This window comes from Aurantimonas sp. A3-2-R12 (assembly GCF_036016755.1).
GTDB lineage: Bacteria > Pseudomonadota > Alphaproteobacteria > Rhizobiales > Rhizobiaceae > Aurantimonas > Aurantimonas coralicida_A.
Window position 1 is genome coordinate 1 of record NZ_JAYXIH010000004.1, and the last position, 57671, is coordinate 57671.

The window sequence follows — 57671 nt, forward strand, 5'->3', positions numbered from 1 at the left end:
GGCCCAAAGCTCCAGCGTCGTCTCGATCGATGCGCCCATCATCCATGACCTCCGAATCATGGTCGCCCATGGATTCAGAACTCGTCGAAAGACGCAACTGTAATGCTAGAGGACAGCTTCGCTCACGGCGCGCAGAAAATCTCCCTCGTCATGCTTCCGAAGAAGCTCGATCAGCGGCATGGTCGTCGCGGTCATCGGGGTCTCCGTGTCGGCCAGGTTGAAGTCCGCAAACTCCACCGTATCCGACCACATCGAGGGCCACCTCCTTAGTCTAACACCCAATCTGGGCGAGGAATTTCCACCACTTCCGGACGCCACCGGCAGCCTCGCGAGCACGTCGTTCCACCTTGGTTCGCAGGGATTATTGTCCCAGTGAAAGGGAAGACATCACGGACGCCCTCGGGCACGCGCTGGACATACCGCCAAACGCCATTGCGTTTGGTGAGATGCTGCAAGATCGCCACTTCAACCGCCATGTTGCACATGATGTTATGCAGGTGACCCGACAAGCAAGCCGGTTTGGCGGGTGGTAAGTGATTGTTTTTCGGGAAGACCAGAACTCGGCAGAAGCCGAATGGTACGCCCAAAGGGAGGGAACCCGATGAGAGTACTGGTGCTGCAGCATGAGCGCATGGAACATCCCGGTGCCTTTCGCGCCTTTCTGGAAGAGGACGGGCACCAATGGCGCGCCATCCAGCTTCAGGAAGGGGACGATCCGCCGCCGTTCGACGAATTCGACGCGCTCTGGGTCATGGGCGGCGTGATGAATGTCTGGGAAGAGGACGCCTACCCTTGGCTCCGCGCGGAGAAAGCCCTGATACGCGAAGCGGTAGAAGGACAAGGCAAGCCGTTCCTGGGTATCTGTCTCGGCCATCAACTCCTGGCGGAGGCGCTTGGCGGCGCCTGTGGCCCCGCCGAGACGGCCGAAGTCGGCATCGGCGAAGTACAGTTGACGGAAGGCGGCGCCACGGGGATTTTCTTCGATGGCGTTCCCGAACGGTTCCGGGCTCTTCAGTGGCACGGTGCCGAGGTGAAGCAAATGCCCCGCGGCGCCAAATGCCTCGCCACTTCGCCAGCCTGCGCGGTGCAGGCCATGCAGTGGGGGCCACGGGCTTATTCCCTCCAGTTTCATGCGGAAACAGAGCGGGATACGGCTCGAAACTGGTCCGCGGTGCCAGCCTATGAAAGCGAACTCGAGGCGGCGCTCGGGCCGGGCGGCGGCGCCCGGCTGATAGCGAATTGCGATGGGGAAATGGCGGCGTTCAATCAAATCGCCGAACGGCTCTACATCAACTGGCTGCAAGCCGCCGCGAACGCTTAAGTCGCGGCGGCTCGGGTGAGCGAGAGCCGCGCTGTTTCGAGATGTTGCTTCATTAAGGTCGCCGCCCGCTCCGGCTCGCGCGAACGAATTGCATCGACGATCTGGCGGTGCTGAACGTTGTATTGCGCGATCGTGCTTTCATCGAGTGTGAGTTGACGCATCTGCAGCCACTGCTCCTGATTTCGCACGGAGTTGATCTGACCGACGATCCAGATCAACAGGGAATTGCCCGTAATATGCGCCAGGCGGACATGAAAATCCCGGTCCGCGGCCGAGAAGGCGACGGGGTCGGAGACGCGGGCTTCCATCTTGGAGAGAAGCTCTTCCATCTCTTCCAGATCCTGCATTCGGGCATGCAGGACCGCGAGGCGGCAGATATGCGGCTCCAGCGCGAAACGCGCATCGATCAATTCGAGCGGCCGCGCGTTCTCGACCACCGGATTGGCTTCCTCCTTCGCCTCGAATGCCACATATGTTCCGCTTCCGGGGCGTACCTCGACCAGCCCCTCCTCTGCCAGACGATTGAGGGCTTCGCGCACCGTTCCGCGGGCGACCCCGAAGGTTTCAGCCATTGTCCGCTCAGGCGGCAATCGATCCTTCGGCGCGCGGATTCCACTCTGAATCTCACGCCGCAGGAGGGCGGCAACTTCGGCTGAGCCAATTTGATTTGCCATGATCAGGACGACTCCGAATTTTCGTTTTCTAGTCCAAATTTATGCCAATAAATGCATATTGGCAAATTATTTCAACAATCGGATCAAAATGGGTTGCATTTCGGATCAAACTCACTGAAACTCCGACGTCAGTTAAGTAGCGCTCAATCACTTGATGCCGACTGGAGCTGGATCGTGGCATTTCCCGAATATGCGGAATTCGTCGTTGTTGGCGCCGGCATTCACGGCCTGGCCACCGCCTGGCGGCTGGCCGAGCGCCTGACCGAAAGGAACGAAACGGTCGAAGGCCGCATCATCGTTCTGGACAAGTCAGGGATCGCGGCGGGCGCTTCGGGCATTGCCTGCGGCGTGGTGCGAAACAATTACTTCCAGCCTGCCATGCGCAACCTGATGGCCCATTCGGTGGGTGTCTGGGAAAGCGATCCGGAGGCATTCAGCTACCATCCCGTCGGTTATATGCAGATTTCCTGTGAGGCGATGCGCGACGATGTGGCGCAGATTTTCGCGGAGCAGCAGGCGATCGGCTATGAGAGCGTCTTCATCGAAGGTGCCAACGCCGCCACGAGCTACATGCGCGGCCTGTTCGACGACTGGCAGGCCCAGGCGATCACTTCCGTCCTGCATGAAAAGCGCGGCGGCTACGCCAACAACACGACATCTATCTACGGCCTGGCAAAGAAGGCCGAGGATCTGGGCGTCCGGATTATCACCGGCGTCGAGGTCAAGGGCTTCGTCAGCGACAATGGTTCGAAGGCGGTCCGTGCGGTGGAGACGGACAAGGGTCCCATCCGCTGCGACCGCGTCATCATCGGGGCGGGCCCCTGGGTGCGAAACTTCTGGGACATGCTTGGTCTGCCGAAGCAGATAACCGTCAAGGATCTGAAGGGGAACGTCCGCGAAGGCATCGACATGTGGCGGTTCTGGCAACTCGAGGAAGGGCTGCTTCGGGTCGACCCGGGGATGCTGTTGACCAATGGCGGCAAGATGCCGCCAGTGATCCATGTCGACACGGACGCGCCGCTGATCTCGGACGTGGACGGCTCCACGATCACCGACAAGATGTGGGGCATCTACTACAAGCCGGACTGGCATTTCGGCGGCGTGCAGGGCGGCGCGGCGCCCTACAAGGTCGATACTCCCGTCGACGAGGTACAGATCGACCCCTATGGGCCGGACAGTCCCGAATTCGTCTCCGGACCGGCGTTCGCGCATATGTGGGTCTCCGCCCTCGCCCATTGCCACAAACGCTTCGAAGGCATGATGCCCAAATATCACCGGGAGCCATCCGGCGGGATCGGATGCTTCACCCCGGACTCCTTTCCGGTCTTCGACCACTTCAACGAAAACGCGACCGTCATCGCGGACAGCAACCACGGCTACAAGATGCTCGGCGTCGGACGACTGATCGCCGACGAGGTGATGGGCGAGGAGCAGGAACTGCTGAAGCCGTTCCGCTTCGACCGCTTCGAAAAAGGCGAGCTGCACCCCACTTCTCACAGCCCCTTCCCCTGGAGTTGATCGGGACGCGAACAGAAGCACACAAAGGCGGGCCTCTTTGAACGTTCCGCTGAAAACAGGGAGCGCGAACGTGAACAAAATGGACGCAAAGTTCGGCAAGACGGACATGGAGCGCATCGTCGAGGCCGATGGTCGCGACGCGCTCGTCAAGGAAGTCCGCAAGAAGATCGACGATCTGGGAATTGAGTATCTCTATCTTCAGTTCGTCTCGATTACCGGGCGGATTTGCGGCAAGGGTATCCCGGCGGACCACTGGGAAAGCATATCGGGGAAGGGCTTTCAGCTCGTCTACGGCGCCACCGTCAATCTCTTCCTCAACCGGCACGGCGAATATATGGGCTACGGCCCCGAAGCGGCCGAGCTTGTCGGTATTCCAGAGCCCGAAACATTTTGCCAACTGCCGTGGGACAAACGGGTAGCGCGCGTATGGTGCACGCTGTTCCGCAACCGCGAGGAACGGGAAAACCCCGGCGCGTTCCTCACCTCGGATTGCCGCGGCAATCTTCGCCGAATCCATCAGGAATTCGAGAACAAGCACGGGTTGCACCTGCGCGCTGGAACCGAACCGGAGATGATGTGGCTGAAGAAGGACGAGAACGGCAAGCCCGCCGGCGGCTTCTCCAACCCCTATTGCTATCACATCGACCAGTTCGAAAGCCTGCGTCCGGTCTATATGAAGGTGATCGAATACAGCCGTGCGATGGGCCTCGACATCATCCAGGGCGACCATGAGGATGCGCCGGGTCAACTGGAGCTGAACTTCGCCTTCGACGACTGCCTCAGGAACGCCGACCGGCTGACCACCTATCGGCAGATCTGCGCCCAGGTCGCGCGCGAATTCAACCTGATCGCCTGCTTCATGGCCAAGCCGTTCATGGGCGTCTCGGCCAATGGCTGCCACCACAACATTTCGCTCTGGCGCGGCGGCGAGGACGAGCATCCAAAGCTCGGACAGAAAAAACGGGCCGCGATGGATGCGGTTTTCGCCTACCAGAAGGGCGGGGACAACACGTTCATGCCGGAGGGCGACGACCCGCAGATGCCGGGCGTGGTCGGCCAGCACGCGGTTGGCGGCATCGTCAAGCATCTCGACGCGCTGACCGCGATCGGTTGCTCGACCGTCAATTCCTACCGGCGCCTGTGGGACACCGGTTTCTGGGCCCCGATCTTCAAGGACTGGGGATACCAGAACCGCACCACCGGCCTGCGCATCTCGGCGCCAGGACGTTTCGAATTCCGCTCGGTCGACTCGATGGTCAATCCCTACCTGATGGCCGCCGGGATCCTGATGGCAGTGGACGACGGGCTGACCAACAAGATCGACTGCGGCAAGCCGGAAGAGCGCAACATCTACGCCGCGATGGAGGCGGGCAAGCAGGTTCAGAAACTGCCGATGTCGCTTGGCGACGCGCTCGCGGCGCTGGCCGAGGACGACGTGATCAAGTCGGCCATGCCCGGCGAGATGTACCGCCTCTACGACGAATACAAGCGGGACGAGTGGGAACGCTTCATGCACACCACCACGGACTGGGACGCTGACACCTATCTCGATTACCTGCCGTGAGACGGGCGGCGAGACAAGTCGGCATGGGGCTGCGAACGCCTCGAAATATTTGCGGGAGGAACAGTTAGCATGTGCGGAATTGCTGGCCTCATTTATCGAGGCAAGAACTCCAATGTTGGCGCCGAGATGACCTCGATGCTGCAGGCCCTGAAGCATCGGGGGCCGGATTCAACCGGTTTTGCCGTCTATGGCGAGCCCAATCCGGGCGACTACATCCTGCGCTTCAAGCTCGCCGAAAAAGAAGAGATCGACGCCGTCGGTTATCGTATTGGCGCCAAACTCGCGGAGCGGCTGGAGGAAATCGAGAGCCGGCTTGCCGAGCACGACGTGGAGGTGAAGGATCGCAAGAAGGCGACCGAGTACGCCTATCGTTTCGTCATCAGTCATGACGGCGATACCGAAGAGCTCGCCCGCTACATCGAGGATGTCGAGGGCGTGGAAATTCTCAGCCTCGGCAATTCGCTGGAGCTGATCAAGGATTTGGGCGACGCCACCGACGTTTCCAACCAGTACCAGCTCGGCGGGTTCACCGGCACGCACGGCATCGGCCATACGCGGATGGCCACGGAGTCGGACGTCGATATCCGCTCGGCCCATCCCTACTGGGCCTTCCCCTACAACGACGTTGCCGTCGTCCATAACGGCCAGATCACCAACTACTGGATCATGCGCCGCCAGATGGAACGCAAAGGCCACCGCTTCACCTCCGACTGCGACAGCGAATTGCTGGCGGTCTACACCGCCCACAACCTGGCGAACGGCGTCGAACTCGAGGAAAGCCTCCGCCGGTCGATCGGAGAGATCGACGGTGTCTTCACCTACCTGGTGGCGACAAAAAACCAGCTGGGCATGGCCAAGGACACGATGGCTGCCAAGCCGCTCGTTCTCTACGAGAGCGACGATCTGATCGCCATGGCGTCGGAGGAGGTCGCCATACGCGCGATCCTTCCCCAGGAAATCGACACCTACGACCCCTACGATGAGGAGGTACGGGTATGGCAAGCATGATGGATGCCGAACTCAAGGAAATGACCCAAGAGGAGCGGGCCATCGCGCTCGGGATGACGACCGAGCAACTCAACGGTCGCACCATGCTGATCGAGTTCGACGAGGACGAGGCCGAGCGCTTCACCTACCCGTGGGCTCCTGACGTGGATTTCAACAAGCGGACGGAGTTGGACACCGACAATTTGACCGCCACGCAGGTCAATAACCGGATCCGCGATCTGATGAGCGAGGGTTACGGCAGCATCGTTATCCAGAACCCGCGCGGCAAGCACGCTCTGGGCGTTGGTATCCTCAACAAGCTCAACCTGATCGTCGAGGGTTCTCTGGGCTATTTCGGCGTCGGCCTGATCGACGGGCCGACCGTGAGGATCAACGGCCGGGTCGGCTGGTCCTGCGGCGAGAACATGATGTCCGGCATCATAGTGATCGAGAAGAACGCCGGCTCGACCTTCGGCGCGGCGATCCGCGGCGGCGATCTGGTCTGCAAGGGCTCCGTCGGCTCGCGGACGGGCATCGACATGAAGGGCGGCACGATCATCGTTGGAGGCGATACCGGGGCATTTTCCGGCTTCATGATGCAGCGCGGCCGAATGGTGGTCTGCGGCAACGCCGGCAAGAATCTCGGCGACTCCATGTATGATGGCACGATCTATGTGGGCGGCAAGATTCAATCGCTCGGCGTCGACGCGGTGCCGGCGGCGCTGACCGACCTCGACAAGGCCTGGCTGGCCCGAAAGCTCACCCAGTACGAGTTGATGCCCGAGAAGGGCGTCGACCACTTCACCAAGATCGTCGCGGGTAAGCAGCTCTGGAATTACGACAATCTGGAGCCCGCCGAGAAAAAACTCATCCTCTAACGGGGGAAGGATTACCGAAATGGACGATGGGCGCATGCCGAAGAAAACTCCGGTGGACCGTGACGTGTATCGGTTGGGAAAGTCATTCGTTTTCCCGCCGCACGTGATCGACGATATCCATATCAAGTCCGAGCTTGGCCGGTATCGGATGCGGGGATTCTCGCTATTCAAGAAAATCCCGCATTGGGACGACCTGACCTTCCTGCCTGGAACGCTGACGCGTTTCGTCATCGAGGGTTATCGCGAAAAATGCGAAACCAGAACGGTGATCGGTCCGCGCGCCAAGCGCCCGATCGATCTGGACATCCCGATCTATATAACCGGCATGAGCTTCGGCGCGCTCAGCTACGAGGCCAAGACCGCCCTCGCCCGCGGCGCGACGATGGCGGGAACCGCCACCTGTTCGGGCGAAGGGGGAATGATCCCGGACGAGCGACGCTATTCGTCCAAGTGGTTCTACCAGTGCATTCAATCCCGCTACGGCTTCAATCCGCACCATCTGGTGCTGGCCGACGGCTGCGAGTTCTTCATCGGCCAGGGCTGCAAGGTCGGCCTCGGCGGACACCTGATGGGCCAGAAGGTGACCGATCAGGTGGCGGAGATGCGATCGCTTCCCGCCGGCATCGACCAGCGCTCGCCGGCTCGACATCCGGACTGGCTGGGACCAGACGACCTCGCGCTCAAGATCAACGAAATCCGCGAGGCGACCGACTGGCAGATTCCGATCCAACTCAAGCTCGGCGCCGCGCGGGTCTATGACGACGTGCGGATGGCAGTGAAATGCGATCCGGACTCCATCTACATCGACGGCATGGAGGGCAGTACCGGCGCCGGACCGCATCTGGCAACGGAGGAGACCGGCGTGCCCGGCATCGCCGCGATCCGTCAGGCGCGCCGGGCCATCGATGACCTGGGCAAGCGGGGCGAGATCACCTTGATCTATGCTGGCGGCATCCGGAACGGGGCGGACGTGGCGAAGGCCATCGCGCTCGGCGCCGACGCCATCGCGATCGGCCATTCCGCGATGATGGCCCTGAATTGCAACAAGGACATCCCCGAGGCGAATTATCAGGAGGAGATCGGCGTTGAACCGGGCTCCTGCTACCATTGCCACACCGGTCGCTGTCCGGTTGGCGTCGCCACACAGGATCCGCTCCTGCGCGCGCGGCTCGACCCGGACGAGGCGGCGGAGCGCGTTTATAACTTCCTGCACACGCTGACCATCGAGGCCCAGCTGTTTGCCCGTGCCTGTGGCAAGACCAACGTCCACAGCCTCGAGCCGGAGGATCTAGCCGCGCTCACGATGGAAGCATCCGCCATGGCGGGCGTGCCGCTCGCCGGCACGAATTACACCCCTGGCGTCGAAGATTATCACCATCTCTGAGGAGAGATCGAATGGCCGGAACACAATACCGCGGCTCCGAAATCAAGGATGTCGATCAATTCCTTAAGGATTCCGCAGGTCTGGAAACCGATCGTGAAAAGGAAATCGGACAGCACATCGGCTATCGATACGATGTCAATCTGGTTCCGGATTACAATCACATCACTCCTTTCCTGGAAAAATACATGGAGGTGATGGGATGGGATGACCTCAACTGGCTCGAGGACATCCATATGGGCTACGAGGAAGGAAAGCCCGCCGTCTTCGACCGCAACATCAACGGTTGGGTGAGAGTGCCCGACTCCATTGAACTGCCGAACAACCAGCAGGACCGGGACATGATCGCGCGGGAACTCCTCATCAAGTTCCAGATGTCGGATCGGCACCCGCTGGCAACGCTTCGGAAAGCCTATACCAAGTTCTGATGCAATGGCACAGTCGCTGAACCTCGCCTGCCTCCAGACCCGGCCGAGACCGGATTTTTCGTCCGCGCTGTCGGAGGCACTGACGTTGGCGGATGCCGCGGTCAGCGCTGGTGCGCAGATGCTCCTCCTGCCGGAATACTGCGGCGGCCTGCGCACCGAAGGCCGTTTTCTCGCGCCGCCCGCCGAGCCGGAGGCGGACCACCCCGTCCTGCAGGAACTGAAGGTCTTTGCGCGGGCGCGGAAGGTCTGGATCATGGTCGGATCGGTGGCCGTATCCGATGCCGCCGGCAAGTTCTTCAACCGAAGTCTCATGATCGACGACACCGGCACGATCAAAAGCCGTTACGACAAGATCCATCTCTTCGATGTCCAGCTTTCGGAAACCGAGGCCTATCGGGAGAGTGAACGTATTTCCCCCGGTAACGAAGCGGTCCTGACCGAAACGCCTTATGGGATGATCGGCCACACGATCTGCTACGATCTGCGCTTCCCGACCCTCTTCCGCGATCTCGCGCGGGCCGGGGCAGAAATCATCGTGGTCCCGGCCGCCTTCACCAAACGCACGGGCGAAGCGCATTGGCATGTGCTCAACCGGGCCAGAGCGATCGAGAACGGTGTCTTCATCGTCGCCCCTTGCGCGATCGGCCCGGTCGAGGGCGGTGGCGAAAGCTACGGACACTCGCTGGTCGTCGATCCATGGGGCGAAGTCGTCGCGGATGGAGGCGACATTCCCGGCGTCGTGCACGCGACCATAGACCTCGATCAGGTCGCCGCCACGCGCGGCCGGATTCCCAGCCTTTCCCATGACAGATCGTACAGGCCGGCCGCGAGCCCTGGCGGTACGGAAGAGGTGACCGACGAACCCCTAAAGAAGCGGAGATAACGCCACGGAAGGTCGGTCACGGAGGACGAGCGCGTCGGTATCACCGGGTCAGAGATCCGGGAAGGAAACCGGCGCACCTGCATAGATAAGGGAGGGGAACCATGTCTTCGGATCAATCAGTAGCGTTGAGTGCTCCAACAGTTGACGAGCAAGGCCTTCACCGCAGTATCGGCTGGAAGGACGCGTTCTGGCTCGCCAGCGGTGTTCCGGCTCTGCTGCTGTTCTCGATCGGCGGAATCGCGGCCACGATCGGCAATCCGTCATGGGTCGTCTGGATCCTGTCGGTCACGTTCGGCTTCATCCAGGCCTTTATCTACGCCGAGATCGCCGGCCTGTTTCCAAGCAAGAGCGGCGGCGCATCGGTCTATGGCGCGGCCGCCTGGGTCCGTTACGGCAAGGTGATCGCTCCGCTCTCGGTCTGGTGCAACTGGCTAGCCTGGACACCGGTGCTGGCTATCGGCGGCGGGCTCGCCGCAGGTTATATCCTGACCGTTTTCTTCGAGGCGGACTCCGCGATCCGCAGCTGGGAAATCACCCTTTTGAACCTCGACTCGCTGAAGCAGGGCCTCAGTCTCAGAATCGACGCGACCTTTGTCATCGGCGCGGCCATCTTGCTGGTTGTCTTCGGCATTCAGCACGGCGGCGTCTTGCGGGCCGCCCGCTTCCAGATGGTGGTTGGATTGGCGGTGGTGATCCCGTTGCTGATCGTGGGGATCGTGCCGCTGCTGACGGGGGACGTGCTGAGCGAAAACCTTCTGCCGCTCAAGCCCCTCGCCTTCGATGACGCCGGCAATGTCGTTGCCGGTACATGGAATATCCCGGGCTGGACGTTGTTTCTGGGTGGGCTGTTCATCGCGGCCTGGTCGGCCTACGCCTTCGAGACGGCGATCTGTTATACGTCCGAGTTCAAGAATCCGGGGACCGACACCAGCAAGGCGATCCTCTCCGCCGGCATTTTGTGCCTCGTCATCTTCTCGCTGGTCCCGCTGACTTTCCAGGGGGTGCTCGGCGTCGAGGGCATGTTGCAGGACGGTATCGTCGATGGCTCCGCCGTCGCGGGCGCAATGGCCGGGATGGTCGGCGGCGGCTCGTTCGTCTACTCGCTGATGGTCATCATGCTCATCCTCGCCCTCTTGCTGGCGGTGATGACCTCCATGGCGGGATCTTCACGGACGCTCTACCAGGGTTCGGTGGATGGGTGGCTGCCGCGCTATCTCAGCCGTGTGAACACCCACGGCGCCCCGACCCGGGCAATGTGGACGGATTTCTGCTTCAACCTCATACTGTTGTTGATGTCGGATTATCTGTTCGTGCTGGCCGTATCTAACTGCTGCTATCTGATCTTCAACTTCCTCAACCTGAACGCAGGGTGGATCCACCGGATCGACAACGCCGAAACACCGCGGCCATGGCGCTGCCCGACGCCGATCATGGCGATCGGCGTGGCGCTCAGCTTCGTGAACGCACTGCTCCTCGGCGCGGGCGCGAATGTCTGGGGCGAAGGTACGCTGATGGCTGGCATCATCGCGGCCGCGCTGATCCTGCCGGTGTTCGCTTACCGCCACTACATCCAGGACGGCGGCAAATTCCCGGCGCGGATGCTGGAGGATCTGCACATCGACTCACGCGATCTTTCGATCCGTCGGGCCGGAATGAAGCCCTACCTCGCCCTGGCGGCCGGAGTCGTCATCGTGATCGTCGCCAATCAGATCTTCCAGCTATAGCGACCATCCCTTCCCCGAAACGGTTCGGGGAAGGGATACAAACGGGACAGTCTTGAAACGCGGGAGAAAAAGACGTGAACAGACCGCTACACGACGACGGGATCGAGGCCGCGCCGAACCCCCTTCAGCACGCGTTCTTGCGTTGGCAGTGCCGCGTCCGACAGCTCGCAATGCGCAACAATGCCGGCCGTCCGGACGCCGCGATCACTCCCTCGGTGAGGCTGGAGGGCGAGCATGAAAAACTCGGGCACATCATCACGGTGCTGTCCAAGGCACCGGCCTATTCCAAGACCTCCGAACTGCTGCACATGGCCAGGAAGACGAACGACCCCGCGGAGCAGCGCGAACAGGCGCTGCGCTATTTTTCTGCCGTCTATTACCAGAAGTCGCGGGAGTTCTGCGACATCCTGACCGCGACCTTCCCGCCGAACTCACCCGGCGCGGCGGCGCTCCGCGCGGGCGAACGCTGCACATTGACCTTCGAGGCCTATGCGCAACGCTACGACCTCCTGTGCAAAGTCCTGCCGCTTGGTCGGCGAAATCCGCTCTACGAGGCCACCTGGTGGCATAACAAGCTGTTCAACCCGAGCCTTCATCCAGAGACCGAGATCCTCGGCTTCGTGCCGGACTGGTCGGCCAGCAGCGCCGACCCGATGCCCTGACGAAAGACGCTTCGGAATCCGGCCCGCGATCGGTGACGCTGGACGCTGCGAATGCCGTCCCTGCCTTTGCTCAGGCCCTGCGCTCCGCGAGCGCGTCGACGGCACCGGCGGTCAGGATCATTCCCGTGCCGATCAATTTTTCGATCCCGTAGGGTTCACCCGCCAGCAGCGCCGCGGTGATCGACGCCGCCACGACCTCAAGCATCAGCAAGAGCGCGAGGCGCCCCGGATCCAGCTTTTGCGCGCCCCAGACCATGGTCCACGTGATCGGGATCAGGACGACGACCACGACGCCGAGGGTAAACGGAGCCGCGGCGAATAGCTGGTCGGCGGAGGGCATCGCGAATGCCGGATTCGACAATGCGAACACGAGCGACAACAAGGCGCCGAAAACCAGGCTTAGCCAGGTTTTCTCCATCTCGTATTCGCCCACCACCTTATGGGCGAAGGTGGCTCCGATGGCGAAGACGATCCCGGAGGCGAGGCCCATCCATTCCCCGAGCCCCTGCGGCGACGGCACGCCGGCGCTGAAGTCGAGGATCACCATGGCGCCCGCGAAGCCGAAGGCGATCACCAGGACGCGGAGTAGCGAAAGCCGTTTGTCGAGGAAAACCACTCCCAACACGGTTCCCCAGACCGGCGCGAGGTAGAACAGAAGGGTCACGCGGACGATGTCGGCGGTAATCAACCCGTGTTGATAGGTCGCGAACATGGCGCCGAAAAACACACCGGTCCCCCAGACCATCGCACCCGCCCGCAGCAGACGGCCGGAGCGACCGAGGATGAACGGCGTCAGGCACAGTGCCGCGAGGCCGAGAACGGCAACGCTGGTCCAATCCCCCTTCAGGCCATAGCCGTCGATCACCCGCAGCGGGATCCACCAGCACCCCCAGACCAGCGCCGAAAGGGCAACCGCGACGGACGCCCGAAGGGTGGATGGTGCGGGGGCGACCCAGGTCGCGGTCATTCGTCACCTTTCTTGCCGCCACGGCGCCGACAGCGCCGCGCCTGTGTCAGGCGCCTTGCGGACGCTGTCGGCTTTGAGACAGCAGCATCGTTTCGTCCAAAACCCGAGTCCCCATTTTTGGAACGATGCCGCAAAGCCGAGGCCGGCGAACCGGGAGCCGGTTGGTCGTCGCCGTGGGAGATGCCTCAGCTGTGCGTGCGCGTCTTTTTCGGATCGAAGAAAGGCACCGGCTCGACCGTCACGTCATGCGATTGCTGGTCCCCAGCAAGCTGGAGAACGGTCCCCACCGCCACGTCCGGCCGCAGGTGGACCAGCGCCAGAGACTTCTTCATCCGGTGCGAATAAGCGGGGCTGTTGACAACGCCGACCGCTTCGCCGTCGAGAAGCAGTTTGGCGCCGGCCTCCAGAACTTCGGTCGTCGAGGTGCAGGAAACGCCGGCGAACTTCACTTTCTCCTTGCCCTCGGCGGCAAACAGCGCCTCCCGGCCCATGAAGTCGGGCTTCTTGCGCGAGATCGACCAGTTGAGCCCCACCTCCCAAGGGGTGTTCACCTCGCTCATGTCGTAGGGATAGAACAGCAGCGCCGCCTCGATGCGGATCTTGTCCAGGCAGTTGAACGAACAGGCCATGACGCCGTCCGACTGCCCCGCATCGAGAATGCTCTGCCACAGATGCCCGACGTCGCTCTGATCGGTGAAAATCTCATATCCCCGCTCGCCCGAATATCCGGTCCGCGATAGGATCGCGCTGCGCCCGAACAGCGTGGTCTCGACCTGATGGAAATAGTCGAGTTTATCCAGGTCGACCGGCGTGTGGGCATCGAGCAGCCCCAGGGCTTTCTGCCCCTGGAGCGAAATATCGTGCAATGCGTCGTCGAAGCGAATGTCGGCGTTCCGCCCGCGCCCTGCTTCCTCGAGCCGTGTGGCGCTCTGACCGGCGCCGTGAACGAAGAGATATTTGTTGTCGTCGACGTGGAAAATGATGGTGTCGTCGCAGATCGTCCCGGCATCGGTCAGCACGGGACAATAGGCTGATCTGCCCTTGCCGATCTTGGTCATGTCGCGGGTAGCGATGCGGTCAACCACCGCGAGCGCGTCAGGGCCGGTAATCCAGATCTTCTTGAGCCCGGATACGTCGAACAGGCCGGCCGCCTCGCGCACGGCATCGTGCTCGTCCTCGGTCGAGGTAGCGTAACTCCATGCCACGTCCATGCCGTTCCAGTCATCAAGCCCGGCGCCCAGCGCACGGTGTTCGGATTCGAGTGCGGAAACCCGTCTGGTCATCTGATGTTCCTCCCTTTGCTTGTCTCGATGCGTGGTCCAGCGGGTCTTCCGCCCGTCCGGTGCGCTAGAAATGGTTTTCCAGTTCTTCGGCGATCTCGAACATGTCGCCGACGATGCCGTAGCGGGCGATGCTGAAGATCGACGCCTCCGGGTCCGAATTCACTGCCACGATGGTCTCGACGTGCTTCATGCCCCATTGGTGCTGGACCGAACCCGATATGCCGAGCGCGATGTAGAGCCGGCAACTCGCCGCCAACTGTCCAGACTGCCCCACCTGGCGGGCCTTGGGCAGCCAGCCGTTATCCGCGATCGGTCGCGAGCAGCCGAGGGTCGCGCCGAGCCGGTCCGCCAGTTCCAGGAACTGCTCGACATTGCCTTCGTCGCCGACCCCGCGGCCGATCGATAAAATGAACTCCGCGCCCGGGACGTCGATCCCACCGGCGTTCTCGGGTTCCTTCCAGCCGACATGGGACGTCGAGACGGCGCTGGCCGGCGCGTCCATCGCCGTCACCGTTGGCGAGCCGGATCCGCCCGCCGGATCGAACACATTGGTTCGGACGGTGACGAAAACGGTCTGCTTGTCGGGGAAATCCAGATCGACCAGCACCTTTTCGGCGTAGCCGGCGCGGGTGGCGACCAACTCGCCGTCCTCGTATCGCAACGCCTGCACGTCGCTGGCGAAGCCAAAGCCGAGCTTGGCGGCGGCGGCCGGCGCATACGACCATGCGTCGACGCTGTGCGCGACCGCGATCAGCGCGGGCTCACGAGCCCCGGCCAGGACGGCGATCACCGCCTCCAACAGCTCGGGATGAAAATCGTTGGAGCCGGCCTTGACCGCGATCACCTCGTCCACGCCGCTGACCGAAAGATCGCCGACGAAGGCATTCGGATCAGCGGCAAGGATGGCGACCGCGAGCGTGTCCGCCTCGCCCTTGACGCTGTTTGCCGCGGCGATCGCTTCAAGGGAGGCAGGGGCGAACGAGCCGTCGCGCTGCCCGGCAATGACTAAAATCTCGGCCATTTCTCACATCCCCCGCTGTTCTTTGATGATCTCGGCCAGACGCGCGGCCTGCTCGGCGGCCGATCCCGTAATGATCTCGGCTTGGCCCTTCTCGGGGGCGTACATGCGCCGCACGCGCGAAGCCGGCGCGATGTCGCCGGCGCCAAGGCCGAGATCGCCGAGCCCAAGCTCGTCCACCGGCTTCTGCTTGGCCTGGCGGATGCCGCGCAAAGAGGCATAGCGCGGCTGGTTGATACCGAGTTGGATCGACAGAACGGCGGGACACGTCACGGTCATGATCTCTTCGAGCCCGCCCTCCAGTTCACGATGCACGGTCGCGCTAGCCGCCCCCGGCGCGTAGTCGAGTTTCGACACCACCGCCGCATGCGGCCAACCCAGCAGGCCGGCGAGCGCAATACCCGTGGTGGCGTGGCCGAAATCCGATGATTGCGCGCCGGTGAACACCATGTCCGGCGCCTCGCGCTCGACCACCTTGGCCAGCACCTTGGCGATCGCGATGCCGTCGGCGTCCGCGAGCCCGTCGTCCCAGACCCGGATGCCGCGTTCGGCGCCCTTGGCCAGGGCCGTGCGCAGGGCGTCGTCGGCGTCGGCATCGCCGACGGTGACGACGACAACCTCGCCCCCCTCACCCGCGGCCTCCTTGATCAGGAGCGCCTCCTCGACGGCGAAATGGTCGAACTCGTTGAGGTCTTTCTCGAAGAAGTCCTCGTCGACATCGCGACCATCGTCGCGCATCTCGAATTCGTCGTCGAGAATGGCGACCTGTTTAACGGGGACCAGAATCTTCATGGCAACGGCCTCGCTCCATTTTCACGCGTTGATGTGCAGATCGCCTGCGATGGTGTGGGACGCCGCAAAGAACCGCGCCAGCCGCGCGGAAGCGGCGAAACGGACTTGCGGCTCGGGGTCGTCGAGCAGGCGCTCGATGTGGCGGAGACCCAGCTTCGGATGGTTGGCAAGGACGACGCGGTTCAGCGGATAGGGATCCTCGGCCAGACGCGCGACCACCTCGCAAGGCGCCGCATGATTGAACGCCACGGCGCGGCGCACGTCCTTGTCCGGGTGGCACGCGATGGCCTCGAGCTTGGAGGCCGGTGTCCGCGGGTTGCGCCCCAGGGCACCCAGAACGTCCGGGCCATCGTCCTCCAGCAACCGGTCGATCGCCGCGTCCGGCACGTCTTCGCGCAGAGCGACGCCGGCGCGCACCCACGCCGCCGCGTCGCATGCCAGAACCGACAGCAGCGGCCCGGGGCAGGACGGATTGCGGGCCGCGCCGCGCCGCACCTCCATCACCGGGTCGGCTGCCAGACGGCGCAGAAGATCGTCACAAACCGCCGGATTGCGCGCGATCCACCGGCGTACCCACGCGTCGGGATCGCTGGCCAGCCGGCTCATGACCTTGGCGGAAAGCCGCTCGCGCCGAGCGGCGATGCGGCGAACCCTTGGCGAGGGTTCATCCTGCGGATCGTCAAGAAACGCGCCCGACATGACGCAATTGCGAACCGCCGCCGCGCGGACCCTCTCGTCGTCATCGGCGAAAAGGCGGTTCAGCATGGCCGCGCCGAGCCCAGGGTTCGCGGCAAGCTTGCGCCGAATCAACGCATCCGCACTCGCCTCGGCCATTGCGAGAAGGCTGCGAGCGGTGTTCGGATGGGCGGCGACCTCGGCCCGTACATTGCGATCGCCGGTGGCCCACAACGTCTGCAATAGCTCGGCATCGGCAAATGGGCCGTGAGCCGCGTTCCTGTCGATCAGACCATCGCCTTCGGCGACCAGTTGGGCAAGAACGTCGCAAGGCGCATTCGGATTGCCCGCCACGGCCCGACGCACCGCGATCGACGGATCGCCGGCAAGGACGGCGAGTGTCGCGGCCTCCGCTCTTGGATGCGCGGCGACATAGCGCCGGATGCGGTCCGAAGCATCCTCCGCCAGCAGCCGCGCGAGCGTCGACGGCCGGGTCGCGGGATTCTTCGCCAGCCGCAACCGGATCGCGGCGTTCGCGTCGGTGGATATTCGGTCGAGCAGATCGGCGGATGCGTAAGGTGCGGCAGCGAATGTCAGCCTGAGCCGCGGCGTCGCCAGGATCACCGCCTCCAAGGCCTGCCGATCCCGCACATCGGCATGCGGATAAGCACCAAGCGCGGCGTAGGAATCGCCCGCGTCGAGCAGGCGATCGATGAACGCCAGTAACGCGTCGCCATTGACCATCGTCGCTGTCCCGAACCAGAGGGTCATGCTTGCCCGACCGGTTCTTGTTGCGCGAGATCGGCGCCGGACGCGTCGTCCGCCATTGCCTCCGCGACCAGTTCGATCAATTCCATGACCCGGAAATTGCTTTCGTTTCCGGTTCCCTTGACGCCGTCCTCCATCATGTTCAGGCACTTCGGGCAGTTGACCACCAGGATTTCCAGCCCGTCGATCTCAGCCGCTTCGGCGGCACGGAGTTCGGCCGGCTTCTTCAATTCCGGTGGATCAGGGAGCCAGATTCGGCCGCCGCCCGCGCCGCAGCAGAACGAATTGTCCTTGCTCCGCCGCATCTCGACGAGGTCCACGCCGAGCTTCGACAACACCTGACGCGGCGGTTCGGCGCCGTCGTTGAGCCGGCCGAGATGGCATGGATCGTGATAGGTGACCCTGTAGGGCAAGGTCTTCGGCGTCGCCACGGCACCCTCACGGATCAGCCGCTCCAGCATCGCGCTGGCGTGCTCGATGCGATAAGTCCCGCCGAATTCGGGATATTCGTTCTTGATCGTGTTGAAGGTGTGCGGGTCGGTGGTGACGATCGACGTGAACGCACATTCCTTCAAAAGCGCGATATTCGCCTCGGCGAGAGCCTGGAACAAGCCTTCCTCGCCCACCCGGCGGACGTCGTTGCCGGCGGTCTGCTCGTCCTCGTAGAGAATGCCGAAATCGACCCCCGCCGCATGGAGGATTCGGGCGAAGGCCAGCGTCACCTTCTGCGAGCGTGGATCGAACGAGGCGTAGTCGCCGACATACCAGAGCACGTCGACCGGCTCGGCGCGGGCGTCCTTGATGGTGAAGTCGAGAGACTTCGTCCAGCGCGGCCGCTTGCGCCGGGATTCGCCCAGCGAGTTGCCGGATTTCTGCAGGCTCTTCAAGGTGGTCTGCAGCATCGGATCGAACTCGCCCTCCTCGATCAGGGCGCGGCGCATCTGGACGATCATCGGCAGATGCTCGATGCCGACCGGGCAAATCTCGGTGCAGGCGCCGCAGGTCCGACAGGACCACAAGGTCTCGGGTCTGATCTGATTGATGCCGTCGCCGATCACCTGAATCGGGTCGGCGGGCATGCGCGCGCCCGACAGCGTATCGTTCGCGAGTTCCCGCAGGCTCAGCACCATGTCACGTGGCGATAGCGGAAACCCCGACGCGTTTGCCGGGCAAGCCTCGTGGCAGCGGCCGCATTTGGTGCAGGCGTCGAAGTTCAGAAGATATTTGTCCGAGAAGTCGGCGAGTTCGGAAAAGCCGATCTTGTCCTGATCGACATCCGCCGTCGGCAGGCGACGCTTGGCGTCCGGATCGACCGCCATCAGCGCGCCCATGGCGGTGAAGATGTGCTGCACCTTGGTGTATGGAACGAGGCCGATGAAGGCGAGCGCGAGAAGACCATGGGTCCACCAGAGCCCCATGCGGAACCCCGCGCCACCTTCGGGGCCGATGCCGATCCCTTGTAGAATAGAGGCGGTCACGGTGCCGACCGGCGACCACCACCGGTAATCCCAGACCGTCGGGTCGCCCTGCAGCCAGACCAGCCGGGAAGCCTCCAGCAGAAAGCCGGTCGCGGCGATCAGGATAAGGGTCCAAAGGAACGCCCAGTCCTCGCGGCGATAGGACGCGCGGTCGTAGTCGGGCTCGTCGGGCGCGCGATCGGGGCGGCGGTAATCCAGTTTCGGAAGCGCCAGCCACTTGCGCCGGTACATCATATAAAGAAGGCCGGCGATCAGCCCGACACCGGCAATGTCCAGGACCAGCGAGAAAATGAGGTAGAACGAGCCGTACCAGAATTTGAGCCCGGTCAACGGTTCGATGATGTCGTATTCCAACGTGATGATGCTGGTACCGATGAACAGCAGCACGAAACCGAAGAAGATCAGGGCGTGCGCGGAGCCCGCCCGGCGCGCGCGCCGCTTAATCGTGCGATGCGAAAGAACCGTCTCGACCATCCGCGCAAAACGCGGCCAGAACGGCGACCATGCGCCGGAACGCACACCCCTGCGGTATTTCCGGACCTGCATGTAAACGCCGTAGACGAAAGCGGCTATGGCCACGACGGCCGCAACGTAGAAGACGAGGGTCATCCAAACCGGAAAATCCTGAAACAGGATGCGCGTCACGTCCCGCGGGTCGTGTTCGGGGCTGATCATCGTGGCCGCTCCTCCTGATCTCACGGAAACCATCGTCGGACATCGCGCATCCCGGGCGTCTCGTTCCGGACCCGGACGAGGGTCGGGCGGGCGCGCCGGGAGTCGGGCCGGCCGTCCACCGGCTGGCCCGACTTTCCTCTTTGCGTTCTAGAGCTTCCACTCCTGGCGGTACTCGCCGCCGGGCAGGTAAGCCGAGCCCCAGACCGAGGCTTCGCGCTTGTAGGCAAGCGGAAGCTGTGGATTGGCTTCCTCGATCTCGCGAGCGATGCGATGCCCGTCGAAGGTCGCATCGGCCATCAGCTTCGGCGCCCAGGCATCGCCGACCACGTAGACACCCTTGATGTCGTTCGCGGCCCACTCGTCCTTGCGGGCCTTGAGTTCGCGGAACAGCCCATCGTTCGATCGACGCCCCGTGACCAGAACCAGCGTGTCGTACTCGTGCCACTCGTGGGTTCGGTTCTCCACGCGCGGGATCACCCCAGGGCCGCGATACTCCCGCCGGGAGCCGTCGCCCCAGATGTTGTAGATTTCGATCCGACCATCCTCGACTTTGGTGACCCAGCTGTCGCCGACGACCCGGACATGCAACTCGTGCAGGCGGCGGTGCATGTTCGGCGCCTCCAGCGTGAAGTGCATGTATTTGCCGAACCCGACGCCATCGATCACCGACACCTCGTGGCCCTTGGCGGCCAGCATCTCGGCCAATGACGGGCCCATGAAATATGGATCCGCGTTGAGGATCGTGACCCGCTTGCCGACGGCCTTGCCGTCGACCAGGATCTGCTCCGGTGTCGCGTGGTTCGGCTTGCTGGAATCGATTCCCGGAATCGGATCATGGCTGAGGGCGTTGGTGCCGTCGCCGCACCAGGACGAGCCGGTGGCGAGGATCACCTTGTCGGCGCCGTAGGCGAGGACATCGTCCGCCGTCAACGCCTTGCCGCCGAGCGCCAATTGGCTGTCGCGGTTCTTCTTGACCAGCTTGTCGAGCTGCACTTCGCGATAGTCGCGGTGATAGCCCCACTCGCCGAGACCCGGCAGCGTCACCACCGTATTGACGTGGCCGCCCACCTTGTCGGCGCTGTCGGCCAGATGGACCACATAGCCGCGCTCCATCAGCACCCGCGCCGCCTCGCCGCCCGCCGGACCGGCGCCGATCACTAGAATGGTATCGTCGGACCCGGCCTGCTCGAACTTCTCGGGGTGCCAGCCGCGGCGGTATTCCTCGCCCGCGGTGGCGTTCTGGGTGCAGATCATCGGCGGTCCGCCGATCTCCCAGCGCGAGATGCAGACGTTGCAACCAATACAGGTCCGCACGTCGTCCATCCGGCCTTCCTGGATCTTCTGCGGCAGGAACGGGTCCGAGATCGATGGGCGGGCGCAGCTGATGATGTCGAGTTCACCGTTGCGGATGACCTCGGCCATCTTTTCCGGATCGGTGAAACGGCCAACGCCCAAAACGGCCTTCTTGGAATGTTGCTTGACGAATTTCTGCCACGGGATCTGGTGGCCCTGGCGATAAAATCGCGACGGACCGGCATCCTCGCCCCATTCGGCGATGTCGCCGACCTTGATGTCCCAGACATCGACCAGATCGTCCGCGAGCTGAATGAACTTGATGCCGTCGACCTCGACCTCGACACCGGCGGTGCCGTAGAGCGAGTCGATCGCGAAACGCGAGGCGATGGCGCAGTCGTTCCCGACCGCTTTCTTCACCTGTTCCAGGGTCTCGACCCAGAACCGGGCGCGGTTCTCGAATGCGCCGCCGTACTTGTCGGTGCGCTTGTTGTGGTAGGGCGACAGGAACTGCACCGGCAGATAGGCGTGGCCGCCATAGACATTGACGATGTCGAAGCCTGCGTCGCGCGAGCGGAGCGCCGCGTCGACATAATACTGCTGGACCTGACGAATGTCGTCATGGTCCATCTCGTGGCAGTAGGTCAGGGTCTCGAATTCCGAGGCGTACTGGGTGGCGCCGCGCGGCGTGCAGCGGGTCTCCATGCAAGGCGCGTGCGACGAGCCATACCACAGCTCGACGCCGGCCAGCGCGTCGTGCCTGTGGATCTCGTCGGTCATCGCCCGCAGGTTGCGCACGTCGCCTTCGTCCCAGATCCGCGCCGAGACGCGGTGGGTATCGTCGGATTCCGGGTGGATCGAGCAATATTCGGTGTTGATGGCCCCCCAGCCACCCTCGGCCTTGACGCCGCGATGCGCCGCCTGGAAGCCCGGCTTGTCCGACCCCGCCCCGATGCAGTGCGGACTCTGATGGAACCGGTTCTTCATCACCTTCGGACCGATCTGGATCGGCTCGAAAAGGATATCGTATTTGGCCGGTCGCTTGTCTGCCATCGTGTTTCTCCCCTGAATTGGCGGCCTGAGGCCTCTTGCTGCGTTAGTCTTTGTTCTCCGGCTTTGTTGTCAGGCCCGTGCTGATCATCAGTGCCGCGGCCAGGAATTTTCTCGGGTCGTCGAAGACCGGCAGCTTCTCCGCCCGCCAGCGATCGTGGAGGCGGCAGACCGGTGGTTCGCCACGTTCGAGGGCGGCGAGCGCCTCGGCGGCCTCTCGGGCGAAGGCCTTCATCCGGGTGCGCGTGCTCTGCTGATACGTGTCCCAATGCTTCGCCTCCATGCGCAGGTGGAACAGCGAGGAGCGGGCACGACGGGCGATCCGCATGCCGGCGATAAAGCTGTCCGCCCCGCTCCAAAGCCCGCGCGCGCGGGCATAGAGCCGGTGGGCGCGCGCTTCCTGGCCGGACAGTCGCTCCGCCAGGGCGGCGTTGGCGAGGCTGGTCGCATAGCGCGGATCGGAGCGGCGGAACCTCCAGAAGGCGAGGCGTCGGGCCCGGCGCCAGAGCCGGATCGCCTGATCCGCGTCGCCGGACCGCCAAGCAGCCTCGGCGTCCTCCTGCAGCCGCTCCCAGCGCAGATCGGCGCGGCGCCAGCCGGCGGCGCGGGCTGCCTTCTCCTCGCGGTTCCGCTTCTCGTCTGACGCCGCGGCGTCAGAAACCGAGATACGCGGCGCGGACATGGTCGTTGTCGTGAAGTTCATCTGCGGGTCCTTCAAGCGCCATGGCGCCGGTCTCGAGCACGTAGGCGTAGTCGGCCAGGTCGAGCGCGAGCTCGGCATTCTGCTCGACCAGCACGACCGTCACGCCTTCCTTCCCGATCTGTTCGACGATCCGGGCAATCTGTTCGACGATCACCGGGGCGAGGCCCATCGACGGCTCGTCCATCAGCAGGAGCTTCGGTCGGCTCATCAGCGCGCGGCCGATCGCCAGCATCTGCTGCTCGCCGCCCGAAAGCGTCTGCGCGCGCTGGCGCCGCCGCTCGCGGAGCCGCTCGAAGCGGACATAGATGCCGTCCAGATCGGCGGCGATGGCCGCCTTGTCGCGTCGCAAGAAGGCGCCGGTGCGCAGGTTCTCCTCGACGGTGAGATCGGGAAATATCCGGCGCCCTTCCGGCACATGGGCGATGCCGAGAGCGACGATGCGGTCCGGCGGCAGCCTGTCGATCCGCTCGCCGCGGAAGCGGATTTCGCCGGCAGTGAGCTTGGCGAGACCGGAAATGGCCCGCAGCGTCGTCGTCTTGCCGGCGCCGTTGCCGCCGATGATGGTGACGATGGCGCCTTCGGGGATGGTCATGGAGACGCCGCGCAATGCCGCGACCTTGCCGTAGCTCACGGCGGCGCCGTCGATCTCAAGCAACATGGCGCGCACCTCCGAGATAGGCCCTGATCACCTCCGGATGATTGCGGATTTCGCTCGCCGTGCCCTCGGCCAGCAGCTTGCCGAAATTCATGCAGGTAATGCGGTCGCAAAGTCCCATGATCGCGTGCATGTCGTGCTCAACCAGAAGGATGGTCACGCCCGAGGCATTCAGCTTGCGCATCAGCGCCATCATCGCCTTCGTCTCCTCCGGATTCATGCCGGTGAAGGGCTCGTCGAGCAGCACCATTTCCGGTGCCGAGGCCAGCGCCACCGCCATGCCGAGCGCGCGTTGATGGCCGTGGGAGAGGTCGCCCGCGCGCTCCTGCGCATGGTCGGCGAGACCGAAGAAATCGAGTGCCCGCTCGGCCTTCTCGCGCGCCGCGTGGCGTTCGGCACGGTCGGTTCCCAGAAGCGCGGTGTGAAGCGCCGGAAAATGCTGCATGTGCGTGCCGACCAGGGCGTTCTCGACGACGCTCAATTCGGCGAACAGCGTCGAGTGCTGGAAGGTGCGGACCAGCCCCTTCCGCGCCACTCGGAACATCGGCAGGCCCGAAATCTCCTCGCCCTTGAAACGGACATGACCGGAACTCGGTGTGTAGAATCCCGAGATCATGTTGAAGGTGGTGGTCTTGCCGGCGCCGTTCGGACCGATCAGGCCGTGGATCGTGCCCTTTTCGACCGTGAATGACAGTGCGTCCACCGCGATCAGGCCACCGAAACGCATGGTGAGCTGGTCGACTTCAAGAAGCGTCATGGGCCGCCTCCATATCCGTGGCTTTCGCACCCGCCGCCGGTCGCGTGTCGGCGCGCTTCGTCGCTTGCGTGAACCGCTGTACCAGGCTCTCGAGCCCCTTCGGCAGGAACAGCACCGAGGCGATCAGCACGAGGCCGTAGATCAGCGGCCGCCACTGCTCGAAGCCGATCTCGCGGAGCACGATCTCATTCAGCACAGTCAGCGCGATGCAGCCCAGGATCGGGCCATAGAAGGTCGCCGTGCCACCGACGATCGCCCAGGTCAGCACGAACACCATCATCTCGACGTCGAAGCTGTTCGGATTGATGGTGCCGATATAATGCGCCAGCAGCGCGCCCGAGAGTCCGGCAAATCCGCTGGCGATGACGAAGGCCAGCGTGCGCCAGGCGCGAACATTGACGCCGGCCGCCCCCGCAAGCTTGTCCTGCCAGTGGACGGCATGGAAGGTCAGCCCGACGGGCGAGCGCTCGATCCGCCACAAGACCCACAGCGAGGCGCCCACCACCACAAGGGCGAGATAATAATAGCTGACCGGCTCGAAGAAATCGAAACGCAGCCACCCGAGGTCGAGGTCCGGCACCCCCTCGATCCGCTTCAAGCCTTTGGGGCCGCCGAAGGGCTCGCGAAACCGTTTCCAAAGCAGGCGGATGATCTCGCCGGCGGCAAACGAGCCGATCAGGAAATAGAAGCCCTTCATCCGAAACAGCGGGAAACTCAACACCAGCGCGACGGCCGCGGCGGTCAGCGCCCCGAGTATCGCCGAAACCGGCACCCAGATTCCGAAATGCTTGGAATACAGCGCCGAGGCGTAGGCGCCGACACCCATGATGACGACATGACCCAGCGACCATTCGCCGGTCAGCGTCAGCAGGCGGTAAGAGGCGACCAGCAATACGTTGATGGTCAGAAAGACCAGGATTTCCTGCTGTGAGTAGGACAGCGCGTGGGGCACGAGGATGAGAAGCGCCGCCAGCGCGATCCATGCGAGCCCCTTAAGCACGGTCCACCGTCCCGAAGAGGCCCGTCGGTTTCACGATCAGCACGAGCAACATCAGCCCAAGCCCCACGATATCGGCGATCACCCCGTCCCAGAACGTCGTGACGAAGGTATGGATGAAGGCGTAGGCGACCGCCGCCACCACCGCCCCCTCCAGCGAGCCAACCCCGCCGACGATGATCACGATGAAGGCGGTGATGATGACGCTGTGGCCCATATACGGGTTGACGCTGACCAGCGGCGCCGACAGCGCGCCCGCCACCCCGGCCAGCGCCGCGCCGATGAACATGGCGATGCGCGCGGTCTGGTTGATCGCGATGCCCTGCAAGGCCGCCGCCTCCGGATCCTGGGCACTGGCGCGCAGCGCCCAGCCGAAACGGGTTTTCTTCAAGAACAGCCAGAGCGCGGTCAGCAGCACGATCGCGGCGATCACGACATAGAGTCGCTGAACCGGAAAGCGGACCCTTTCGAAAAAGATGATGACGTCCTGGGTCACCGGCGGGACATGCTCCATGCGCACTCCGAAGAGCAGCACGGCCGCCGCCTGCAGGACCATGAGGAAGCCGATCGAGGCGACGAGCCCCCCGAGCGGGTTGTCGCGGAGCGGGCGAAACAGCGCCCGCTCCATGGCAAGCCCGAGAATGCCGACGAAGACAAGCCCCGCAGCGACCGCGATCGGGAACGGGACGGCGAGGTCCGCATAGAGCGCCACCACCGCATAGGCACCCGCCATGAACAGTTCGCCATGGGCGAAATTGATGACCCCCATCACGCCGAAGATCAGCACGAGCCCGACGGCCACCAGCGACATGTAGCTGGCGGCATAGATCGCATTCAGTCCGGTTTGCAGAAGCAGGTCCATGGCTCGGCAGATCGCGACAGGAGAGAAGAAGCGGCGGACCGTCAGGTCCGCCATCGGGCCGGCGCCGGCGTCAGCCGCGCTGGTTCCACATCTGGCCGTAGGCCTCCATGTGCTTCTTCAGGAGTTCGCCGTGCTTGTCGTACCAGGCGGGGATGCTCCGGAACTCCTTGATCACCGCCTTGCCGTTCTCGATCCGCACCACGGGCCAGTCTCCGACCAGCGCGTTGTCGATGCCGAACAGGTCCTTGCCCCACCATTCGGCCTCGCCGAAAGCGTGCTTGCCGACCTGTTTCATGGCGGCGAGCACCGCGTCGGGCTCGGCGCTACCGGCAGTCTCGGCCGCGGCCTTCCAAAGGTCCATGATCGAGGCATATTCCCAGGAAACCGCGCCCCACTCGCCCGGATGGCGTTCGTTGTAGACCTCGTAGAACTTGTTGGCGTCCTTGAAGTTGATGTTGTCGGCATTGAGCGCAGGGTCGTCGAAGTCCGGAAACTGGAAGATGAAGCCTTCCATGAACTCCTTCGAGGTCTTCTCGATAATCTGGTCGTAGAAGTCGGCGGTGCAGGAGATGATCTGCCCCTTGTAGCCTTGCTGGAACAGCTGCTCGCAGATCGGATGGACATAGTCGGCGTAGGAGGTGTCGAGACAAACGATATCCGGGTTGTTGGCGATCAGCTTGGTGACCACGGGCGCGAAGTCGGTGGTCGCCGGATCGAACAAGAGCGGCTCCTCCTGCATCTCGATCCCGGCCGCCTCGAAAGCCGCCAGATAGGTGGCGACCGACGGCAGTCCCAGCGCGTCGTCCTGAGCACACATCACCGCCGTCTTCAGGCCGGGATTGTTCTCGGTCAGCCACTCGACGCCGGTGACGTTGTAGATCGGGTGGACCTCGGCCGGCGCCACCAGCGTCGTGGTGTCGGGCGATAGGTCGGAGGGCAGCAGCGTCGAGAACAGCATACCGGTCTTGTCGGCTACCGGCTGGGCGCCCGGCCAGGTATCGCCGCCCAACATCATGACGAATTTGACCTCGTCCTCCCGGATCAACTGTGTCGCACCGGTGCGCGCCTTGGCAGGGTCGTATTCGTTGTCGTAGCCGACGAATTCGATCTTATAATCCCCATCGGCCAGCTTCACCCCGCCCGCCTCGTTGACCCATTCGGCCCAGATCCGGCAGCCGTCGAGCCCTGGCTTGCCCCAGGCGGCCACCGGCCCCGTGAGCGGCGCCAAAAAGCCGATCTTGATGACCTTTTCCTGGGCGAACGCACGAACCGACAGCCCGGACGCCGCGACCGCGCCCAATGCGGCCGTGGCGCCGAGAAGTTTTCTCCGCGTCCAATCAAGCTTGAGAGTCTTGGTAACCATGACAGTCCTCCCTTTGCGTCGCATGGCCTCTTTTTCACCGGCCGATGCGACATCCCTTCGACACCGTTTTTCTTTTTTGATCCGATTACGGACCAATTTATCGGTTTTTGGGCTGATCTGTGGAAAAATCTATCATCGATCTGATCCAATTTCAACCAAATCTAGTCATTTTCCGAAATTGGTTGATTCATGCCCGATCAGCGAGGAACGGCTTTAGGCGGTGCAACCGTCAGTAACGCTATGAATCAGCCATTGTCGGATGGGGCAAAAACCGAGATGCACGGTTCGATTTTGGATCAACTGGGGGTGATGGCGCGCAAATGGCCTGCCCCCAATGGCCGGATGACCGTTGATCGCGCGAATCCGAACCGTGGCGGGACGAGACCACTGCCGTAGTGGCGCCCGCCGCAACGACCGGGTTGACGGTCAACGATCCGGCAGCGATCGCTAACAGTCCGCGATCCCAGCCTCGGACGAGCCCGAACCTTTCCCACCCGCCGCCGGCAGCAGGAATGGCGTGGCTCACGGAAGTCGAGATCAGACGCGTCAGATCACGCCTGCATCGGGCTCGGGCATGCCGCTCCCAAAGTAGTCGATCAACGCGGACCGCGCCGATCTTCGCCGGATCCCGGTAGCGCCATCCGCACAAATACCACATCCCTGACCAAACCTCTGTCGCAGCTGAAACCGTCTTCGAAGCCGTCCCTTGGCGTGAGGTAAATGAGCGGCGCGGTACCGAGATTCGGTTGCCGGCGCGCTTCGCCGTGATCCGGCGATGATCATCGTCCACTCGTTGCCTGAGCGCGTCATGCTCCCGATTTGCGCGTCGACGACGGAAGAGGACGATCAGAGAAACGGATCGTCGAGCGTCGGATCACCGCTCCGTTTTCCTCGACTATGGTACGCCTACGGTGAAGGCCGCCTTGCGAATGTTGGAGTATGGGTGTTTCATATTACGCCCGAAGCGTGAAGCGTGAAGCGTGATGAGATGGTAGTGGAGACCGCCGTTCCGCGCGATATTTATCAAGTGATCCCGATTTCGCGGTAGAGACTTTTCCATGGGCCAGTCCGGGCAGCCAAACCAAAAGGGCATGGATGTCGCCGCGACGTTCTTCGGGTACTTGATGTCCGAGTAAGGTGCCGGTCGTAGACCTCGACGACGGCTATCTCCATCTCGTGGGCCTGATGACTGGGCGTTCCACGGATCTCTCTGAACATAAAAGTAAGGAGGGTCGGCTCGAACCCATCCGCGATACGTTCTTCTGCCATTGTCGCAAAGGCATTCACGAGAAGCTTTGCCGGGGTCATGCTGTCTGTGTAGGGCGGTGAGAAAGTAGGCCACGAAGCGGCGCGCAGATGGACGGTCCGCGCTACATCTGGTGGAACTTCGTGTCCTCGCGCCCCGAGCGTATCGAGCAGGCCAAGGAAGAATGGCGCCGGGGCCGCTTCGAGACGGTGCCAGGTGACGAGGAGGAGTTCATCCCCTTGCCCGAGAACGCGCGGCAGGTGATGCGCGCCGAAGGCGGGGTGCACTACCCGTGAGCCCTCGCCTTGCCGCGTCGGCTGTCGCGCTTGTAACGGTGTCCCGCTGCCCCGGTCTTTGCCGCCGACGAGCCCACCATGCTCGAGCTCGCCGGAATAGAGACTGTCGGGCGGACACCGCTTCAGCCTGCAGCAACCGGCTGACACTATACGCCAGCAGCGGGATAGACGACCTTGTTCTGCGCTGTTCTTTGTGCGCCTGGCGTCGGCACACCCGTGTGTACCAGGAGGCGGTTACGAAAGCCTTGCTATGCAGTAACCCCTTTGTAGAAAGGGTTTGGATCAAGTTCTGGCGGAGAGGGGGGGATTCGAACCCCCGATACGCTTGCACGTATGCCGCATTTCGAGTGCGGTGCATTCGACCACTCTGCCACCTCTCCGGCCGAAACCCCGAAAATCTTCGGGGTGTCTTCGCAAAAGGCGCGGCGTCGACGCGGGAACCGCGTCACCCATCCGCACCCTCATTCTGTGAACCGAGGCATGGTCGGCGCTTCATCAGCGCGCGGCTCTCTTATCAAAGGCTTGGGCGCCGACACAAGAGCAAAGGCGCCGTCTTCGTCACTTCATGGCCCGCCGGCGGTCTCACGGGCGAATTTCGCCGGCCGGTGGCGGCGATCAAGCGTCCCGCGCGGCCGCCGCGCCAGCACGGAAATGAGAAAAGCGGGAACCGGTTTTCGACCCGCATTCCGCGGCAACTGATCGGAATCGCCCCCATGCGTGACATCGGATCGATCCGATGTCACGCGAACTGGAGCCGGGTGACTCTAGCCGCGCGAATAAAGCGGCCACGCATCAGCACGTGTTCTCGGACCGGTCCGCCCGAGCACCGGCTTCGCCGATCCCGCCGGTAAGCGGCAGGTCAAAAAGCGCCGGCACGGGTGGCCAGACAACTTCGGGTTGAGGCGCGAGGAAATCCAGCAACGCATCGAGCAATGTCCAGGCCGCCTCGTCGTGCTGCAGATGATGGCTGAGCAGCCCGATCGGCTCGCCATCGCCGCCGCCATTCAGGCGATGGTCGATTTCGGCCGCCAGAAGCCGGTCGGCCTCGGCCGGCGTCAGCCCCCTCGCCTCGCGCCAGTTCATCAGGTCGAGATGGGTGTTCAGCCGGTGCGGCTCGGCCGACGCGGTGCGGCCGAAGGTGGACAGCCCTGGCACCCCCGCCCCGGCGAGCCTGGCGCGAAACCCTTCGCCGATGCGGTTCCAGGGCGGCACGAACGCCGGCAGAAAGCGGCCGGGAAACAGACTGGCCAGTGCCGCGCGGCCCGCCGCCGCTTCGTCGAGCATGACGCCGATCGGCCGGTGATCGCCGAACTCGGCGCGTTTTTGTCCCTCCGGCGCATGATTGGCGTGGTGCCAGCCGTGGAGAAGGACTGCTACTGCATCGCCACCGGATAGCACCTCGGCCAGTTCCGCCGCGACGCCCTCCGGGATGACCGCGAGCGCCAGTAGCACACCGGCGGCGCGGCGCAGCGCAAGCAGCCGCGTGAGCGGCGCGGTCGGCCGGTTGGCATCGTCATCGCGCCACCAGAATGCGATCGTGCGACCATCGTCACGGGCCGCTTCCAGCGCCGCGCGGGCAAGGGGAAACAGGGCGGCACTCACGCGGCGGCGCGCTCGGCCGCCTCGGTCAGCAGCCGCGCGACATGGTCAATGCCGGGCTCGGGCGAAAACTCCCGGCGAACCTTTGCCTCCCCGGCCTGGCCCAGACGATCGGCGAGCTGCGGATCGTCCATCAACCGCGCCATCGCGGCGGCGAGTTCTTTGGAATCGCGCTCGGCGACGAGCAGTCCGGTCTGCCCGTCCTCGACCAGTTCCGGGATCGCCGAGACCCGCGTCGAGATGACCGGTACACGGTGTGCCTGCGCTTCCATCAAGACGTTGGGCAGCCCGTCGCGATCGCCGGATTTGGCGATGCGGGACGGCAGCACGAACAGGTCGGCGCCCGCCAGCATCTGAAAGACATGCTCGCGCTCGCGGCTGCCATGCCAGACGATGCGCTCGCCGATACCCGCCTTGTCGGCCTGTGCTTGCAGCTTTGCCGTCAGCGGCCCGCCGCCGACATGCTCGAAGCTCCAGTCCCGGTCCCTCAGCCAAGCCAGCGCGCGGATGAGGTCGCCATAGCCCTTCTTCTCGACCGTGCGGCCGACCGAAACGATGCGAAACGGGCCGCTTCGCCCGCGATCTCGATCGACCGGCCGTATCTCGGAGAGGTCGAGGCCATGATAGACGAGTTCGACCGTGCGCGGATTCGCCGCGAGCGAGCGCAGATAGTCGAGATTGACCTTGGTGCAGGTGACGCCGAAGGCGGCCGAGGCGAGTTTTTCGGTCAGCTCCCACGGCTGCGTCGTCCAGATGTCCTTGGCGTGGGCCGAAAACGACCAGCCAAGGCCGCGAATCGTCGCCGCATAGCGGGCAACGGAAGCCGGCGTATGGAGATAGTGGGTGTGCAGCCAGTCGATGTCGGCGGGCAGCTCGCGGGCGAGGACGCAGGCCTGGCCGAAACGGCGATAGCGGTTGGCCGTCGGGTCGCGCTTCAGGTCCGCCTCGAACAGGCGACGCGCCAAACCATAGCCCGGCTGGCGCTCGGCGAAGTCGCGACCGGCGCGGACCCGCGGCGGATCGTCCTTCAGATATTCCGGCAGATAAAGCACGTCCGCCTTGATGCGGCGATGGACGGGATGAACCCCCGCCTCGGCGGGCTGGCGCAACGAGATGATGAGCTGCGCGACGCCGCGATCCTCAAGCCCGGCGATTTCCTGGGCGATGAAGGTCTCCGACAGGCGCGGATAGCCTTTGACGAGTATGGCGATACGCAAAGGCATGGAATCGCTGATTCTCCGGTTCGCCGGCGGCGACATCGCGACGTCGCTCGCGAGAGGTGCATCGCGGCATCTAGGCGACAAACCGCTTGGCCTGCAAGGCGAAGTGCTCCGCGACAGCCGGCGGTCAAACCGTCATTTGACAAATCTCCGGCGCTCGAACCTTACTGATAGCCACGACCCCATGAGGACGCATCGATGGACCGACCGACAGCGCGACGATGGATTGGCTCGCGGAGCGTCTTCGCGGCGGTCTTGGCCCTATCGATCGGCGTAGCGACCGGCTTTGCCACCCCTATCAACGCCCAGACCCTCTTTGCGGAACCGGCCTCCCTCGCCGCCAAGGTCGCGGATGGCGCGTTGCCACCGGTGGCCGAGCGTCTGCCGCAAACCCCGTTCATCCTGCCGGTCGACAACGCCTGCCCGGCCGATCGCCCCGGCGGTACGCTGCGGATGCTCGGCGCCAGTGCCAAGGATACGCGAATCCTCCCGGTCTTCGGTTACGCACGTCTCGTCGGCTACGACGAAAATTACGACATCGTGCCGGATATCGCCGAGAGCTACGCCGTCGAGGAAGGCCGCATCTTCACCTTCCGGCTGCGGCCCAGCATGAAATGGTCCGATGGCGCACCGTTCACCTCCGAGGACTTCCGCTATTTCTGGGAGGACATGGCCAAGAATCCGGACATCGCCAAATTCGGAGTCCCCGCTGAGCTGCTGGTCGATGGCGAGGAACCGGAGGTCACCTTTCCCGGCCCTTACGAGGTCCGCTATGCCTGGACGGGACCCAATCCGAACTTCCTCGCCGCGCTCGCCGCGGCTCTCCCCTTCGAGATCTTCCGGCCCGCCCATTACCTCAAGAAGTATCACGAGAAATACGCCGACCCGAAAAAGCTGAAAGCCAAGATCGAGGCCGCCGGCCAGCGCAACTGGGCCGCGCTGCATTTCAAGAAGGACCGCGGCCACCGCAACGACAATCCGGACCTGCCAACGCTGCAGCCGTGGACGCTCGCCACCAAGCCGCCGGCCGAGCGGCTGACCTTCGAGCGCAATCCCTATTTCCACCGGGTCGACCTGAGGGGCCGGCAACTTCCCTATATCGACAGGGTTACCCTGACGATCGCCAATTCCGGCCTGATTCCGGCCAAGGTCGCCAACGGCGAAGCCGATCTGCAGGCCGCCTATCTCAGCTTTCCCAATTACCCGTTCCTGAAACGCGGCGAGAAACGCAGCGGCTACGAAGTCCGGCGCTGGGAATCGGGCCGCGGCTCGCATGTCGCGCTCTATCCCAACCTCAATGTCACGGACCCGGTTTGGCGCCAGATGATCCGCGACGCCGACTTCCGCCGAGCCCTCTCGCTCGCCATCAATCGGGCCGACATCGACAAGGCGATCTTTTATGGACTCGCCGAGCCGGGCGCCAATACGGTCCTTCCGGGTTCCCCGATGTTCACGCCGGACCTGCCTACCCGCTGGACCGCCTACGACCCCGACAAGGCGAATTTGCTTCTGGACAACCTCGGCCTCAAGCGCGCCACCCGTGGCGGGCTGCGGCATTTGCCGGATGGGCGCGAGATCCGCATCGTGGTCGAGACGGCGGGAGAAAGCAGCGAACAGTCCGACGTCCTGCAACTCGTCCGCGACGATTGGCGCAAGATCGGCATCGACCTTCTGATCCGCGAATCCCAGCGCGAAATCTTCCGCAATCGCATCAAGGCGGGCTCGACGCTGATGTCGGTCTGGACGGGGCTCGACAATGGGCTGCCGACACCGGCCACGGACCCGAAGGAACTCGCCCCCGCGACCGCCGAACAAATGCAATGGCCGGGCTTCGGCATGTGGGTGGAAACCGGCGGCACCGGCGGCGAGGCGCCCGGCGACGGCCCGGACCTTGCCGGCATCCGCGAGCTCATCCAACTCCGCCGGCAATGGATGCGGACGACCGACGCCGCGGAGCGCACGGCGGTCTGGAACAAGATGCTGCGGATCTCGGCCGATGAGGTCTATACGATCGGAATCGTCTCGGGCGTCGATCAGATCGTGGTGGTTTCGGACACGCTGCGGAACGTGCCGGAGCGTGGCGTCTACAACTATAATCCCGGCGCCTATTTCGGCATCTATCATCCCGACGGATTCTGGTTCGATTGCCCCTCGAATGTGGCTGCAGGCTCGCCCTCGTGATCCGCTACGTCGCCCGCCGTCTCGTGACCATGGCCTGGACGCTGCTGGCGATCAGCGTTCTCGTCTTCATCATCATCCAACTGCCGCCCGGCGACTATCTGACCAGCTACATCGCCGAGATTCAGGCACAGGGCGAGAACGTCTCCGCCGACAAGATTGCCTTCCTGCGCGAGCAATACGGCTTGGACAAGCCGCTCTGGCTGCAATATCTGGTCTGGGTGACCGGCCTCGTGCAGGGCGATCTCGGCTATTCCTTCGAATACAACCAGCCTGTCGCAGACGTCGTCGGCGATCGGATACCGATGACGATCCTGCTCAATGTGGCGACGGTCGTCTTCGTCTATCTTGTCTCGTTTCCGATCGGCATCTATTCGGCCACCCACCAATACAGCTGGGGCGACAACGGGCTCAGCGTCCTTGGCTTCCTCGGCCTGGCGACGCCGAACTTCCTGCTGGCGCTGATCCTGCTCTACCTCGCCAATGTATGGTTCGGCACCTCGATCGGCGGATTGATGGCGCCGGAATATATCGACGCGCCGTGGTCGCTTGCCAAGATCGGCTCGGTCCTGTCGCATCTGTGGGTGCCGGTGCTGGTGATCGGCACGGCGGGTACGGCCGGCATGATTCGGCGGCTACGGGCCAATCTCCTCGACGAGCTCAACCGGCAATATGTCGTCACTGCCCGCGCCAAGGGGCTGCCGGAGCGCCGGCTACTGCTCAAATACCCGCTGCGCATGGCGCTCAATCCGTTCATCGCCGATCTCGGCAGCCTGCTGCCGCAAATCGTCTCGGGCTCGGTGATCATTTCGGCGGTAATGTCGCTGCCGACGACCGGGCCGATGCTGCTCTCTTCGTTGCGCAGTCAGGACATGTATCTGGCCGGCTCGTTCCTGATGTTCCTGGCGCTTTTGACGGTGGTCGGCATGTTCGTTTCCGACATCCTGCTGGCGATCCTCGATCCGCGGATTCGCCTCGGCCGGAGTACGGCGCGATGAGCCCCACGCCCCACTTCGTCTCGCGTGAACCGTTCGATCCGGAGGCGACCGTCGCCGCGGGTTCGACGGTGTCTCGAGCCTATATGGAGGCCTCCCAGACGAAGCTGATCTGGTGGCGCTTCCTGCGTCACCGTGTGGCGGTCGTCTCGCTCGCCTTCCTTCTGTTCAGTTATGCCGCGATCGTCATCGTCGAGATGATCGCGCCCTACGAACTCCAGACCCGCAACACCGACTTTATCTTCGCTCCGCCGCAACCGCTGCATCTCGTCCACGACAGCCGGTTCGTCGGCCCATTCGTCTATCCGCTCGATTACGAATTGAACCTGGAGACGTTGAAGCGCGAATACGGCGAAGACACCTCCCGGCCGCTGCCGCTGCGGTTCTTCTGTCAGGGCGACCCTTATGAATTCTGGGGCATCGTGGGCGCCCGGTTCCATTTCGTCTGCCCGCCCGAGGGGGGCACATTCTTCCTGCTGGGCACCGACCGTCTCGGCCGCGACATGTTTTCACGCATCTCCTACGGCGCGCGCATATCGCTGACCGTCGGCCTCGTCGGCGTCACGCTCAGCTTTCTTCTGGGTATTACCATCGGCGGGCTCGCCGGTTATTTCGGCGGCTGGGTCGACTCCGTCGTGCAGCGGACGACGGAAATCCTGCGGTCGATCCCAGAACTACCGCTCTGGCTCGCCCTTTCCGCGGCGCTCCCGGTCACCTGGAGCCCGCTGCTGATCTATTTCGGCATCACCCTGATCCTGGCACTGCTCGACTGGCCGGGGCTGGCGCGCGCTGTGCGCTCGAAACTCTTCGCTCTGCGCGAGGAAGACTTCGTCGTCGCAGCCGAAATGCTGGGCGCCAGTCCGCGGCGGATCATCTTCCGGCATTTGCTGCCGAATTTCATGAGCCATCTGATTGCCTCGGCGTCGCTGTCGATCCCGACGATGATCCTGGCCGAGACGGCCTTAAGCTTCCTCGGGCTGGGTCTGAGGCCACCGATCACCAGTTGGGGCGTCTTGCTGTCGGAGGCGCAGAACATCGAGGCAGTGGCGCTCTATCCGTGGCTGCTGTTGCCCATGCTGCCGGTGGTCCTGACCGTGCTCGCCTTCAGTTTCGTCGGCGACGGCTTGCGCGACGCGGTCGACCCGCATCACTAGCGCATCGATTATTCACCCACGCCGGCGGCGCGGAGCGGCACGCCCTGTGCCAAACGCGGCGTGAACAACTCCATCCGCCGCTCCACGCCGTTGAGGGCATGGACGCCGACCGAATCCCAGCGTTCGGGCAAAAGCGCGGCGACCTCGGCGCTGGCGAGCACGCTGAGATCCATCGTCTTGGTCAGTTTCTCAATTCGCTCGACCTGGGTGACCGTCGGTCCGATCACCGTGAAGGCCAAGCGCTCGGGCACGCCGATATTGCCGAAGACGACGTTGCCGATATTGAGGCCGATGCCGAAATCCATCGTATCGAGGCCGCGTTCGCGCCGGACCGCGTTGGCCTCCTCGCGCATCAGGAAGGATTCGCCGACAGCCTCCAACACCTTGGCGCTGAGGGCCGCGGCGTCCGTCGCGTCATCCAGCGGAAAGATCACTAGCACGGCGTCGCCGATAAAGGCGAGCACCTCGCCGCCGGCCCGGATCGCCGGACGCGCGGCACATTCGAAATAGTCGTTGAGAAGCCGCAAGAATGCGGTGCTCTCCAGCCGACCGGTCAACCGGGTCGAGTCGCGCAGATCGGAATACCAGACCAGCGCCCTCGTGGTCGCCCCGTCGCCGAGGCGGATATTGCCGCTGAGCACGCTATGGCCGGCCTGCCGTCCAAGATAAGTCTCGACGATATTGGTGGTGATCCGCGACTGGATAATCGTTTTCGACACGAGGGCGAAGGTCTGCTGGATCGCCTGCAGAACGCCGAGATCCTCGTCGGTAAACCCGGAAGAGCGGTCGCTCGCCCAGATCACGAAAATCCCGGCGGTCGACATATCCATAAACGTGCTGGGTTGCGAAAATTCGGTCGAAAGGGCGATGTAGTCGGTGTAGCCCTCGGCCGCGAGTTCCTCGAATAGCGGGAAGTCGAGAAGCTTGCCCGGCCCGGTCAAACGCCGCCGCAGGACGGGAAGGTCCGCTTCCAGCATGTAGCGCAAAGGGCTTCTCTGCCAGGCTTCGGTGTTAGCGTCCTGATGATGGAAATGCTCCAGGACCGTGTCGTGGTCCCGCTGCCACTTGATCATTTCGGCTCGAAACAGTGGATGCAGGGTCGGCCAGTTCAGCCGGGCGCGAGCGATCGGGATGCCGATGCCGCTCAGCCTCAGGCAAAGCTGATGGAAGAGTTCCTCCAGATTTGGATTGCCGAGTGCCTCGCGGATCAGCCAGTCGTCGACTTGCTTTGCCAGCCCCATCTCAGCCGCCTTCCAGGATTCGCACGCCTTCGCCAATCTCGAGGGTCAGGCCCGTGCGCGCCACGATCGCTCCGGGAAAGGCATTCCGCGCTGTCGTCGCCAGAGCCTCCAACCATGCGTCGGTTCGCGAGATATCATGATGGAAGATAATGAGATTTTCTATGCCGGCGGCGCGGCAAAGCCGCACACCCTCCTGCCAGGTCGAGTGACCGAAGCCCTGGAAGGTGGGAAATTCCTCGTCGGTATACATGCAATCGTAGATCATCAGATCCGAACCGGCGATGAAATCGCGGATCGCGGCGTCAGGTTTGCCTGGCTCGTGCTCGGTATCGGTGATGTAGCAGAACGAACGCCCCGCATACTCGATCCGATATCCCACCGCGCCGTTCGGATGATTCAGTCGAACCGTTCGGACGCGGATGTCGTCGGCAAGCGTGAGAACGTCCGGCGGACGAAAATCGCGGTAGTCGATGCGCGCCGTGAACTGCTTCGGTGTCACCGGGAAATAGGGCGGGCACATGAAACGCTCGACCATGCTGCGGCAGCTGGTTTCATCCAGGAAATGCCCGGCGTGAAGCCGCACCACGGCCTCCTCCGTATAGAGCGGAAACATGAACGGCAGGCCCATGATATGGTCGAAGTGGCAGTGGGTGAAAAGGATGTCGAGGTTCCGAACGCCCTCATAGCAGAGCTTGCGGCCGCAGCCGACGATCCCTGTGCCTGCGTCCAGCACCAAGACACGGTCGCCGCAGCGCACCTCGATACAACTCGTATCGCTGCCGAAGCGGGTGTTGGCGGCGGCCGGCGCGGGAATGCTGCCGCGCGCGCCCCAGATCGTCAGCTGGAAGCGGGTCAAGCCTCGCCATCCCGTGACGCGGCCAGATTGCGCGCCCGGACGAGTTCCTCATTGGTGTGGGTCAGGCGTTCGGCCAGGCTACGCATCACCTCCGCCGCGATCTCGGGGAACTGGCGCAGGAGCTGCAAGAACGAATCCTTGCGCACCCTCAGCGCCGACACATCCGTGCTGGCGGTCACCGTCGCCGTTCGCGGGGAATCGCAAAGGATCGATATCTCACCCACGACATCCCCGGGCCCGAGCGTGGCGACGACGTAGTCACCGGATTCCGTCTCGACCGAGACCTCCGCCTTCCCCTCGACCAGCACATAGGCGGCGTCGCCCGGTTGTCCTTGCCGAACCAACGCCTGTCCGGCGCGATAGGCGATCGAATCAGCGGTGAAGGCGATCAGCTTCAACCGGCTCGGCTCGATGCCGGCGAAGATCGGGACCGACCGCAGTAGGTCCATTTCGGATTTGAGAAGCGTCACGTCGTCCCTCTGCCCGCGGTCATCTGAATCATGGCCATACCCATATCCCTCAGGCCGGCTCGTCGACCGCGCGGTCGACCTTGCGACGCGAGGTCGTCATCCGGCCGTCCCGAAATTCGATCGTCCGATCGAACAATTCCGCATGCTCGGCATTGCTCAGGACCCACAAAACTGTCTGCCGTTCAGCACCGAGGGCCTCGCGCGATGCAAGGACGCGCTCAATTGTCGCCCGCTGGCTGTCGCCGTCAAGGGCGGAAATCGGCCGGTTGAGAACGAACAGGTCGGCGCGCTTGAGCAGCGCCCTGGCCAGCGCCAGCTTCTGCCGCTGGCCGGAGGACAGGCGTTTGGCACCGCTGCCGATGTCGAAATCAAGCCCGATCTCGAAGACGACCTGGGATAGGCCCGTCTCGCGCATCGTCTCCATCAGCACTTCGTTGATACGCGCCGAAGCTTCCGCATACCGGTCGACGACACGGCCAAACAGCACGTTGTCCTGAAAACTCGCGGCGCGATTGACCGCGTCGGGCGAATGAATGGAGACGGCCTGGGCCATGTCAGGCTCGAGGCCTTGGCGGAACCGCTCGCGGCCTTCAAGGATCATCGCCTTGCTATCCTCGTCGAGGAGCCCCAGTCGGTGGCGTGGCTCGACATAGCCGAAGGCCAGTTCCTGGAACGCGCATCGATCCTCGTCCGAGACGTCCCGCTCCCCTGAGGCACGGCGCAGGGCGGCGCGAAAGAAATCGACGTCGTCGGGCGACATCAGGTCGACATTGTCCATCAGCGGGTTGTCGGGAGACAGATCGCCGAAGATTTCGATGAGGGTGTCGGCGATCTGCTGTCCCATGTCGAACAAAATCCGGTCGAGCCCGGTCTGCTTCAGAACCGCCCGCATCTGCGGCCGCGCGGCGAGCGGCGCTCCCTCGGTGGCCTCCGACAAGGCGATGCCGAAGACGAGGTTCTCAAACAGCGTCGCGTAGTCCGAATAGCGGTCCGCGTCGAAAGATTCGAAATAATCCTCTTCGCCGCCCTCTTCGAGCCGGGCACGAAAACGCTGACGCGCTTCGAGAATACGTTCGGCCACCTCGTCGGGCAGGTCGGACGGCAGGCGGTTGCGCAGTCCAAGCCGCGAGATGTCGAGCCGCAGGCCGGCAATCTCCAGCACCTCGGCAAGACGCGGCGTCAACGCCTCCGGGCCATCGACACCCGCCGCCTTGTAGTCGATCCAGTCATCCCGGATATCAAGGTCGATATTGCCGGACTGTCGCGCCTCCTCGAGTCGAACAGCCTCCTCGCGTCCACGCCGCTTCTCGCGGATCAGCGGGGCGTGGCGCAGGCCGTAGACCAGCGCTTCGCGGATCGACATCCTGGGAAAATAAAGGCCGGCCTCGGTATAGGCGATGCGACGCCCCACAAAGGAATCCGGCAGGCCATCGAGTGCCTGGCCGTCGATGCTGATGCGCCCTCCGGCGGCATCCACCAGCCGGGCCAGCGCCTCGGCGAGGTATTCGCCGCCGCCTCCAACCGGCCCGACGACGGCCAGCGCCTCGCCGGCGGAAATCCGCAGGCTTGCGGGCTCCAGCAGATCGTTGCCCGCCTCATCGGCGATCCTCAGGCCGATGATGGAAATGTCGCCGTCGATACGCGGGGGCTCCTCATAAGATACCGCATGCATCGTCGGCGAGAGCAGGTTGTCCAAGGCGAACTGCTCCCGGATTTGCGCGTATTTTGACTGCACGTCGACGCGGAATTGATCCCAGGTGATCAGTTCCTTGAGCGGTCCCGGCAGATCCTTGTAGGCCGCGATCACCGCGACGAGCTGGCCGATGTCGAGCCGACCGACGATGACGAAATAACCGCCGATCAGGTAGAAGATGAATGGCGTGGTCTGGGCAAGCAGGTTGTTGACGAAGTTGGTGAGGAATTTCCACCGAAAGAAATCGTAGCGAATCCAGAGGATTTTGCCGAGGCGGCTGCCGAGTTCGGCTCGCTCCCAGTTCGATGTGTCGTTGGTTCGGATCGACGGGATGCTCTCGACGATCTCGCCGATCCGGCCGGACAAAAGCCGGGCGGTGAGCTGGCGAGCGCGGGCGAGGACGACGAGGCGCCGGCGCATCTGGGGGATCAGGATAAGCTGGATGAGCACGATGGCGCCGGCAATCGAGCCGAGCCAGACATTCTGCAGGAAAATGAATACGAGGGCCGTCAACGCCTGGCTGAGCAGCAGCGACGGGTCGGCGAACGCGCTGCCGCCGAAGCCGCCGACGGGTTCGGTCTCGTCCTTGATCATCGACGCGATCTCGGGCCCGCGGATCTGTTTGAAACGGCCGGTCGGGAAGCGCAGCACCCGGTCGACCAGTTGATAGCGCAGGCGGCGGAGCAGCCGCTCGCCGAGCTGGCCCTTGTAGTTCGACAGGTAGAATTTGAAGAGCCCGTTCACGACGACGAAGAACAGGAAGGTCAGGCTGAGGCTGAGGAGAACGCCGAACCGGTCCAATTCGATGCCGTCGAATAGCGCGAGCGTCCCGCCGCCGAGAAAATCGGGGATCGGCAGGATCACTTCGAAGACCGTTTCCGTCTCGCCCGGCTGCCATTCGCCCTGGATCGGACCGTTGACGATGCGCTTCGGCAGATCGAGCGTCAGATAATAGAACGGCAACGAAACGACGAGTACGAGGAACAGCCATATCTGCTGACGACGCGTGTGCCGCCAGACGTAGCGGAAGACACTTTCGTCGAGGCTGTCATGCACCGCCATCTCAGCCGACCTTTGGCGGGGCGGCAGACATGGAGGCCAGGAAATCGAAATTGGCGGCCCGCACGAAATGATCCGGCCCGGCCTCCAGCAGTGGCCGTTCGACGCCGTCCACCACGGTGAACGGTTCCGGCCATTCGCGACGGCCGATCTCGCCGGCGGAGGGAATATGCGCGAAGTCGAGCTGACGCGCGGGATCCGCGTGCGGCACTGCTTGCATGAGCATCTGCGTATAGGGATGCAGCGGTGCGTGAAACAACTCCCGACGTGGCGCGATCTCGACGATCTCGCCGTCGCACATCACCGCGATACGATCGGCGACGTAATTCACGACCGCCAAATTGTGGGAGATGAACAGATAGGTGAGCCCGCAAAGGCGCTGGAGATCCTTCAACAGGTTGAGAATCTGCGCTTGCACCGAAACGTCGAGGGCGGCCACCGGCTCGTCGCAGATCAGCAATTCCGGTTGCAGGGCCAGGGCGCGGGCGATGCCGATCCGCTGGCGCTGCCCGCCCGAAAAGCTGTGCGGATAGCGATTGGCGTATTGCGCTTCCAGCCCCACCGCGGCCAGCAGGCGCTCGATCCGCCGCTGCTTCTCGGATCCGCCGCTCTTGCGGTGGATCTCGAACGGTTCGGCCAGGATCGCGCCGACGGTCATGCGCGGATCGAGCGAGGAGAACGGGTCCTGGAAAACATATTGCAGGCAGTTGCGAACCGCGAAGAGTTCTGCCCGGTCGGCGTTGACGAGGTCGACAGGCCCTGACCGGGCGTTGAACACCATCGAACCGGAATCCACCGCGACGGCGCGCATGATGGCGCGGGCCAGCGTCGTCTTGCCGGAACCGGATTCGCCGACGAGGCCGAGACACTCGCCGCGGCGAACGGTCAAGGACACATCCTTGAGCGCATGCACACCCGGCGTTGGCGCCCGCGAGAAAAGGCGTTTGTCGCTACGCCGCGAAAAGCTCTTGCTGAGCCCCTTGAGTTCAAGCAGCGGTTCGCCTGGCACGCCCACCGATTCCCGCGTGAACAGTGCCTCGGCATCGACCTTGATCTCGCGGATCGGCTTGAGGCGTGGCGCCTCTTCCCGGTCGAGATCGGGAACCGCCTTCATCAGCGAAATCAGATAAGGGTGCTGCGGGCGCGCGAAAATCGCCGCCGCCGAGCCGGACTCCATGACCTTGCCGTGGTGCATGACGACCACTTCCTCGGCGAGATTGGCGACCACGCCGAGATCATGGGTGATCAGCAGGACGGCCATGCCGAGTTCGGCCTGCATGTCGCGCAGGAGCTTGAGTATTTGCGCCTGCAAGGTGACGTCGAGGGCGGTCGTGGGCTCGTCGGCGATGAGCAGCGCCGGCTTGCAGATCAGCGCCATCGCGATCATCGCCCGTTGGCGCAGGCCGCCCGACAATTCGAACGGATAGGATTTCAGCGCCCGCTCCGGTTCGGGAAACCGCACCAGCCGCAGCGTCTCGATCGTGCGCTCGCGGGCCTCTGCGCCATTGCCGCGTCCGTGCACTTCGAGCACTTCGCCGATCTGGTCGCCGAGCGTATGGAGCGGCGAGAAGGAGGTCATCGGCTCCTGGAAGACGATGGAGATGGATTGGCCGCGGATCGCCCGGAAGCGAGAACTCCTCGGCGACAACGCCGCAAGATCGACGACGCCCTGCAGAGGGTCGCGGAACAGGATGCGGCCACCGGTAATCAGGGCGCCCTTCGGCAACAGTCCGAGGATAGCCTGCGAGGTCACGGTCTTGCCGGAGCCCGATTCACCGACCAGCGCAACGGTTTGTCCGGCGCCAATCGTCATCGACAGGCCGTTGACCGCCCTGACCATGCCGGCCATCGAGCGGAACTCGACCGACAGGGATTGGATCGACAGAAGCGCCGAGGCGTCGCTCGGCCCGGTCTCCAGACTATCCGACACGGGCCGTTCCAGAGTCGCCGTCTCGCTCGCCACGCCCATCCTCCCCTGCGCCGCCCGACGCTTCCCGGCGGGAGGCGGAGCGGCCATCGCACCGATTGCACCACGATCCCGCAGGCGAAGTCATGCGATTTCTCGATCGCATGGCGTCCATCTACCGGGCCATCCGGCTGCGATCATCGCCGTTGCCAAGTGCCTCGATCATTCGTGCCGCATGGGCCGCGCCATCGAGATCGATCGACGGACGTTTGGCGCTCGGTCGCTCCAGAGTCTCGGCGATCGCCGCCGCCATCGTCGGCGGGGAGAGTTCGGACGTCTTGACCACTGATAAGAGCCCCATGTCCCGCATGCGTTCCGAGCGGTGCCATTGCTCGGTCTCCTCGCCCTCGTCATACGGGACCACCACGGCGGGCGCCTCAGCCCGCAGGAGATTCATCACCGTGTTGTAGCCGGCCTGCGAAATCGACAGGGCGCAGCCGTCGAGCAGTTCCTGGAAATTCGGCGCAAAGCGCGAGACGACGGTCCGCTCGTCCGCCCTCGCGGACAATTCCTCAAAGGCCACGGCGGGAAAGCGGGGCCCGGTGAAGAAGCGCCAGACCCGGTCGGCAAGCGGTGTCGACGGACGGGCTTCCATCGCCGCCCGCATCAAATCGCCGGCGGCCGCGCCGCCGCCGGCCGAGACGATCACCTCACCATTCGGCGCTCCGCGAACCCGCTCGGCCGGCTCGGTCACATAGCCGGTGTAGCCAATGAGATCGGCGAGTTCCTCCGCATGCGGATAAGTCTCCTCGAAGGCGAAGAGCGACGGATCGGAATGGACGAGCACGGCGTCGAGATGTGCGCGCGCAATCGCTGCGCCCTTGGCTGCCCGTTCGGGATGCTTGGTCGCGACCAGGATGTCCCGGACCGAGGTGACGCATTTGACCCGCGGCTTGTCGCGGGCGGCGCGTTCGAGCAGCGGCAGGAGTTCGAAACCGAAACGCCAGCGCCCGAAGGGATACATCTCCAGGAGGACGATATCGGGCTGGATTTCGTCATAAAGCTGCAACAGCGCGTCCCGCCGCGCCGCGCGCCAGGCATCGGTCACCGGCTCGCCGTCGGCGTCGTAGAGCACCTTGAAATCGGCGCCCTTGAGCTTGGTCGCAGGCAATTGCACGACATCGGCGCCAGCAAAGGGCATTTCGGGTACCGGCATGCCGCCGAGCGCGACGGTCACCGCCATGCCGCGCTTGGCCATGGCGTCGGCGAGAAGTTCGCCGCGCCGCAGATGCCCGACGCCCAGAAGATGCTGCACGTGAAAGAGAACCCGCATCACATCATCTCTCGTTGGGGCACGGACCGGCTGCGGGCGAGCGTATCACCCAGCGCGCCGTCGAGCGCCTTCGACGCCACGACGAGGTCGTGGCGATCGAGGGTCCGCTTGCGCGCGGCGCGGCCCATTCGCTCTCGCACGGCTGGATCGAGCAGACGCCGAACGCCATCGGCGAAGGCCGGCGCATCGCCTTCCGGGACAATGAAGCCGGTCACTCCGTCCTCGACGACGCTCGGAACGCCGCCGCTGCGGCCGGCGACAACGGGTACGCCCGCGGCCTGCGCCTCGAGAAAGGCCATGCTCCAGGATTCCTTGATCGCCGGCCAGACATAGAGGTCGGCCGCGGCATAAAGGGCCGGCATCTCGGCCGCGTCTGCCGCGCCGTGAAAGGCGACACGGGAACCGAGCCCGGCGAAGGCCTCGCGCACCTGGTCCTCGGCCGGTCCCGCGCCGACGACAATGAGCTGCATCGCCGTGTCGCCGAGCACTTGCAGGGCCTTGGCGAGCAATCGGTACGAGGCGAGCTTCTGGTCCTCCCGCATCATCGCGACGGTGAGCAGCCAGGGACGGTCGCCGGCAAGGCCGTGGCGCGCAGCGAGCCGCGCCCGCGCGGCCTTCCGGTTCGCCGCGGCCTCCGCGTAGGGCCGGACATCGAGGAACGGGGCGAGGTCCAGATAGCGCGCCTCCGGCCGCATCCGGGGGACGACGCAAGGCCGGTCGGCCGGATTGAGACCGACGACGAGATCGGCCCGCGCGAGCGCCGCCAGGCTCGCTTCATACCCCCGATGCCAGGTCCCGCCCTTGCGCTTGTCCGCCACCGAGGCTTCGGCGACCGCATAGGGAATTCCCAGCGCCGCGACCACACGCGGCCCCAGCCAGTCCGGCGCCTTGTGATAGAGGTGATAGGTGAACCAGAGGTCGATCGGCGCGCGGCCATCGTTCCGGCGTATAATTCGGTCGCCGATCCGCCGTCCGATCCGCTCGATGCGGGCCTGCCGCACCGGGTCGCCGCGATCGTAGCTGCGGAAATTCGAGGGAACCACGACATCGTGTCCGGCTAGCCGCAGCGCCTCGACGAGGCCGCGCGCCACGGTGCGATCCCCGGACGGATGCGAATCGCGCGGCGATTTCATCGGCGCATAGAATGCGATTCTCATGCCATCCCGGCCTTGGAGATCGGACGCAGGCTCGCACGCTTCCAGTCGTAGGCGTCCGTCTTCTTCGTTCGACCGGCGGCGATATACTCGTCCGCGCGCTCGCAAATGGTCTTCAGGCCGTCGAGAATGCCGGGAATCGCCGCGGATTTCGGCCCGGCCTGTCCCGGCAGCGCCCGGATGGCGTCCGCCATCGCCGAGGCGTCGTCGAGGCGATCGTCGAGCAGCATCGTCAACAGGCCCAGATCCTCGGCCTGCGAGGCGCGGATATATTGCTCGAGTCGCGGCTGCCGGCGCGGCACGACGACGGCCGGTTTGTCGAAGGACAGGATCTCGCAGAAAGTGTTGTAGCCGCCCATGGCGACAACGCCTTCGGCCCGCTCGAACAGCGGCTCGATACTGGCCGCGAAGGTGATCACGTCGACGCTGTCGAGCTTCGCCGCCCGACGCTGGAAATCCGCCTGGAAGCCCGGCTCCATGAAGGGACCAAGAACGATCTTGGCGCGAACCCCGATCGCCGGGTCGCTCTCGTAGGCCCGCAGGACCCAGTCGACCAGCATCGTCCCATCGCCGCCGCCGCCGGTGGTGACGAGGACATAGGGTCGCTCGCCGATCCGGATACGGTCGGGTAGCGCGCCCGACGGCTCGTCCGCCCTGTGCAGATAGCCGGTGAACACCGCCTTCTGGCGGACCCGTTCCGACACGCCGATGCCCTCCAGCGGATCGCAGATCTGCGGCAAACCATAGACCCAGATGTCGTCGTAAAATTCCTCAAGCGCCGCGAAGGCGTCCTTGCGCTTCCATTCCTCGGCGAGACGCGAGGGCTCGTCCATGATGTCGCGCAATCCAAGGACAAGGCGCGCGCCGGTGGTCTTCAGATGACGCAGCGAAGCCTCAACCTCGCCGCGCATGCCCAGCGGCTCCTTGTCCACCAGGAAGATGTCGGGGTCGAAAATCTCGGCCGTCTTCTTGATGACGGCGCTGCGAATCTCGGTCAGATCCTCGATCGACAGGCCCGGATTGGAGGGCGCGTAATTGTCCGCGCCGAGCTTGACGACCCCCGGCACGCGGATGAAATCCACCTGCGGCGGAAAGCTGAACGAGCCGACGACCGGGGAACCCGCGACGAGCAGGATGGCGATGTCCGGACGATGGGCGACCAGCGCCTGAGCGATGACGCGGCAGCGGCGCAGATGCCCCAGTCCATAAGTGTCGTGACTGTAGATGAGGACGCGCGGAGGCCGGGCTTTCATGAAATACTCCTGGCGCTCGTGCCGTGCTCTCTGCACGCCACACTGGCGACTTTCCTTTTAGGGCGCAAGATCGCACTATCGGCGGTGCACCCAGTTACAATGCGGCGCTGCCCGATTGGGGCACAACCCGACATAGGAAGGCGGCAGACAGTTCACGAGCGGGCTGCTTCGATCGTAGTATGAGCAAACGCGCCAAACTCGTTTCCCCCTTCGTCCGCCGCCGGTCCGCCGGCGCGATCCCTGACCGGGTGCAGGAGGTCGTCGCGGAGTTCGAGGCCGACAGCGAGCGCCTGATCGGTTGGGTGCAGTTCGGCATCGGCGTTTTCATCACGCTTCTCTATTTCATCTCTCCGCGTCCGAGCGACGCGTTGATGCAACAGCCGGTGCCGGTCAGTCTGGCGATTTATCTCGCCTTCACCGTGCTGCGCCTGTTCCTGTCCTATCGGATCCGGTTGCCTGGCTGGTTCCTGGTCGTGTCGATGCTGGTCGACATCGCGCTGCTGTACGGGCTGATCTGGTATTTTCATATCCAGTACGGCCAAAGCGCCGGCTTCTCCTTGCAGGCGCCGACGGTGATGTACGTCTTTATCTTCATCGCCATCCGCGCGTTGCGATTCGACCCAATCTGGGTGATCTCGATCGGCGCGATCGCCGCCCTCGGTTGGGTCGGCATGACGTTCTACGCCATACACGCGGCGGGCATGCAGGCGATCACTCGCAGTTTCGTCGAGTATATCCAAAGCGATCGCATCCTGGTCGGCGCGGAAATCGACAAGATTGTCGCGATCCTCGTCCTGACCATCGTTCTCGCGCTGGCACTAACGCGCGCCAAGCGACTGCTCGCGGCGGCGGTGCTCGAGCATGTGGAACGCGAGGAAATCCGCCGCTTTCTTCCCGCCGACGTCGAGCGGGTCATCACCAAGTCGCCGGTGGCGGTGGTGGCGGGCGACGCCGAAGAACGGGACGCGGCGATCATCGTTCTCGATATTCGCGGCTTCACAAAATTTGTCGAGGCCAACGAACCGAAGCGGGTAGTGGAGACCCTCGTCGGTCTGCATGCGTTGATCGTTCCGATAATTCAGCGCCATGGCGGGATCGTCGACAAATATCTTGGCGACGGCCTGCTCGCGACCTTCGGCGCGACCTCGCCCTCGCAAACGGCGGCGGCCGACGCGCTGCGCGCCCTCGTCGAGATCATGGACGTTTCGCGGCAATGGTCGCGGGCCATGAGCGAAGAACACGGTGACGGTTCGCTGCGGGTCAACGGCGCGGCCACTGCCGGCCCGGTGGTCTTCGCCGCGCTCGGCGATGAGTTCCGGCTGGAATACACCGTCATCGGCGACGCCGTGAACCTCGCGGCGAAGCTGGAGAAACACAACAAGGTCGAGGCAACGTCCGCCCTCACCACCCGATCGACCTACGATCTGGCACGCATTCAGGGCTTTTCCGCCGAAGAGCAGGCCACGCAACGCGGTGGTTGCCAGGTCGCGGGCGTCGAAAAGCCGACAGACCTCGTCGTCATCGCCGCCTGAACGAGGCGCGCCGTCAGGGCAGCTTCTGATCGAGCAAGATCACCTCGGAATAGAGGTGATCGACGTCGCGGCGCTCGAGGTCCGGCGAGCGGAACCAGCGCGGCAGGACGATCCGCTCGATAGTGCCCGGATCGTTCGCCGCCGCCATCCAGCGCGAATCGACCGCCAGCACACCCCGCTCGCCGATCACGATCGTCTCAGCGACGGCTTGCGCGTTGGCCGACAGAAACGCCGGATCGCTGGCGTGCAAAATTTCGTGATAGGCGATCGCGTCACCCTTCAGCTTGCGCTGCCAGACCAGCCAGACGCCGCCGACGATCGCCTGATGCAAATCGAAACCGGCATGACGGGCGAAGATCTCCCGTTGCGGCGGGGTGAGGCGAGAGTCGATCGCCGCGAGGTCACGGACACAGGGAAGCGGCGCGGCGCGCGGCTCCGCAAGCGGCCGGAACAGGCTGCGCGTATCGTCGAGAATGTCGAAACCCAGCGCGCGAATCTTCCGCCCCGTCGCCCGGCGCGCCGTCATCGTGTGATAGGTCACGTCCGGTTTTGCCATTCCGGCCTGAAGCAATGTGTCGCCGGTGCCTCCGCCGCGATAATCGGCAAGGAGATACCAGGAGGACAGGTCACAGAAGCGATGCCTTCGCCCGGCAATGTCCCGGTCGCTGTAGATGGTCGCCATGAAACCGACGACGACGCCGCGATCCTCGACCAGCCAGCCGCGCTCGACCCCGGCCGGTCGCCAGGGATAGTCGAGGAGCAGCCGCCAGCGCTCGGGCGGAATCTTCGCGTTCATATGGTCATGAAGAAGCCGTGCTGCCGCTTCGATATCGGCCTCGCCGGCTGGTCTGATGATGACACTCATCGCGGCGGCGCTTTGACGCCGGGCGCGGCGTCGGCGAACAGCGCGCCGGCTTCGGTCCAGCGCACCGCCGGGTGCGCCGCCAGCAAACCCAGGATCTCGTCGAGAAACGCCCAGGTCTCGGCATCATGGTCGAGATGATGGGTGAGGAGACCGAAGGGCTCGTCGGGATCGATCTGGCCGCAGCGGCGATCGGCCAGCCGCTCGGCGCAAAGCCGGAGCAGCTTGTCGCGCCCGGCGAAGCGCGCGCCGCCTTTCCACGTGAGAAGGTCGAGATGGGCATTGACCGCGAAGCTTCCCGCCCCTGCTGGGTTGGCCGAACGCGGGCCGAACACCGAGACTGCGACGAAGCCATGATCGGGGAGCGCCATCGCAATCGCCGGCTCGATGCGATTCCAGGGCGGCACCATGACCGGACAAAATCGCGACCCGAAAGCAGCGACCAGGCGCGCGCGGCCGACAGCGAGCTCGTCGAGGACGGCTGTTGCGGGCCGATCACCGCCGCATTCGACCGCGCGCCGGCCCGCCGCAGCATGGTTTTCGTGAGAGAAGCCGTGCTGCAGGATGGTCACCAACGGGTCATCGATGGCCGGAACGAGCGCATCGGACATCGGCGCAGGGATTACCGCGAGGGCGAGCGGCGAGCGGTAGCGCCGTGCCGCGGCGACGAGGCGGGAGAGCGCGGGGGTCGGCTGCGTCGCATCGTCGTCACGCCACCACAGAGCCACCGTTCGGCCTTCGGCCACCCAATGGTCGAGTTCACGGAGAAGAGCGTCGGCACCTTGCATCGCCGACGCTTAGCGGGAACGCGGTTTGCGGGCAATCGGCCGGGTCGTCGGGTTCAGCACCGGGTCAGTGTCAGTATTTTTCTTCTTCTTCCGCGTCCTGTTCCTCGATCGGGATGTCCTTGCCGATCAGGCGCTCACCATCCTTCTTGCCGCGAAAGGCATTGTCGGTCCGCTCCACGGCGTTGCCGAAAACGTCGCCATCGGTGCCGGTGGTCTGCGGCTCTTGGGTGTTTTTGGGATTCGGCATCGTCGCTCTCCATGCTCAGGTGACAAGGAAACCGCGATATCGCCCCATCTGTTCCCTCTGGAATCCCGATCGGCAGCGACGAGGCGGCTTTTGTGCAGGATGCTCATCACGACGAAAGCGCCCGGCCCCGAGAGGAGCGGACGCTCTGAACAACAGCTTGATGCGGAGAAATCTGATTGCGGCTCGGGCGCCGCCGTACCATCGGGAGGGAGACATCCTGTTCCCCCTTCCCCCTCGTATCCCAACGGGCCCCTACTCCCGCCAACCCCGGACCTATGCGGCCGTCATGCAGTGGTGGCGCTCGGTCGTGCCGGCGCCATCTGATCAGATGATGTCGAGGCGGACCCGTGCGGTGCCGGACTGGATCATGCCGATCTTCGAGGCAGCGGCCTTGGACAGGTCGATCACGCGACCGCCGGCATAGGGGCCGCGATCATTGATACGAACGACGACGGACTTGCCGTTGCGCTGGTTCGTGACGCGGACCTTGGTGCCGAAAGGCAGCGTCTTGTGGGCCGCCGTCATCGAGTTCATGTTGAACTTTTCGCCGTTGGCGGTCGTGCGGCCGTGAAAGCGTTTGCCGTAATAGGAGGCCGCGCCCGAAGCGGCTTTATGGGCACCGTGCGCGGCGACCGGCGCGACACTGACAGTGTATCCGGTAACCAGCGTGCTGGCGAAGAGTGCGGCGGCCAGCGCGGCTTGGGGCAGAAGCTTCATGACAAGTCCTAATATTGCGTTGCGACATTCGCGACGCCGGCCTTGTCGGTAATTGCTGTGACGAAAAATTGAACGGACCTTGGCAGCAATGGGGTCATTCCGTGATCATGGAACTTTTTTGGATTTGGCCGCAACCCCCGGTCAAACCTGAGACAGCTCGGTGGATCGGCTTCATGAATGCGGCGGCGACAGCCCGAGCCGGCCACATTCGGCGCAGATTCCGCGCCTGAATCGCCACTGCGGTTCGCCTTTCACAGCGAAAGGAACGGCGTGCGGCCGCTGTCTTCGAGCTCCCACTGCGCCGTCCACTCGGCATCGGCGCGCGACAGAACCAGGTAATTTCGCTCGCCTGTATAGATCGCGCGCTTCGACGGCAGCGGCCGAAGACGGATCTTGCGCTTGGGCAGCGGGCTTTCGCCGACCCGCGCCAGGAGACCGAGCATGCGTGGATAAAAATCGCGGGGCGCCGGATGCGAGATGCCGGATGCGACGAGTTGGTGCAGCCTCGATCCGTCTTTCAACCGCATCTCGCCGCGGGTGGCGAGATGGATCTCTCCGGAGACGACGATCACTCTGCCGCGGAATTCTTCCTGACGCACGGCGAGGAGGCGCAGGAAGCGCTGCCATTCCTGCCGATGGGAGCGGCTTTGCCATTGATCTCGCAGATCGTCCTCCAGCTCGCGAATTTTCGGCACGATGTCGGCGATTGCCTCCACCCAGCTCAGCCGAGGGCCGAGTGCGGGAACGCTCGACATCAACAGGATGCGCCCACCATCGGGCGTCGCGGCCATGGCGCGTTCGAACCCGGACCAGCCGGCCTCGCCCATCACCCGGTCGGGACGCCGCTCGCTCCTGAGATCGGGGGCAAGGATGGACAGGCCCGGATAGCGCACGGCCACCCCGAGTGTCCGTCCGCTTGCGTCGAACGCGATGTCGGGCATCGCGCCATCATTCGCCGCGAGCTGGAACAGGAGAAACATCTCCCGCGCTGCCTCGAACAGCCCGCGCCCGACCGGGCTATCGAGCAGGGGCTCGGGATGGCTGCCCCAGCCGTCGAAGATGTCGTGGTCGTCCCACATCATGATCGAGGGAACGCGGGCCGCCAGGGTCCGCATCGCCGGCCGGGCGAGGGTTGTCAGATAGCGGCGGAAATAAAAGTGCCGGACGGCCTCGTGTGCGTCTTCGGTGAAGGCAATGTCGGCCCGCGCCCGCTTGGGCCGTTTGGACCAGCGCCGAACCGCCTCATGCGCGGTCAGCACGTCGTCCGCATAGAGCTGATCGCCGCCCTGCAGCATCAGCGCGAAGGGCGCGCGCGCGTGTTCTTCAACGAGACGGTTCCACATCGCGTCGCGCTCGCCGACGTCGCGGTCCAGATCGCCGTTCTCCTGGCCGTTGCAGGAGACATAGGCGATCCGAACGTTCGGATCGTCGGGCGGCATGATCTCGAACCGCTCGCCGCCCAGCCGGTAGGAAGCGGGCTGGGCCGCCGGCAAGGAGAAGTCGTAGCGCCAGACCACGACGCCAAACAGCGTCGCGATCGGCTGTGCCTCAATCGCCACGCCATCGTCGTCGACGTGCAGCGGCGCTGGCTCGTCGCTCTCCGGCCGCACGACAAGCGCGGCGAGGCGGTTGCGATGACCATCGCCGCCGCGCGCATAAAGAAGCGGTCCGACCCGGTCGATGGCCGGATCACCCTTGCTCTGTTCAGCGAACATCGACCCCTGCCCGGATTATCGTCAAACGCCTGCGCATCAGCCGCTCGGAAGAGCGGCGGCGGCGTTGCGTTTCGATATGGTCTATTGGCCCCGGATTCCGCCGACGTCGGACGCTGGATCGTTCGCAGACGCGATGGAGGTTCCAGCCGCAAGCTCGGCCGAGACATCCGGCAATTCGGCGTCGCTCGAAAGTCTCCCGGACTTCCCCTGCGGGACTGGGGCGGCCGCGGCAGCCTGCGCCTCGGCGGGCTTTTGGGTGGGCGACTCGGTGGTCAAACCCTGCCAGAGTGCCAGAAACTGACTGTCTTCCGGCGTCCGCGCCTCTGTCTTTGCGACCGCAGCCACTTGCGTCCCAGCGTCCGTCTTCGGCGTCGGGTTCTGCCTGATCCGTCCGATGGCGCCGGAGGCGCCCGCTCCGCGGATTTCCGCTTGGGAGGCCATCCTGACATCGCCGCGACGGCCGCGAGAGACCTTTTCGTAGAACGCGTTGCCCCCCGCGATCACCTTGTAGTTCATGTTATTGTAAGGAAATCTCAGCCCGGCCGTATGAAAGAACTTGGCGTTTTCGACGCCGCCGTGCCGCTTGCCGGAAAGAACCTCGGCGGCCGTCTGCATGGCGAGTTCCTTCCCTGCCCCCATCTGGCGCGTCATCACACCGGGAGCGAACTGGCGCGGTTGGCCGACGACGTCGCAGACATTGGTAGGATAGCGCCCCGATTCCACCCGGTTCATCACCACGGTGCCGACCGCCAGCATCCCCTCGGGGTTCGAGCGGTTGGATTCGAAATACATCGCCCGCGCCAGACACTCCTGGCTTGGGCCGTAGCTCATCGGCTTGATCACATCCTCAATCTCCGGCGTTCCGACGCAGGCGGCGAGAACGAAGGGCAACAGGATGGTGGATACGCTCGCGAGGCGGCGGAAAGATCGGATGCTCGTCATGCCGCATCCGTGATGGGAGAAAATGTCCGGAAAGGGGACCGGCGGCGCGATTACGACCCATCGCGGCCGTTTTGACCGCCAGTGTGGCAGAGTCGCCGCACACGCCGCGGCCCCTCGAAGCGAGGGAGAGACAATCACTGGCGTTCAGACGCGGCGCTCGACCATCATCTTCTTGATTTCGGCAATCGCCTTGGCTGGGTTCAACCCCTTCGGACAGGACTGGGTGCAGTTCATGATCGTGTGACAGCGATATAGCTTGAACGGATCCTCCAGATCGTCGAGCCGCTCGCCGGTCGCCTCATCGCGCGAATCGATCAGCCAGCGATAGGCCTGCAAGAGGACGGCCGGCCCGAGATAGCGTTCGCCGTTCCACCAATAGGACGGACAAGAGGTCTGGCAGCAGAAGCACAGGATGCACTCGTAGAGACCGTCGAGCTTCTCGCGATCCGAATGGCTCTGGCGCCACTCCTTCTCCGGCTCGGGCGTCTCGGTCTTCAGCCAGGGCTCGATCGAGCGAAGCTGGGCGTAAGGCACCGTCAGATCCGGGATCAGATCCTTGACCACCGGCATATGCGGCAGCGGATAGACCTTCACCGGCCCGGCGATCTCGTCCATGCCCTTGGTGCAGGCGAGCGTGTTGGAGCCATCGATATTCATGGCGCAAGAACCGCAGATGCCTTCGCGGCAGGAACGGCGAAGCGTCAGGGTGGAATCGACCCTGTTCTTGATCCACAGCAGCGCGTCGAGGACCATCGGCCCGCAGTCGTCGGTATCGACATAAAAGGTGTCGGTGCGCGGATTGTTTCCGTCGTCCGGCGACCAGCGATAGATCTTGAATTCGCGGACGTTCGCCGCCCCCGCCGGTTTGTCCCAGACCTTGCCTTCGTTGATCGTGGAATTCTTCGGAAGGGCGAGTTCGACCATGACGCTTTATCCGGTGCCGGTTGGATTGGCCGCAACATAAAGCGTGCGCTGCAAAACACCAGAGACGAAACAGCCCGGCAGCGGCGCGAATCGTTTGAATGTCCGGGTTTTTCCCGCATTGGCGAGGCCGGGGACAGCAAACGGCCTTGAACAGTTGCGCAAGCAGCCCGACCTCATTAACAAAGCCCCGCCGCACGCCCCGTGCCTGGTGCAAGCGTTTCAAACCCGTTTGCGCGGCAGACCATCATTGCACAGGGCCCACCATCGCACAGGGCGAACTGCGCCGATACGACGCCGGGGATGACGGCCCGATCGACCGGCCGGCTCCCGCGTATTTGATCGACAAACCGACGCCGGCCATGCCGTGCGTCGCTAAAAACCGGATGACACCATGACCTATTCGGTCAAGGAGATTTTCTACACACTTCAGGGCGAGGGCCGAAACGCCGGGCGCGCAGCGGTGTTTTGCCGCTTTGCCGGCTGTAATCTGTGGTCCGGCCGGGAGATCGACCGCGCGACGGCTGTCTGCCAGTTCTGCGACACCGATTTCGTCGGCACCAACGGGACCGGCGGCGGCAAATTCACCAGCGCGCGGGCACTCGCGGCCGCCATCGCCGCGACCTGGGAGGGCGAGACCGTGCCCGGTCGCCTCGTGGTGCTGACCGGCGGCGAGCCGCTTCTGCAGGTCGACGATGCCCTCGTCTCCGCTCTCCACGGGGAAGGCTTCGAGATCGCGGTCGAGACCAACGGCACACTCCCGGTGCCGGTGGCTATCGACTGGATCTGCGTCAGCCCGAAAAGCGGTGCACCGCTCGTCCAGACCAACGGGCAAGAGTTGAAACTGGTCTATCCGCAGGCGGGGGCCGAGCCGGAGCGTTTCGCCGAGCTGGACTTCGACACGTTGTTGCTGCAGCCGATGGACGGACCGGAGCGGGAAGCGAACACGGCGGCGGCGCTCGCCTATTGTCTCGCGCATCCGCGTTGGCGCCTCACCCTGCAAACCCACAAGCTCCTGGGAATTAGATGAAAATCACCCAAGCCTTCACCTTCGAAGCCGCTCACCGACTGCCCCATGTGCCGCAAACACATCGTTGCCACCGGATGCACGGCCACTCCTACCGGATCGAACTGACGCTCGAGGGGCCGGTGGACCCGCGAACCGGATTCGTCGTCGACTTCTTCGACGTCGAGAAAGCCTTCACGCCGCTTCTGGAGCGGCTCGATCACCACACGCTGAACGAGGTCGAGGGACTGGAAAATCCGACTTCCGAGAACATCGCCGTCTGGATCTACGATCGGATGAAGGCTGCGCTGCCCGTCACCGCCTCGGTGAAGGTGTTCGAGACGCCGCAGTGCTGGGCCGAATATGACGGCCGCTGACCAGACCGCCGATCAATCCGCGCTGGTGCTGTTCTCTGGCGGCCAGGATTCGGCGACCTGCCTCGCCTGGGCGCTCGATCGTTTCACTCATGTCGAGACGATCGGCTTCGATTATGGCCAGCGCCATGCGGTGGAGCTCACCGTGCGGCTCGACGTGCTCGCGGCGATCCGCACGCGCTTTTCGGCCTGGGACGACCGGTTGGGGGACGACCATCTGGTCGACCTGACGACGCTGGCGAAGGTCAGCGAAACCTCGCTGACGCGTGACGTCGCGATCGTCATGCAGGCCGATGGCCTGCCCAATAGCTTCGTGCCCGGCCGCAATCTCCTGTTCTTGACCTTCGCGGGAGCGGTCGCCTATCGGCGCGCGATCAAGCACCTGGTGACGGGGGTCTGCGAGACCGACTATTCCGGCTATCCCGACTGCCGCGACGATACGATGAAGGCGATGCAGCTCGCCCTCAATCTGGGTATGGAGCGCCGCTTCGTCATCCACACCCCGCTGATGTGGATCGACAAGGCCGAGACCTGGGCGCTGGCCGAGAAGATCGGCGGGGAGGCCCTCCTGGATCTCATCCGCGACGAGACCCATACCTGCTACAATGGCGACCGGAGCCACCGACACGAATGGGGCTATGGCTGCGGCACCTGCCCCGCCTGCGAGCTTCGGGCGGACGGCTACAGGCGCTTCCTGGCGGGCAGTTCGACCGCGTAGGGAACCGAGGGGCCTGCCTATTCCCCCGGGGTAAAAGCGCCTTCAGCCTCTTCTTCGCGTCGTCGCTGTTCAATGGCGGCGCGAACCTCATCGACGACCGATGGTCGCGCCAGACCCGATTCCGCGGCGTGTTCCGCCGCCATCACCAGAGTCGGTGCAATCGTCACGGCGACACCAAGGCCCCGCAGTCGCTGTAAGGCGTCGTCGGCGTGGGTTGCCAGCAAGCCGGAGGTGACGTCGCGGATATGGACGGCCAGGATCCGGCCGGGATATCGGCGCACTACCTCGGCATAGATGACTGCGTCGCGCTGGCCGGAATCGCCGACCAGCACGAACGGCAATTGCGGATGAGCCGCCATGACGCGCTCGATCATTTTCAGCTTGTGGTCGTCGTGGCCACCCGTCAGCCATTTGGTGGCATCGAGGCCGAAATCCTTCAACAGCATCGGACCGAGCGGGATATCGTGCAGCACCATGAAACGCTCGAACAGATCGAACAGATTCCAGGGACTGGACGAGACGTAGAAGACCGGATTGGTTTCCGGGCCAGCCTCGCCCTCGGCAAGCCTACGATAGAGGTGCGTGACGCCGGGAAAGGCGGTCCGGCTCTCGGCCGAGTTCGCCGCCACCGTCCGCCAGTGCTTCAGGAAATTGGTCGCGCCGGTCTTCACGATGGTGTCGTCGATATCGGAAATGACGCCGAACCGGGCTTTTGGCGAAACGATACGGATTTCCGCCTTCGCTCCCAGCGGCCGCACGGCGTAATGCGGCGCCTCGGTGAGGATCAGCTCGACGGGAAGCCATGGGGACGCCTCGCTGAGGGCGGGAGGTTCGATGGTG

The 57671-nt window shown here is 64.0% G+C and carries 50 protein-coding genes, 1 tRNA gene and 1 pseudogene (1 of these 52 running past the window's edge); 18 read left to right on the plus strand and 34 right to left on the minus strand.

Going from position 1 to position 57671, the window contains the following annotated elements:
• Positions 1–105: 105 nt before the first annotated feature.
• Positions 106–252, minus strand: a complete 147-nt coding sequence (locus tag VSX60_RS02980) for a hypothetical protein (protein ID WP_327622665.1) — start codon at positions 250–252, stop codon at positions 106–108.
• 349 nt (positions 253–601) lie between these two features.
• Between VSX60_RS02980 and VSX60_RS02985 the strand changes: the two genes are divergently transcribed.
• A complete protein-coding gene (locus VSX60_RS02985) occupies positions 602–1321 on the plus strand; it encodes a type 1 glutamine amidotransferase (protein ID WP_327622666.1) in 720 nt (239 codons plus the stop codon).
• On the opposite strand, the gene VSX60_RS02990 is transcribed toward VSX60_RS02985, so the two are convergent.
• Positions 1318–1995: a FadR/GntR family transcriptional regulator gene (locus VSX60_RS02990; RefSeq protein WP_327622667.1), complete on the minus strand. Its 678-nt coding sequence runs from the start codon at positions 1993–1995 to the stop codon at positions 1318–1320. The genes VSX60_RS02985 and VSX60_RS02990 overlap by 4 nt on opposite strands.
• A 174-nt stretch (positions 1996–2169) precedes the next feature.
• Here VSX60_RS02990 and VSX60_RS02995 point away from each other — a divergent pair, with 174 nt between their 5' ends.
• From VSX60_RS02995 to VSX60_RS03035, 9 genes are all read left to right on the plus strand, one after another.
• Positions 2170–3513, plus strand: a complete 1344-nt coding sequence (locus VSX60_RS02995) for an NAD(P)/FAD-dependent oxidoreductase (RefSeq protein WP_327622668.1) — start codon at positions 2170–2172, stop codon at positions 3511–3513.
• Between the two features lie 79 nt (positions 3514–3592).
• Complete coding sequence (locus tag VSX60_RS03000) at positions 3593–5077, plus strand: glutamine synthetase family protein (RefSeq protein ID WP_327622840.1); 1485 nt, start codon at positions 3593–3595, stop codon at positions 5075–5077.
• A gap of 69 nt (positions 5078–5146) precedes the next feature.
• On the plus strand, positions 5147–6085 hold the full coding sequence (locus VSX60_RS03005) for a glutamine amidotransferase (protein WP_327622669.1): 939 nt from the start codon (positions 5147–5149) through the stop codon (positions 6083–6085).
• Complete coding sequence (locus VSX60_RS03010; protein ID WP_327622670.1) at positions 6073–6942, plus strand: GXGXG motif-containing protein; 870 nt, start codon at positions 6073–6075, stop codon at positions 6940–6942. The genes VSX60_RS03005 and VSX60_RS03010 overlap by 13 nt, the downstream gene beginning before the upstream one ends.
• Positions 6943–6976: 34 nt before the next feature.
• Positions 6977–8326: an FMN-binding glutamate synthase family protein gene (locus VSX60_RS03015; RefSeq protein WP_327622671.1), complete on the plus strand. Its 1350-nt coding sequence runs from the start codon at positions 6977–6979 to the stop codon at positions 8324–8326.
• An 11-nt stretch (positions 8327–8337) separates the two neighbouring features.
• The gene (locus VSX60_RS03020; protein ID WP_327622672.1) at positions 8338–8751 is read left to right on the plus strand and encodes a hypothetical protein; all 414 of its coding nucleotides are present in this window, start codon (positions 8338–8340) and stop codon (positions 8749–8751) included.
• A gap of 4 nt (positions 8752–8755) precedes the next feature.
• Positions 8756–9634, plus strand: a complete 879-nt coding sequence (locus VSX60_RS03025) for a carbon-nitrogen hydrolase family protein (RefSeq protein WP_327622673.1) — start codon at positions 8756–8758, stop codon at positions 9632–9634.
• A gap of 101 nt (positions 9635–9735) precedes the next feature.
• Positions 9736–11358, plus strand: coding sequence for an APC family permease (locus VSX60_RS03030; protein ID WP_327622674.1), 1623 nt, complete (start codon positions 9736–9738; stop codon positions 11356–11358).
• Positions 11359–11432: 74 nt separating this feature from the next.
• Positions 11433–12020, plus strand: a complete 588-nt coding sequence (locus VSX60_RS03035) for a hypothetical protein (protein WP_327622675.1) — start codon at positions 11433–11435, stop codon at positions 12018–12020.
• Positions 12021–12090: 70 nt separating this feature from the next.
• On the opposite strand, the gene VSX60_RS03040 is transcribed toward VSX60_RS03035, so the two are convergent.
• From VSX60_RS03040 to VSX60_RS03100, 13 genes are all read right to left on the minus strand, one after another.
• Positions 12091–12987 (minus strand): DMT family transporter, encoded by an 897-nt coding sequence (locus tag VSX60_RS03040; RefSeq protein WP_327622676.1) that lies wholly within the window; start codon positions 12985–12987, stop codon positions 12091–12093.
• A 185-nt stretch (positions 12988–13172) separates the two neighbouring features.
• Complete coding sequence (locus tag VSX60_RS03045) at positions 13173–14270, minus strand: aminomethyltransferase family protein (protein ID WP_327622677.1); 1098 nt, start codon at positions 14268–14270, stop codon at positions 13173–13175.
• Positions 14271–14334: 64 nt separating this feature from the next.
• Positions 14335–15291: an electron transfer flavoprotein subunit alpha/FixB family protein gene (locus VSX60_RS03050; RefSeq protein WP_327622678.1), complete on the minus strand. Its 957-nt coding sequence runs from the start codon at positions 15289–15291 to the stop codon at positions 14335–14337.
• Between the two features lie 3 nt (positions 15292–15294).
• Entirely contained in the window at positions 15295–16080 is a 786-nt protein-coding gene (locus VSX60_RS03055) for an electron transfer flavoprotein subunit beta/FixA family protein (RefSeq protein WP_327622679.1), read from the minus strand.
• Positions 16081–16101: 21 nt separating this feature from the next.
• Positions 16102–17526: a hypothetical protein gene (locus tag VSX60_RS03060; protein WP_327622680.1), complete on the minus strand. Its 1425-nt coding sequence runs from the start codon at positions 17524–17526 to the stop codon at positions 16102–16104.
• Positions 17523–19676, minus strand: a complete 2154-nt coding sequence (locus tag VSX60_RS03065) for a heterodisulfide reductase-related iron-sulfur binding cluster (RefSeq protein WP_327622681.1) — start codon at positions 19674–19676, stop codon at positions 17523–17525. The genes VSX60_RS03060 and VSX60_RS03065 overlap by 4 nt, the downstream gene beginning before the upstream one ends.
• A 147-nt stretch (positions 19677–19823) precedes the next feature.
• Positions 19824–22022, minus strand: coding sequence for an oxidoreductase (locus VSX60_RS03070; protein WP_327622682.1), 2199 nt, complete (start codon positions 22020–22022; stop codon positions 19824–19826).
• A 43-nt stretch (positions 22023–22065) separates the two neighbouring features.
• On the minus strand, positions 22066–22722 hold the full coding sequence (locus tag VSX60_RS03075) for a hypothetical protein (RefSeq protein ID WP_327622683.1): 657 nt from the start codon (positions 22720–22722) through the stop codon (positions 22066–22068).
• Positions 22673–23377 (minus strand): ABC transporter ATP-binding protein, encoded by a 705-nt coding sequence (locus VSX60_RS03080; protein WP_442873047.1) that lies wholly within the window; start codon positions 23375–23377, stop codon positions 22673–22675. Before VSX60_RS03080 ends, VSX60_RS03075 begins: the two co-directional genes overlap by 50 nt.
• On the minus strand, positions 23370–24134 hold the full coding sequence (locus tag VSX60_RS03085; RefSeq protein ID WP_327622685.1) for an ABC transporter ATP-binding protein: 765 nt from the start codon (positions 24132–24134) through the stop codon (positions 23370–23372). The genes VSX60_RS03080 and VSX60_RS03085 overlap by 8 nt, the downstream gene beginning before the upstream one ends.
• A complete protein-coding gene (locus VSX60_RS03090; RefSeq protein ID WP_327622686.1) occupies positions 24121–25134 on the minus strand; it encodes a branched-chain amino acid ABC transporter permease in 1014 nt (337 codons plus the stop codon). The genes VSX60_RS03085 and VSX60_RS03090 overlap by 14 nt, the downstream gene beginning before the upstream one ends.
• The gene (locus tag VSX60_RS03095) at positions 25127–26047 is read right to left on the minus strand and encodes a branched-chain amino acid ABC transporter permease (RefSeq protein WP_327622687.1); all 921 of its coding nucleotides are present in this window, start codon (positions 26045–26047) and stop codon (positions 25127–25129) included. The genes VSX60_RS03090 and VSX60_RS03095 overlap by 8 nt, the downstream gene beginning before the upstream one ends.
• A gap of 16 nt (positions 26048–26063) precedes the next feature.
• Positions 26064–27356, minus strand: coding sequence for an ABC transporter substrate-binding protein (locus tag VSX60_RS03100; RefSeq protein ID WP_327622688.1), 1293 nt, complete (start codon positions 27354–27356; stop codon positions 26064–26066).
• Positions 27357–28703: 1347 nt separating this feature from the next.
• On the opposite strand from VSX60_RS03100, the pseudogene VSX60_RS03105 reads away from it, so the two are divergent.
• A pseudogene (locus VSX60_RS03105) lies at positions 28704–28898 on the plus strand (pirin-like C-terminal cupin domain-containing protein); the annotation flags it as partial.
• Between the two features lie 290 nt (positions 28899–29188).
• Here VSX60_RS03105 and VSX60_RS03110 read toward each other — a convergent pair.
• The 3 genes from VSX60_RS03110 to VSX60_RS03120 all read right to left on the minus strand — a co-directional run bounded on the left by VSX60_RS03110 (position 29189) and on the right by VSX60_RS03120 (position 31720).
• Positions 29189–29278 (minus strand) — tRNA-Ser (locus tag VSX60_RS03110).
• A gap of 412 nt (positions 29279–29690) precedes the next feature.
• Positions 29691–30500: a polysaccharide deacetylase gene (locus VSX60_RS03115; protein ID WP_327622689.1), complete on the minus strand. Its 810-nt coding sequence runs from the start codon at positions 30498–30500 to the stop codon at positions 29691–29693.
• Complete coding sequence (locus tag VSX60_RS03120; protein WP_327622690.1) at positions 30497–31720, minus strand: glycosyltransferase family 4 protein; 1224 nt, start codon at positions 31718–31720, stop codon at positions 30497–30499. Before VSX60_RS03120 ends, VSX60_RS03115 begins: the two co-directional genes overlap by 4 nt.
• Positions 31721–31915: 195 nt before the next feature.
• Between VSX60_RS03120 and VSX60_RS03125 the strand changes: the two genes are divergently transcribed.
• From VSX60_RS03125 to VSX60_RS03135, 3 genes are read left to right on the plus strand one after another with little or no spacing between them, the layout of a single operon-like run.
• On the plus strand, positions 31916–33898 hold the full coding sequence (locus VSX60_RS03125) for an ABC transporter substrate-binding protein (protein WP_327622691.1): 1983 nt from the start codon (positions 31916–31918) through the stop codon (positions 33896–33898).
• Positions 33895–34893 carry an ABC transporter permease gene (locus tag VSX60_RS03130; RefSeq protein WP_327622692.1) on the plus strand — a complete coding sequence of 333 codons (999 nt, stop codon included), beginning with the start codon at positions 33895–33897 and terminating at the stop codon, positions 34891–34893. The genes VSX60_RS03125 and VSX60_RS03130 overlap by 4 nt, the downstream gene beginning before the upstream one ends.
• Positions 34890–36044: an ABC transporter permease gene (locus VSX60_RS03135; protein ID WP_327622693.1), complete on the plus strand. Its 1155-nt coding sequence runs from the start codon at positions 34890–34892 to the stop codon at positions 36042–36044. Before VSX60_RS03130 ends, VSX60_RS03135 begins: the two co-directional genes overlap by 4 nt.
• 8 nt (positions 36045–36052) lie before the next feature.
• Here VSX60_RS03135 and VSX60_RS03140 read toward each other — a convergent pair whose 3' ends face one another.
• The 8 genes from VSX60_RS03140 to VSX60_RS03175 form a co-directional block, all read right to left on the minus strand.
• On the minus strand, positions 36053–37285 hold the full coding sequence (locus tag VSX60_RS03140) for an adenylate/guanylate cyclase domain-containing protein (RefSeq protein ID WP_327622694.1): 1233 nt from the start codon (positions 37283–37285) through the stop codon (positions 36053–36055).
• Position 37286: 1 nt separating this feature from the next.
• Positions 37287–38141: an MBL fold metallo-hydrolase gene (locus VSX60_RS03145; RefSeq protein WP_327622695.1), complete on the minus strand. Its 855-nt coding sequence runs from the start codon at positions 38139–38141 to the stop codon at positions 37287–37289.
• Positions 38138–38590, minus strand: coding sequence for a cyclic nucleotide-binding domain-containing protein (locus VSX60_RS03150; protein ID WP_327622841.1), 453 nt, complete (start codon positions 38588–38590; stop codon positions 38138–38140). Before VSX60_RS03150 ends, VSX60_RS03145 begins: the two co-directional genes overlap by 4 nt.
• A gap of 70 nt (positions 38591–38660) precedes the next feature.
• Positions 38661–41366: an ATP-binding cassette domain-containing protein gene (locus VSX60_RS03155; RefSeq protein ID WP_327622696.1), complete on the minus strand. Its 2706-nt coding sequence runs from the start codon at positions 41364–41366 to the stop codon at positions 38661–38663.
• A gap of 1 nt (position 41367) precedes the next feature.
• Positions 41368–43212 carry an ABC transporter ATP-binding protein gene (locus VSX60_RS03160; RefSeq protein WP_442873048.1) on the minus strand — a complete coding sequence of 615 codons (1845 nt, stop codon included), beginning with the start codon at positions 43210–43212 and terminating at the stop codon, positions 41368–41370.
• 232 nt (positions 43213–43444) lie between these two features.
• Positions 43445–44602, minus strand: a complete 1158-nt coding sequence (locus VSX60_RS03165) for a glycosyltransferase family protein (protein WP_327622698.1) — start codon at positions 44600–44602, stop codon at positions 43445–43447.
• Positions 44602–45759: a glycosyltransferase family 4 protein gene (locus VSX60_RS03170; protein ID WP_327622699.1), complete on the minus strand. Its 1158-nt coding sequence runs from the start codon at positions 45757–45759 to the stop codon at positions 44602–44604. Before VSX60_RS03170 ends, VSX60_RS03165 begins: the two co-directional genes overlap by 1 nt.
• Positions 45756–47009, minus strand: a complete 1254-nt coding sequence (locus tag VSX60_RS03175) for a glycosyltransferase family protein (protein WP_327622700.1) — start codon at positions 47007–47009, stop codon at positions 45756–45758. The genes VSX60_RS03170 and VSX60_RS03175 overlap by 4 nt, the downstream gene beginning before the upstream one ends.
• A 179-nt stretch (positions 47010–47188) precedes the next feature.
• On the opposite strand from VSX60_RS03175, the gene VSX60_RS03180 reads away from it, so the two are divergent.
• The gene (locus VSX60_RS03180) at positions 47189–48541 is read left to right on the plus strand and encodes an adenylate/guanylate cyclase domain-containing protein (RefSeq protein ID WP_327622701.1); all 1353 of its coding nucleotides are present in this window, start codon (positions 47189–47191) and stop codon (positions 48539–48541) included.
• 13 nt (positions 48542–48554) lie between these two features.
• Here the strand turns inward: VSX60_RS03180 and VSX60_RS03185 are convergent, their stop codons facing one another.
• The 7 genes from VSX60_RS03185 to VSX60_RS03215 form a co-directional block, all read right to left on the minus strand.
• On the minus strand, positions 48555–49406 hold the full coding sequence (locus tag VSX60_RS03185; RefSeq protein WP_327622702.1) for a GNAT family N-acetyltransferase: 852 nt from the start codon (positions 49404–49406) through the stop codon (positions 48555–48557).
• Complete coding sequence (locus tag VSX60_RS03190) at positions 49403–50191, minus strand: polysaccharide deacetylase family protein (RefSeq protein ID WP_327622703.1); 789 nt, start codon at positions 50189–50191, stop codon at positions 49403–49405. The genes VSX60_RS03185 and VSX60_RS03190 overlap by 4 nt, the downstream gene beginning before the upstream one ends.
• 70 nt (positions 50192–50261) lie before the next feature.
• Positions 50262–50438, minus strand: a complete 177-nt coding sequence (locus VSX60_RS03195) for a hypothetical protein (protein WP_327622704.1) — start codon at positions 50436–50438, stop codon at positions 50262–50264.
• Between the two features lie 324 nt (positions 50439–50762).
• Positions 50763–51155 carry a septal ring lytic transglycosylase RlpA family protein gene (locus VSX60_RS03200; RefSeq protein ID WP_327622705.1) on the minus strand — a complete coding sequence of 131 codons (393 nt, stop codon included), beginning with the start codon at positions 51153–51155 and terminating at the stop codon, positions 50763–50765.
• 251 nt (positions 51156–51406) lie between these two features.
• Positions 51407–52870 carry an alkaline phosphatase D family protein gene (locus tag VSX60_RS03205; protein WP_327622706.1) on the minus strand — a complete coding sequence of 488 codons (1464 nt, stop codon included), beginning with the start codon at positions 52868–52870 and terminating at the stop codon, positions 51407–51409.
• Positions 52871–52951: 81 nt separating this feature from the next.
• Entirely contained in the window at positions 52952–53812 is an 861-nt protein-coding gene (locus tag VSX60_RS03210) for a cell wall hydrolase (protein WP_327622707.1), read from the minus strand.
• A 144-nt stretch (positions 53813–53956) separates the two neighbouring features.
• Complete coding sequence (locus tag VSX60_RS03215; RefSeq protein WP_327622708.1) at positions 53957–54736, minus strand: succinate dehydrogenase iron-sulfur subunit; 780 nt, start codon at positions 54734–54736, stop codon at positions 53957–53959.
• A 391-nt stretch (positions 54737–55127) separates the two neighbouring features.
• Between VSX60_RS03215 and queE the strand changes: the two genes are divergently transcribed.
• The 3 genes from queE to queC are packed head-to-tail and all read left to right on the plus strand — an operon-like array spanning position 55128 to position 56831.
• On the plus strand, positions 55128–55763 hold the full coding sequence (gene queE / locus VSX60_RS03220) for a 7-carboxy-7-deazaguanine synthase (RefSeq protein ID WP_327622709.1): 636 nt from the start codon (positions 55128–55130) through the stop codon (positions 55761–55763).
• Positions 55760–56116, plus strand: coding sequence for a 6-carboxytetrahydropterin synthase QueD (gene queD, locus VSX60_RS03225; protein ID WP_327622710.1), 357 nt, complete (start codon positions 55760–55762; stop codon positions 56114–56116). The genes queE and queD overlap by 4 nt, the downstream gene beginning before the upstream one ends.
• Positions 56103–56831, plus strand: coding sequence for a 7-cyano-7-deazaguanine synthase QueC (queC, locus tag VSX60_RS03230; RefSeq protein WP_327622711.1), 729 nt, complete (start codon positions 56103–56105; stop codon positions 56829–56831). The genes queD and queC overlap by 14 nt, the downstream gene beginning before the upstream one ends.
• A 17-nt stretch (positions 56832–56848) precedes the next feature.
• Here the strand turns inward: queC and VSX60_RS03235 are convergent, their stop codons facing one another.
• A protein-coding gene (locus tag VSX60_RS03235; RefSeq protein WP_327622712.1) for an App1 family protein crosses the window boundary here: on the minus strand, positions 56849–57671 show its 3' portion. Its footprint extends 332 nt past the window's final position; the window shows 823 of its 1155 coding nt (coding positions 333–1155); the start codon falls outside the window, past its right edge — the gene reads right to left on this strand; its stop codon occupies positions 56849–56851.

Excerpts from the sequence above, each read along its gene's own strand:
- VSX60_RS03095 (WP_327622687.1), bottom strand. The coding sequence starts at position 26,047 with ATGGCGGACCTGACGGTCCGCCGCTTCTTCTCTCCTGTCGCGATCTGC.
- queE (WP_327622709.1), top strand. The coding sequence starts at position 55,128 with ATGACCTATTCGGTCAAGGAGATTTTCTACACACTTCAGGGCGAGGGC.
- VSX60_RS02980 (WP_327622665.1), bottom strand. The coding sequence starts at position 252 with ATGTGGTCGGATACGGTGGAGTTTGCGGACTTCAACCTGGCCGACACG.
- VSX60_RS03050 (WP_327622678.1), bottom strand. The coding sequence starts at position 15,291 with ATGGCCGAGATTTTAGTCATTGCCGGGCAGCGCGACGGCTCGTTCGCC.
- VSX60_RS03030 (WP_327622674.1), top strand. The coding sequence starts at position 9,736 with ATGTCTTCGGATCAATCAGTAGCGTTGAGTGCTCCAACAGTTGACGAG.
- VSX60_RS03155 (WP_327622696.1), bottom strand. The coding sequence starts at position 41,366 with ATGGCGGTGCATGACAGCCTCGACGAAAGTGTCTTCCGCTACGTCTGG.
- VSX60_RS03180 (WP_327622701.1), top strand. The coding sequence starts at position 47,189 with ATGAGCAAACGCGCCAAACTCGTTTCCCCCTTCGTCCGCCGCCGGTCC.
- VSX60_RS03065 (WP_327622681.1), bottom strand. The coding sequence starts at position 19,676 with ATGATCAGCCCCGAACACGACCCGCGGGACGTGACGCGCATCCTGTTT.
- VSX60_RS03190 (WP_327622703.1), bottom strand. The coding sequence starts at position 50,191 with ATGCAAGGTGCCGACGCTCTTCTCCGTGAACTCGACCATTGGGTGGCC.
- VSX60_RS03100 (WP_327622688.1), bottom strand. The coding sequence starts at position 27,356 with ATGGTTACCAAGACTCTCAAGCTTGATTGGACGCGGAGAAAACTTCTC.
- VSX60_RS03175 (WP_327622700.1), bottom strand. The coding sequence starts at position 47,009 with ATGAAAGCCCGGCCTCCGCGCGTCCTCATCTACAGTCACGACACTTAT.
- VSX60_RS03150 (WP_327622841.1), bottom strand. The coding sequence starts at position 38,590 with ATGGACCTACTGCGGTCGGTCCCGATCTTCGCCGGCATCGAGCCGAGC.
- VSX60_RS03060 (WP_327622680.1), bottom strand. The coding sequence starts at position 17,526 with ATGACCCTCTGGTTCGGGACAGCGACGATGGTCAATGGCGACGCGTTA.
- VSX60_RS03165 (WP_327622698.1), bottom strand. The coding sequence starts at position 44,602 with ATGCGGGTTCTCTTTCACGTGCAGCATCTTCTGGGCGTCGGGCATCTG.
- VSX60_RS03005 (WP_327622669.1), top strand. The coding sequence starts at position 5,147 with ATGTGCGGAATTGCTGGCCTCATTTATCGAGGCAAGAACTCCAATGTT.
- VSX60_RS03010 (WP_327622670.1), top strand. The coding sequence starts at position 6,073 with ATGGCAAGCATGATGGATGCCGAACTCAAGGAAATGACCCAAGAGGAG.
- VSX60_RS03200 (WP_327622705.1), bottom strand. The coding sequence starts at position 51,155 with ATGAAGCTTCTGCCCCAAGCCGCGCTGGCCGCCGCACTCTTCGCCAGC.
- VSX60_RS03210 (WP_327622707.1), bottom strand. The coding sequence starts at position 53,812 with ATGACGAGCATCCGATCTTTCCGCCGCCTCGCGAGCGTATCCACCATC.
- VSX60_RS03140 (WP_327622694.1), bottom strand. The coding sequence starts at position 37,285 with ATGGGGCTGGCAAAGCAAGTCGACGACTGGCTGATCCGCGAGGCACTC.
- queD (WP_327622710.1), top strand. The coding sequence starts at position 55,760 with ATGAAAATCACCCAAGCCTTCACCTTCGAAGCCGCTCACCGACTGCCC.
- VSX60_RS03085 (WP_327622685.1), bottom strand. The coding sequence starts at position 24,134 with ATGACGCTTCTTGAAGTCGACCAGCTCACCATGCGTTTCGGTGGCCTG.
- VSX60_RS03160 (WP_442873048.1), bottom strand. The coding sequence starts at position 43,212 with ATGGCCGGCATGGTCAGGGCGGTCAACGGCCTGTCGATGACGATTGGC.
- VSX60_RS03075 (WP_327622683.1), bottom strand. The coding sequence starts at position 22,722 with ATGAACTTCACGACAACGACCATGTCCGCGCCGCGTATCTCGGTTTCT.
- VSX60_RS03020 (WP_327622672.1), top strand. The coding sequence starts at position 8,338 with ATGGCCGGAACACAATACCGCGGCTCCGAAATCAAGGATGTCGATCAA.
- VSX60_RS03215 (WP_327622708.1), bottom strand. The coding sequence starts at position 54,736 with ATGGTCGAACTCGCCCTTCCGAAGAATTCCACGATCAACGAAGGCAAG.
- VSX60_RS03070 (WP_327622682.1), bottom strand. The coding sequence starts at position 22,022 with ATGGCAGACAAGCGACCGGCCAAATACGATATCCTTTTCGAGCCGATC.
- VSX60_RS03120 (WP_327622690.1), bottom strand. The coding sequence starts at position 31,720 with ATGCCTTTGCGTATCGCCATACTCGTCAAAGGCTATCCGCGCCTGTCG.
- VSX60_RS03135 (WP_327622693.1), top strand. The coding sequence starts at position 34,890 with ATGAGCCCCACGCCCCACTTCGTCTCGCGTGAACCGTTCGATCCGGAG.
- VSX60_RS03025 (WP_327622673.1), top strand. The coding sequence starts at position 8,756 with ATGGCACAGTCGCTGAACCTCGCCTGCCTCCAGACCCGGCCGAGACCG.
- VSX60_RS03185 (WP_327622702.1), bottom strand. The coding sequence starts at position 49,406 with ATGAGTGTCATCATCAGACCAGCCGGCGAGGCCGATATCGAAGCGGCA.
- queC (WP_327622711.1), top strand. The coding sequence starts at position 56,103 with ATGACGGCCGCTGACCAGACCGCCGATCAATCCGCGCTGGTGCTGTTC.
- VSX60_RS03045 (WP_327622677.1), bottom strand. The coding sequence starts at position 14,270 with ATGACCAGACGGGTTTCCGCACTCGAATCCGAACACCGTGCGCTGGGC.
- VSX60_RS03000 (WP_327622840.1), top strand. The coding sequence starts at position 3,593 with ATGGACGCAAAGTTCGGCAAGACGGACATGGAGCGCATCGTCGAGGCC.
- VSX60_RS03055 (WP_327622679.1), bottom strand. The coding sequence starts at position 16,080 with ATGAAGATTCTGGTCCCCGTTAAACAGGTCGCCATTCTCGACGACGAA.
- VSX60_RS03170 (WP_327622699.1), bottom strand. The coding sequence starts at position 45,759 with ATGAGAATCGCATTCTATGCGCCGATGAAATCGCCGCGCGATTCGCAT.
- VSX60_RS03195 (WP_327622704.1), bottom strand. The coding sequence starts at position 50,438 with ATGCCGAATCCCAAAAACACCCAAGAGCCGCAGACCACCGGCACCGAT.
- VSX60_RS03125 (WP_327622691.1), top strand. The coding sequence starts at position 31,916 with ATGGACCGACCGACAGCGCGACGATGGATTGGCTCGCGGAGCGTCTTC.
- VSX60_RS03040 (WP_327622676.1), bottom strand. The coding sequence starts at position 12,987 with ATGACCGCGACCTGGGTCGCCCCCGCACCATCCACCCTTCGGGCGTCC.
- VSX60_RS02985 (WP_327622666.1), top strand. The coding sequence starts at position 602 with ATGAGAGTACTGGTGCTGCAGCATGAGCGCATGGAACATCCCGGTGCC.
- VSX60_RS03205 (WP_327622706.1), bottom strand. The coding sequence starts at position 52,870 with ATGTTCGCTGAACAGAGCAAGGGTGATCCGGCCATCGACCGGGTCGGA.
- VSX60_RS03015 (WP_327622671.1), top strand. The coding sequence starts at position 6,977 with ATGCCGAAGAAAACTCCGGTGGACCGTGACGTGTATCGGTTGGGAAAG.
- VSX60_RS02990 (WP_327622667.1), bottom strand. The coding sequence starts at position 1,995 with ATGGCAAATCAAATTGGCTCAGCCGAAGTTGCCGCCCTCCTGCGGCGT.